We start from the raw sequence: 55,696 nt of genomic DNA, 5'->3' as shown, positions 1-55,696 counted from the left end.
GCCCGGACACGGTGACCGGCCCGACCGCCTGCCCGAAGTCGCCGGTGAAACGCCAGGCGCCGAGGAACGGCGCGGGGCCGGGCTGCGGGGCGAGGTCCGCGCCGAGCGTCATCAGGATTCCGCTGCTGGTGCCGTTCGCCAGCGCCAGGAACACCGCGACGATCGCGAACGTCGACACGTCGTCCACCGCGAACAGCGCGAGGTGCCCGACGGCCAGGCCGGTCATCGACGGCACCGCCGCCCACATCCGGCCGAAGCGGTCCATGATCTGGCCCGACGTGTAGGACAGCGCGAAGTCGATCCCGCCCGCGATGCCGATGATCAGCGCGGTGGTCGACGGCGGTAGCCCGGCCGCGACCGCCACCATCGGCAGCACGACCATCCGGGACGCCCGCAGCCCGCCGATCAGCGCGGCGCAGGCGCCCATCCGCACCAGCACGCCGCGATGGCGCACCAGGGTGAGCAGTCCCTGGTGCGCGGGTTCGGCGGCCCCCTCACCGCTGGTGCCGAGGTCCTTCGTGCACAGCAGCAGGATCACCGAGGCGAGGGCGAACGCGATGTGGAGCAGGAACACCGCCCGTTTGTCGGGCGTCACCATCAGCACCAGCACCGCGAGGAAGGGGCCGATGAAGTAGCCCCCGCGGAACACCCCGCCGAGCACGCTCAGCGCCCGCGCCCGGTAGCGCAACGGCACGGCCGTGGTGATGTACGCGTGCCTGGCGAGCGCGAACACCGCCGTGGACAGGCCGACGAGGAACACGGACGCGCCCAGCATCCACGGGCTAGTCGAGAAGTAGCAGCCGACCAGGCCCAGCACCGACACGATCGCGGCGCCGATCATCGCCCGCCGCTCGCCGAGGCGGTGCACCAGCGCGCCGCTGGGCAGGTTGCCGACGAGCTCCCCCACCATGATCATGGCGGCGATCAGACCCAGCATCCCCAGGTCCGCGCCCTGGTCGGCGGCGATGAGCGGGATCATCGGGATGATCGCGCCCTCGCCGGTGGAGAACAGCAGGGTCGGTCCGAATGCCGCGAGCGCAACGGTTCTCAGCTCGAACGAGCGCTCACCCATCGTCCACCCATCTCCGCGCGCCGGGCACCTTTGGTCAAACTACTTGACGAACGGCGCCGCGCACGCACCGCCCGATCAGATCCCGAGGACGTCCGCGAGCCGCGCGCGCATCTGGTCCGGGGTGCCGAGGAGCAGCTCCGAGGTCTTCGCGCGCTTGTAGTACAGGTGGGCGTCGTGCTCCCAGGTGTAGCCGATGCCACCGTGCAGCTGGACGGTGTCGGCCGCCGCCTGGAAGTACGCGGGCGACACCAGCACCTGCACCATCGCCGCCGCCAGCGGCAGTTGCGCGCGGTCCTCGTCCGCGGTCCAGGCCGCGTGGCGCACGGCGGCATGAGCCTGCTCCCAGGCGCTGTACATGTCCGCGCAGCGGTGCTTGACCGCCTGGTAGGAGCCGATGGCGCGACCGAACTGCACCCGGACCTTGGTGTACTCCACCGTCATTTCCAGGACCCGCTCCATCCCGCCGAGCTGCTCGGCGGCGAGCGCGACCGCCGCGGTGTCCCGCGCCCCGGCCAGCACCGCATCGGCGTCCTCTGTGGACAACTGTCGCGCCGGGGTGCCGGCGAAGTCCAGCCGCGCGATCCGCCGGGTCGGATCCAGCGTCCGCAGCGGCGTTCTCGCCACGCCGTCCGCGCCGTCGACCCGGAACCACGAACCGCCCTGCTCGGTCCTGGCGTACACCAGCACGAAGTCCGCGATGTCGCCGGAGATGACTTGCGGCGCGCGGCCGTCCAGCACCCACGAGCCGTCCCGCCGGGTGGCCGTCGGCGCCGACTCCGCGTCCCAGGCGACCGCGCCGATCAGCTCGCCGGCCGCCAGCCGAGGCAGCAGTTCCGCCTGTGCTTCCGCATCGTCCAGCGCCAGCAGCACATCCGTCGCCAGCACCGCCGATGCGAGGAACGGCACCGGCGCCAGCGCCCGCCCCAGCTCCTCCAGCACCACGGCGCGCTCGACGTGCCCCGCGCCGGATCCGCCGTGCTCCTCGGGCACCACGAGCCCGGTCGCGCCGAGTTCGCCGGCCAGCCGCCGCCAGAGCCCGGCGTCATGACCGTCGCCGTCGATCAGCTCGCGCACCCGCGCGGGCGGCGCGTGCTCGGCCAGGAACTTCCGGACCGCGGACCGGAGTTCTCGTTGCTCGCGGGTCAACACCAGCTGCATTGCACGCTCCTCGGGGGTCTTCGGCGGTCGTTCGGTCACGCGGGGCGCTGGGTGCCGACCTTCAGCTCCCGGAACGGGACGTCGCGGTCCACCTGGGGCTCCTTCGGCAGGCCGAGGATCCGCTCCCCGATGATGTTGCGCTGGATCTGGTTCGAGCCACCGGCGATGCTCGACGCGGGCGTCGAGTTGATCGCGATCGCCATCTCCTCGGCGGCCGCGTCGCCCGGCTCCCAGGCCGCGAGCTCCGGCCCGGCGATGAGACCGGCGGTGTCCACCGCGCGCCACAGCAGCAGCGCGCCGGCGAGCTTCGAGACCGAACCGCGGGCGCCGGGCGGCGATCCCGCCTCCGCCTCCTGCCGCAACCGGCTGTTGAACAGCCCGAGCGCCTTCTCCTGGGCGTAGATCTCGGCCAACCGGCCGCGCACCACCGGATCCTCGGCGCGACCGCGGCGGCGGGCGAGCTCCACCAGGTTGTCGTAGGACAGCGGGTCGCTGCCGCGCCGCACCGTGCCGCCGATCGACACCCGCTCGTGGCCGAGCATGGTGACCGCCGCCAGCCAGCCGCCGCCGACCTCGCCGATCACCGAATCGGCCGGGATGCGCACGTCGTCGAAGTAGACCTCGTTGAACGGCGCGCGGCCGGTCATGTCCCGCAGCGGCCGCACCGTGACGCCGGGGGCGTGCATGTCGACGATGAACATGGTGATGCCGCGGTGCTTCGGCACGTCCGGGTCGGTGCGGGCCAGCAGCGCGCCGAAGTCCGACCATTGCGCGCCCGAGGTCCACACCTTCTGGCCGTTGATCACCCATCCTCCCCCGCTCTCACGCACCGCGCGGGTCTGCAGGCTGGCGACGTCGGAACCCGCGCCGGGCTCGGAGAACAGCTGGCACCAGATCTCGTCGCCGCGCAACAGCTTCGGCAGGTAGCGCGCCTTCTGCTCCGGGGTGCCGAGGTCCAGCAGCGTGGGGCCGCACATGCCCATCCCGACCATGAACGGCGAGCTCGGCAGGTCGTAGTGGGCCGCCTCCGCGTCGTACGCCTGCTGCTCGGCGGCGGTGCGGCCCTGGCCGCCGAACTCGGGTGGCCAGGTGATGCCCGCCAGGCCCGCGTCGTAGGCGGCGGCCTGGAACCGCTTGGCCTCCCGGAGCACCTCGGCCGGGGCGCGGTCGCCCAGGGATTCCGGCGCGTTGGCGGCCAGGAATTCGCGCGCTCTCGCGCGGAACTCGTCGACGTCCATGTGCTCTCCCTCCACCCCGGCGGTGCGGTGGCAGCTCATCCGCCACCGCCGACTGTAACCGAATCGGAGCGAACTGAACATGTTCTATTTCTGAGTCCATAGTGGACCTCATGGCCGGGTGACCTGCGCTGCGCGCCGGACTTTTCCGCGGCCCCGGCCGTCCGCCCCGGGTTGACCACCACCGTCCGGCGACGCAATATGAGGCCCGTCACGTCACCCTCACCGGCGAGGTAACGATGTCCGCTGCTGCGCAATCCGTGACCGGCCGAGGCATGACCGCCAGCGATCAGCTGGCCCGGCACGCCCGCAAGATCCCCGACGAGATCGCACTGCGCTTCCAGGACGTCAGCCGCAGCTACCGGGACTTCGACGAACGGGTCACCCGGCTGGCGAACGCGCTGCGGGACCGCGGCGTCGGAGCCGGTGACCGGGTCGCGGTGGCCGGGCTCAACGGGCTGGAGATCGTCGAGTCCTACTTCGCCTGCGCGCGGCTCGGCGCGATCTGCGTGCCGATCAACTTCCGGCTGGTCGCCGACGAGATCGCCTACGCGCTGGACGACAGCGGCGCCTGCGCGGTGATCGTGGACTCGTTCCTGGCCGAAACCATGGCCGGGGCCAGGGAGAAGGCGTCCGGCGTGCGCGTCTGCCTGGTCATCGGCGGCGCCGCCGGCGAGGGCACCGAGGACTACGACGCGGCGCTCGCGGCGGCGTCCGACGAGTACACCGAGACCGTCGTGGACGAGCAGTCGCCGGCGTTCATCATGTACACCTCCGGGACCACCGGCCGCCCCAAGGGCGCCGTGCTCACCCACCACAACCTGCTGATGCACAGCTTCAGCTCGCTGGTGCACAACGGCGTCACCCCGGACAACCGCGTCTGGCTGGTGGGCGTGCCGCTGTTCCACATCGCCGGGGTGTCCGGGATGCTGCCGTACCTGCTGATCGGCGGGCGGATCGTGATCAGCGCGTCGGACCGGTTCGACCCGGCCGAGACGGTGCGGATGCTGGTGCGGGAGCGGATCACGTCGTGCTTCTTCGTGCCCGCGCAGTGGCAGGCGATCTGCGACCTGCCGGACATCGGCGACCACGACCTCTCGGCGCTGCAACGGATCAGCTGGGGCGCCGCGCCCGCGTCGACGACGTTGCTGCGCAAGATGTTCGACACGTTCCCGCAGGCCGAGATCACCACCTCGTTCGGGCAGACCGAGTGCAGCCCGGTGACCACGATGCTGCGCGGCGAGGACGCCCTGCGCAAGATCGGCTCCGTCGGCACCCCGATGCTCAACGTCGAGGCCCGGGTGGTCGACGACGACATGAACGACGTGCCGCGCGGCGAGGTCGGCGAGATCGTCTACCGCGGCCCCACCGTGATGCGGGAGTACTGGGGCAAACCGGCGGAGACCGCCGAGGCGTTCCACGGCGGCTGGTTCCACTCCGGCGACCTGGTGCGCCAGGACGACGAGGGCTACCTCTACGTGGTCGACCGGAAGAAGGACATGATCATCTCCGGCGGCGAGAACATCTACTGCGCCGAGGTCGAGGACGTGCTCGCCGCGCACCCCAAGGTCGCCGAGACCGCGCTGATCGGGGTGCCGGACGAGCGGTGGGGCGAGACGCCGCTGGCGGTCGTCGCGCCGCGCGACCCGGCCGATCCGCCGACGTTCGCCGAAATCGAGGACTGGTGCAAGCAGCGGCTCGCCGGCTACAAGCGCCCGCGCCGGCTGGCGGTCGTCGCGGAACTGCCGCGGAACCCCAGCGGCAAGGTCCTCAAGACCCAGCTGCGCCGCGAGCACGGCGAGCGCTGATCCCACCCAGGAGGCACGAAACATGGGCGACACCGCCAACCCCTTCGATCTCACCGGGCACGTTTCCGTGGTCACCGGCGGCAATTCGGGCATCGGCCTGGCGATGGCCGATGCGCTGGCCGCCGCGGGCGCGGGCGTCTGCATCTGGGGCACCAACGCCGAGCGCAACGAGACCGCGGCCCGGGAGCTGGAGAAGCACGGCGGCAAGGTGCTCGCGCTGCGCTGCGACGTCGGCGACGAAGAGCAGGTCGAGGCGGCGATGTCGCGCGCCGTCGAGGAGTTCGGGCGGCTGGACTCCTGCTTCGCCAACGCCGGCGTAGGCGGCGGCAGGACCCGCTTCGTGGACACCGAGCTCAGCGACTTCCACCGCGTGGCACGGGTGAACGTCGACGGCGCGTTCCTCACGCTGCGCGCGGCGGCGCGCCGGCTGCTGGCGCAGGGCGAGGGCGGCAGCCTCGTCGGCACGTCGAGCCTGGCGGCACGGCAGGGGCAGCCGCGCGGCCAGGCCTACGCCGCGTCGAAGGGCGCGCTGATCTCGATGATCAAGTCGATCGCGGTCGAGCTGGCCCGGCACGGGATCCGGGCCAACGCGGTGCTGCCGGGCTGGGTGAGCACGCCGCTGGCCGACCCGGCGCTGCAATCCGAGGGGTTCCAGCGCAAGGTGCTGCCCCGGATGCCGGTGGGCCGCTGGGGCGCGCCCTCGGACTTCGGCGCGCTGGCGGTCTACCTGGCGAGCCCGGCGAGCGCCTTCCACACCGCCGACGAGATCACGGTCGACGGCGGCTACATCTCCTTTTAAGAGAGTTTTCCACGCTCGTCTTCGACTATGCAACTCGTTGCATAGCATCTTGTTGCATAGTAGCTTGGCCGGCACGGGCGCCCCGGCGTCCGCGTCGGCAGCGCAGCGGGAGGCGAGCGATGAGCAACGTGCTTCGAACCAGGTTCACCGAGGAGTTCGGCGTCGAACACCCCATCGTGCAAGGCGGCATGCAGTGGGTCGGCCGGGCCGAACTCGTCGCGGCGGTCGCGGAAGCCGGCGCGCTCGGCATGATCACCGCGCTCACCCAGCCGACACCGGAGGACCTGGCCAGGGAGATCGCGCGCTGCCGCGAGATGACCGACAAGCCCTTCGGCGTCAACCTGACGATCCTCCCCACCATCACACCGCCGCCGTACGCGGAGTACCGGCAGGCGATCATCGAATCCGGCATCGGGATCGTCGAGACCGCCGGGTCCAACCCGGCCGAGCAGGTCGCCGCGTTCAAGCCCGCCGGGGTCCGGGTGCTGCACAAGTGCACCAGCGTCCGGCACGCGCTCAAGGCGCAGCAGCTCGGCGTGGATGCGGTCAGCATCGACGGCTTCGAGTGCGCCGGCCACCCCGGCGAGGACGACATCCCCGGCCTGGTGCTGATCCCCCGCGCCGCCGACGAGCTCAGCATCCCGATCATCGCCTCCGGCGGCTTCGCCGACGCCCGCGGCCTGGTGGCGGCGCTGGCGCTGGGCGCGGACGGCATCAACATGGGCACCCGATTCATGTGCACCACCGAGTCGCCGATCCACGACGCGGTCAAGAAGCGGATCGCCGAGGCCAGCGAGCTGGAGACCGAGCTGATCTTCCGGCCGCTGCGCAACACCGCGCGGGTCGCCAGCAACTCCGTCAGCCGCGAGGTGGTGGCGAAGCTGGCCGACGGCGCGGCCTTCGATGACGTCCGCGAGCTCGTCGCGGGCGCCCGCGGCCGCCAGGTCTACGAGCAGGGCGACCCGGAGCTGGGCATCTGGAGCGCCGGCATGGTGCAGGGGCTGATCACCGACGTGCCCCCGGTCGGCGAGCTGGTGGAGCGCATCGTGCGCGAGGCCGCCGAGCTGATCCGGGGCCGGCTGGGCGGGCTGCTCGGCGTGGCAGACTGAACCGATGTCGTTGGAGTACGCCATCCTGGTCTCCCTGCAGGAACGCGCGGGATCCGGGTACGAGCTGGCGCGCCGGTTCGACAAGTCCATCGGTTACTTCTGGTCGGCCAGCCACCAGCAGATCTACCGGAGCCTGAAGCGGATGGTCGAGCTGGACTGGGTGTCCTGCGACGAGGTCGCGCAGGACAAGCGCCCGGACAAGAAGGTCTACCGGGTCAGCGAGTCCGGCGCCGCCGAGCTGGCGCGCTGGCTCGCCGAACCGGTGGACCCGCCGCCCGTCCGCAACGAGCTGTCGGTGAAGATCCGCGGCGCGTCCTTCGGCGACACCGAGCGGGTCGCCGATGAGGTCGCCCGGCACCGCCAGGGGCACGACGAGCGGCTGGCCGTTTACCGCGCGATCGAGGAGCGGGATTTCCCCGCGCCGCAAGGCCTTTCCGGGCAGCAGCTGCACCAGTACCTGGTGCTGCGCGGCGGCATCCGCACCGAGGAGTCGATGCTGGCCTGGTGTGACGAGATCCTGGCCGCGCTGCGCGCCGATCGGGACTGAGGCAGGGCTAGTCTCTCGATCGCCGGGCAATTCGACGAACGAGGTGCACGATGGACTTCCGGACCTCCCGCGGCGCCGACGACTTCTTCGCCGCCTACGACGCGGTGCTGGCGAAGTGGCCTGCCCCGGTCGACGCGCTCGAAGTCCCGACGGCCTACGGCAGCACCCGCGTGCACACCTGCGGTGCGCCGGACGGCCCGCCGTTGGTGCTCCTGCCCGGCGGCGGAGCCACCTCGACGGTGTGGTTCGCCAATGCCCGCGACCTCGGCGAGCGGCACCGGGTCTACGCCATCGATCTCATCGGCGAGGCGGGGCGCAGCGTCGCCGATGGCAAGGCGGTCTCCGGCGTCGCCGACCAGATGGCTTGGCTGGACGAGGTGCTCGACCACCTCGGCGTCGAGGCGGCGGATGTGTGCGGGCATTCCTACGGAGCGTGGATCGCCCTGCACTACGCCCTCCATTCGCCCCGGGTGCGCAGTCTCGCGCTGCTGGACCCCACGGCGTGCTTCACCCGCTGGAATCCGCGCTACCTGCTGCGCGCCCTGCCGATGCTGCTGCGGCCCGCACCGCGCCGAACGCGCGACTTCCTGCGCTGGGAGACCGGCGGCGCCGGCATCGACCCGGCCTGCCTCGAACTGCAGGCCCGCGGCGCGGAGTTCCGGGCCGCGAAGCCGGTCACCAGGCCCAATCCCGACCCGTCGCGCCTGACCGTCCCGACCCTCGTGCTGGCGGCGGAGCACAGCAAGGCCCACGACCCGCGCCGCCTGCTCGCGCAGGCCGAGCGCGTGGTGCCCGGCGTCCGCACGGCGCTGCTGCCCGGCGTCGGCCATCATGCGATCCCGACCGGGAATGCCGCCCGCCTGAACGAAATCCTCGCAGACTTCCTGTCGGCCGCGGAAACGGCGTGAGGGACGCCTCCGCCGGGTCGGACCGGCGGGGGCGCCCCTCGGCTGGGAATCGTCACCAGATCTCGGCGACCCACTCGGGGTGGTCGATGAACGGGTTCCGGTTGTGCTGGAACTGGTCGAAGATCACCTGGTTGCGGCGCTGCTCGCCGGCGTCCGGCGGGTCCTGCTCGTTCCACTGCTTCAGCACCGAAACGCGGCCGATGAACGGGTTGCTGCCGTTGTCGACGTTGTCGTTGACCTCGAGGTCGGCGAAGCCGTCGCCGCCGTCCCAGCGCACCGCCATGTAGAAGATCATCCGGGCGACGTCGCCCTTCACCTCGTCGCGCGGCTCCCAGGAGTCGCCGTCGGTGAAGTTGCCGGGCGCTTCCTCGGACTCGGTGCCGCCCATGTCGAAGTCCTTGTTGCCGCGATCCGAGTTCACGGTGACGTCGGTCGGGCGCAGGTGGTGCACGTCGGTGCCGGGACCGGGCGAGGTGCCGAAGTCGCCGTGGGACTTCGCCCAGACGTGCTCCCGGTTCCAGTCGTCGGCGTCGCCGCCGTTGGTGTCCTTGCCCTGCGAACGGCCGGTGTAGAGCAGGATCACGTTGGCGTTGTTGTTCGGATCCTCATCGGTGACCTTCAGCGCGTCCCAGACCTCGTTGTAGGTCAGGGTCGTGGTGCCGCTGCTGATGATCCCGTGCAGGGCGGTCTTGAGTTCGGGACCGGTCTTGCCGATCGCGTCCTGGTAGTAGTCCTCGACGACGGAATCCGCCGTCGCATCGGGGGCCGCCAGCGTGGCGGTCGTGGGCACGACCACCAACGCGGCGCTGAATAACAGGGTCAGCGGTTTCCAACGGGCGATCTTCACGGGCGTTGTCCTCTCGCCTCTTCGCCGGCCGCGCCGCACAACATCCGCGCCCGTGCCCGACCGGCAGGACTGTCGTTCAAGCAGGACGAAGCCTGCCACACGAACGATCACCATTGGGTGAACCAATTGGCGCGGTCCGGTATCGGACGGTGATCGGATTCGGTAACGCACGGTGTCCGGGCTCGGCGCGGATCCGGCGCAAACTGGGAAAATGCCGACGCCGGTATCGATCAACCGGGCGCTTTGCGCGGCCACCAAACGGCAACAACGGGAATTGTCAGCACCAGCAGCGCGGCCGGGAGCAGGAAGCCCAGCGCCGCGTCATACCGGTAGAGGCCGGTGAACGCCGCCGGGGAGGCCGACATCCCGAGGAACCTCAGCGCGGTGACCACGGAGATGATCCCTCCTCGCCCGCTGGCCCCGCCGGTGAGCACCGTGGCGTGGATGCCGACCAGGATCAGCTGCCCGCAGACGCCGCTGACCGCCCAGGCAACCGCGACCGCGGGCAGCCAGGAGACCAGGCCGACGGCGCCGACCGCCAGGGCCGCGAACAGCAACCCGACGCACACGATGGCGCGCTGGCCGAACCGGTCCACCGCCCCGCCGGTCAACCGGGCGCCGACCGCGCCCGCCACGCCGTAGGCGGTGAGCACCAGGCCGCGCGCGCTCGGGCTCAGCGCGAAAGCGTCGTCCAGCCGGAACGAGACCAGGAACGGCAGACCCGCCAGGCAGGCCCAGGAAACGAAGGCGACGCCGCCGGTCAGCAGCACGGATTTCCGCCAGGCGTCCCGCAACGAGGCGGGCCGCTGCGCCGCGCCGTCTCGCGAATCCGGCGGCAGCGGGCTGATCGCCAGCGCCGCGGCGACCGCCGCGAGGCCGACGAAAGCCCACTGCCAGGCGCCTTCCGCCGCGAGCCCGCCGACCAGCGGCGCGGACGTCTGCCCGATCGCCTGCATCGCGCCGTAGGTGCCCAGCGCCCGCCCGAGCCGCTCCTTCGGCGTGACGGCGGCGAGCTTGGCCAGCAGCAGCGGCGTGGTGAACGCGTTCGCGATGCCCTGCAAGGCGCGGCTGGCCTGGAAGAGCCAGAACCACGGGGCGACGGCGGCCAGCAACGCCACGACCGCGTACCCGGCGTAGGCGACGCGGATGCTGCGGCTCATGCCCCACCGCTCGCCGAGGCTGCCGGAGACCAGCATGACGATCGCGAACGGCAGCAGGTACACCGTCAGCGACGTGGCCGCGATGCCCTGCGACACGCCGAATCCGCTGCTGAGCTCCGGCAGCATGGCGGAGACGACGCCGCCCCCGAACGGCCCGAGCAGTCCGCCGATGTAGAGGGCGACGCGCGCGTTCACCACACCGCCCTTCGCCGCACGAGATCTCCCGGCAGTCGATCACAGCGCGGGTGCGGAGTCGAGCGGCGGGCCCGCATACGTCCGTTTTGCCCGAGGCCGCGGATCAGAGGGATCGCAGGTGCGGCGCGACCTCCGTGGCGAACAGGTCGAGGGAGTCGGCGACGGGCCCGTAGGGCATGCCGCCGATCTGCGGGCCGAAGATCATCAGGTCGTGCCCGAACCGCTCCCGGTAGGTGCCGACCTTGTCCACGATCTCCTGCGGGCTGCCCGCGAACAGCCCGCCGGCGGCGATGTTGCTCTCCAGGGTCTGCCCGGTCGGCTCGTCGCCGACCCCGCCGCGGTCCCGCGTGGGATCGCGGTCGGTCCACTGGGCCTCGTAGTACGGACGCAGCTCTTCCCTCGCCTGCTGGGAGGTCTTGCCGACGAACAGCAGCCTGCCGGAGCCCACCCCGGCCTGCGCCGGGTCGCGGCCGTAGGCGGCCCAGCGCTCCCGGTAGTGGTCAACGAGCTTCCCGTAGTTCTCCATCGGCTGGATCGCGTTGGCGACGAAGATCGGGTCGCCGAAGCGGGCGGCGAGGTCCGGCGAGGCCTGGCTGGTGGCGACGCCGTGCCAGACCGGCGGCGGGGTCTGCAGCGGCCGCGGCAGGCTGGTGACGCCCTCCAGCCGGCCGCGGAACCGGCCGCTGAACGTGACTTCTTCCTCGCGCCAAAGCCGGTGCAGCAGCTCGTAGTGCTCGGCCTGCAGCTCCCACTGGTGCTCGCGGTCGTAGCCGAACATGGTGTAGGGGTCGGCGGAATTGCCCTTGCCCACGATCAGTTCGAGCCGGCCGTGCGACAGGTGGTCGAGGGTGGCGTAGTCCTCGGCCACCCGCAGCGGGTCGAGGGTGCTCAGCAGCGTGACCGTGGTGATCAGCCGGATCCGGCTGGTGCTCGCCGCGATCGCGGCGAGCACCACGGGCGGCGCCGTGGCGACCGTCCGGCCCGCGTGGTGTTCGCCGAAGCCGAAGTAGTCCAGGCCCAGTTGTTCGGCGAACTCGGCCAGCCGCACGACGTCGTCGAAGTGCTCGGTGGCCGAACGGGTTTCACCGGTCAGCGGGTCCGGCTGCGTGCTGCCCAGACTCAGGATGCCCAACTGCACGTCCACGCACCTCCAGACGGGGTCGCCGGCGGCGACCCGGGAAATGATCCGGAATTCGAATGTCCTCTTAGGACTTGAAAGCTCGATGCGCCGCGCTGCGCGGCATCATCGGCGACACGCCTGGCTCGCCACGCGACGGAGGTCGACGTGCCGGCGGCGGGTGAACGTGATCAGCACCGGGCAATCGTCGAGCGACCCGGCGCCGGTGTCAACGAAGACGCCGATCGTCCCACTACGCGGACCGGCACCCGAAAGCCCTGCACAATTCACCTTAAGTCCACATTGGACACCTTTGCTACGAAGCCCGCCACATGAACGTCAGGTGAAAACTGGCAAACGGCCTGGGAAAAACGCGGACCGGGCAAATCTTGACCGCCACGACACCAGAAACTTATGGTCCAGACCATCGGCTCAGCGCGGGGTCCGACCCGCCGGGCCGGTGGTCGTCGGAGTCCCCTCTCCCTTCCTCGGCCAAGTTCCACCCAGCACCACCGGTCCGGCACCACCCTCCGGACCAGGCGGTTTCCTCCGAAGGAGCTGAGATGAACAAGAAGCCGAAACTCGCCGCAGCCATCGTCGGCGCGGCGCTCGCCCCCGCTCTCGTCGCGATCCCCACCAGCACCGCCAGCGCGCACGGCTACATCGACTCGCCGCCGAGCCGGCAGGCCCAGTGCGCCCAGGGCACCGTCCCGTGCGGCGCCATCAAGTACGAGCCGCAGAGCGTCGAGGGCCCGAAGGGCCTGACCAGCTGCAGCGGTGGCAACGCGGGCTTCGCGGAGCTCGACGACGACGGCAAGGGCTGGACCGCGACGCCGGTCGGCAACTCCGTCACCTTCAACTGGACGCTCACCGCCGCGCACCGCACCTCGACCTGGGAGTACTTCATCGGCGGCAACCGCGTCGCCGTGTTCGACCAGGGCGGCCAGCAGCCGCCGTCGCAGCTGTCGCACACCGTCGACCTCGGCGGCGTCAGCGGCAAGCAGAAGGTGCTGGCGGTCTGGAACGTCGCCGACACGGCGAACGCCTTCTACGCCTGCGTCGACCTCAACGTCGGCGGCGAGTGATCGCTTCCAGCGGCTTTTCCCCTGAACCGGCGGGCCCGCGCTCCACTCGGAGCCGGGCCCGCCGTGTCACAACGGCGCCGGCAGGCCGAACCGGGCGTCCACTCTGGACGCGAACCGGACGACGGGCCGGCTCGGCGGCGCCAGCCCGAACTCGGCGAGCAGCCCGGCGTCGGTGAAGTCCAGCAGTTCAGCGGAATCCAGGGCCCAGGGCTCGTGCGCCACCGGAACCTCGATGGGCCAGCGGTACCAGGTCGAAAACATCCGCCAGCGCTCGGTCAGGAACCGGTCCAGACCGGTCGGCGCGATACGGCCGCCGCGCCGGACGCGCAGCCCCAGGCCGACGCCGGATCGCTCGACGCGGTAAGCGGTTTCGGTCGCCGTCTTGGTGCACTCGACCGCCGCCGAACGGTACGGCAGGCGGCCGACCGCCCTGGCCACGCGGACGAAACCCGGATGCGACGCCTCCAGGGAGAAGAACACCAGGCCGCGGCGGCCGCGCTCGTCGACGGCGAAGGTCCGCACGTTGAGCTCGGCGAACCGCGCAGGCAGCGGGCTGCGCACCGACATCCCCAGGCCGACCACGCCGACCCAGGCCGTGCCGTCGAACAGGTCGGGCCGGGTGCGCGGCGGCAGCAGCGGCGCGATGTCCCGTTCCGCGCAAGGCCAGTGCGCGAACACGACGTCGCTCCAACCTTGCTCGCTGAACGAGCAGCGCACCCGATGCGGCGCGACCGGTGTGAGTGGTTCGGTTTCCATGATTACAGGATGGCTCTCAGCAGCGCGGCGTAAAGCGTCAGGCCTGGGCCGAAGGCCAGCGCGACGACGTGGTTCCCGTCGCGGAGCCCGCCGGCCAGGAGTTCCTCCAGGACCAGCAGCAGCGTCGCGGACGAGCAATTGCCGTGCTCGGCGAGTACTTCGCGCGACGGTTGCAACGCGGCAGGCGGGAGCCCGAGGGTGTCCTCGACGGTGTCGAGGATGCGCGGACCGCCCGGGTGCACCGCCCAGCCCTGGACGTCGGCGCTCCGCAAGCCGTTGCGGCCGAGCAGGTCGTCGAGCACCGGGCCGAGGTGCCGGGCCAGCACCTCCGGCACCTGCGGCGAAAGCCCCATCCGGAAGCCGAGATCGGTGATCTCCCAGGTCATGTGCGAGCTCGCGGTGTCGTCGGTGAAGGCGGCGATGTCGACGACCTCGAGCCCGGCCGCCGCCGGGTGCAGGACCGCCGCCACCGCCGCATCGCCGAAGAGCGCGTGCGAGACGACCTGCTGCGGGTCGTCGGTCGGCGGCTGGATGTGCAGCGAGGTCAGCTCCAGGCAGAGCAGCACCGCCGCACGGCCGTGCGCCGCGACGAAATCCGCGACGCCGCCCAGCGCGGGCAGCGCCGCGTAGCAGCCCATGTGCCCGACGAACAGCCGCCGCAGGTCGGGGCGCAGTCCGAGGGATCCGGCGAGCTTGATGTCCAGGCCTGGTGTGCCGTAGCCGGTGCAGGTGGCGACGGTGAGCAGGCCGATCTCGTCGGCGCCGATCCCGGCGTCGTCCAGCGCCGCGGCGACGGCCTGGTGCCCCAGCCGCGGGGCTTCCTCGTCGAAGCGGCGCATCCGGGCCGCCGTGGACCAGCCGGAGAGGTCTTCCTTGATCGGATTGGCGACGGTGTGCCTGCGCCGCACCCCGGCTCCGGCGAACACCCGCCGGGCGAGGCGGCTGCCGCGGAAGTGCTCCCGGAAGAAGCCGTCCCACAGCGACTGCTGCTCGGCTGTGTCCGGCAGCGCCGAGCCCAATCCGGCGATCAGCGGCGTCACCAACGGGGCGACTCGGTCTCGTCGTCGGGGTCGCCGCCCAGTGCGGCCACGCCGAGCCAATCGGCGCAGACGTCGGAGGTCGCCGGTTGCAGCGCGCCGCAGCGGGCATCGCGGTAGATCCGCTCCAGCGAGTGGCCACGCCGCGTCGCCGACGCCCCGGCCGCCTCCAGCACCGACGAGGCCACCGCGGCGGCGGTGTCGCCCGCGATCAGCTTCGCCCGCCACACCCAGCGGTTCGTCTCCGGCTCCCCCGGCCGCTGCGCCACCCTCCGCGAGGCCTCCCGCACCACGGCGTCGGCCGCGGCGACCGCCGCATCCGCCCGGCCCATCCGGGACCGTACGGCCGGCAGGGTGTGCAGCCCGCGTTCGCGCAGGTGCGCGCCGCCTTCGCGCAGCGCCGACCGCGCCACGCCGACGTAGACGGCGGCGTACGACGCGACGAGCCATTGCGGCATCACCTGCGCGACCAGCAGCGTGATCCCCTCGATCCCGCCCAGCAGCGCGTCGGCGCCCACCGACACCTCGAAGTGCACGTCGTGGCTACCGGTGGCGCGCATGCCCAGCGAATCCCAGGTCGGCTCCACCTGGATGCCCTCGTCGGCCGGAACCAGGAAGTAGGACACCTTCGGCTCGGCGGCGTCGGCGTCCTTGGCGGTGACCAGGTACGCGTCCGCGTGACCGGCACCGGAGACGAACGCCTTGCTGCCGGTGATGCGGTAACCGCCGTCGCGGCGGCGGAACTCCGCGGTGGTGCGTGAAAGCCGCGAGCCCGTGCCGCGTTCGCTCATCGCCACCGAGTAGAGCGCCCCGTCGGCGGCCGCTGAGAGCAGCCTGTCCCGCGCGGCGAAACAGCTCTCCGGCGCGCCCAGCTGCCGCAGCAGTTCTTCGGGTGTGTGCGCGAGCGCGCCGGTGACGGAGGCGTGCATGTTGAAGATCAGCGCCGTGGAGCCGGCGCCGGCGGCCAGTTCGGTCGCGACCGCGGCGTAGTCGGCGAACGACGCGCCGAAACCGCCCAGTTCCACGGGAACCATGAGGCCCAGCAGCCGGCGGGCGCGCAGATCGGCGAAATCCTCGCGGGGAAAGGCACCTTCGGCGTCGTAGTGCCCGGCACGCGCGGCGATGCGCGGCACCAGGTCGCGCACCGCCTCGTGCGCGGCGGCCGGCGAAGACGGTTCCACGAACAGCGACAACGACTTTCACCCCTTCTTCCGGCCGATGCCCTGGAACAGCACGGCGGTGGAGGAGAACGGGAGCATCCGGACACCTCCATCGCAGCCGACGGCCCAGGCCAGCAGGTCCAGCCACGACGGGCGCACGCCGCGCAGCCGCAGCGCGACGCCGTGCCGGGCCGCCTCGGCGATCAGCTCGGCGCGATCGACCAGCAACGCTGGATCGTGCACGCCGCGCACCGCCAGGCGTTCGGCGATCCCGATCGCCACCACCCGGCACAGGGCCGTCGCCGCGAGGGTGTCCAGCAACAGCAGGCCCCCGGCCCGCAGCACCCGGCAGGCCTCCGCCACCGCGGCGGGCAGATCGGTCACGTGCTCCAGCACCTCCCCGGCCACCACGCAGTCCGCGCACCCGTCCGGCAGCGGAATCGCGAGGACGTCGCCGACGACGGGCTGCACGCCGTGCTCCGCGGCCTGCCGCAACGCGGTCCGCGACCGGTCCACGCCGATGTGCCGGTATCCCTTGCCCGCCACGTGCGGGGCCAGCAGGCCCGCCCCGCAGCCGAGATCCACCAGCACCGCGCCGGTTCGGGCGGCGGTGGGAACCAGTGCGCCGCGCGCGGCGGCGAGCCAGTGCAACATCGCGAAGACGCCGCGCGGCTGCCACCACTGGTCGGCGAAAACCTCGTACAGCAAAGGATCGTTGCGCCGCACAGTCCGGCCGGAGCGTGCCATGCGCTCCAGGCTGGCACACTCGGCCGGGTGCGGCACTTCGCAACGGCGTCCTCGCTGCTCCGGGCCTCGCATCCGGGGCCGGCGGTGGCGGTCACCGCGATCGCCGCCGGGCTCGCGGCCACCACCGGGCGCGATGCGGGCGGCGTGCTCCTGACGGCCGCAGCGGTGCTGGCCGGGCAGCTGTCCGTCGGGTGGCTCAACGACCTGGTGGATGCCGACCGGGATGCCCGGGTCCGGCGGCAGGGCAAGCCGGTGGCGGCCGGGGAGGTCTCGCGACGGACAGTGCTGATCGCGGTGCTGGTGTCGGCGCCCGCGGCCGTGGTGCTGTCGCTGCCGTTCGGTATCGCCGCGACGGCCGTCCACCTCGTCGCCCTGGTCTCGGCGTGGGCTTACGACCTCGGCGTGAAGGCCGGCCCGCTTTCGGTGCTGCCCTACGCCGTGTCGTTCGGCCTGCTGCCCGCGTTCGTGGCGTTGGGCGGCGCCGGTCCCCCGCCGGCGCGGCTCATGCTCGCCGCAGCGCTGCTCGGATCGGCCGCGCACTTCGTGAACGCGCTGCCGGACCTGGCCGACGACGCGGCCACCGGCGTCCGCGGCCTGCCGCACCGTCTCGGCGCGGCGAAAAGCACTGCGGCGGCGGCCCTTCTGGTACTCGCCGCGTCGGCGGTGCTGGCGGGCGTTTCCAGCTGGGTGGTCCTGCCGCTGGCGGCGGCCGTGCTCGGCGCCGGTCTCCTGCTGGGCCGCCGCCCCGGCTCCCGCACCGCCTTCCACGCGGTCGTCCTCGTCGCCATGCTCGACGTCGCGATGCTGCTGAACACCGGGATCCAGCCTTCGTGACCGAAGTGGACGGTCCTCAGCGGACCAGTCCGGTCAGGGCGGCGAAAGCGATGATGTTGTCGCGGTAGCTGCGCGCCGAGTGGTCGAACGAGCCACCGCAGGTGATCAGCCGCAACTCCGGGCCTGCGGTGTCGCCGTACACCTCGTCGGCGGGGAACCCGGTCTTCGGCGGCTGCGCCATGCGGTCCACGACGAACCTGGCGACCCGCCCGTCCTGGCGGCCGATGAGGATCTCGTCGCCAGGCCGCAGTTCGCGCAGTCGCGCGAAGATCCCGTCCTGGCCATCGCCGTTGACGTGCCCGAGGACCACCGCCGGTCCCGTTTCGCCCGGCGTGGGGCCGTACTGGTACCAACCGGCCTGCATCGGCTGGTGCACGGACGGGACCTCGATCGTCCGGTCCGGGTTGAGCCCCAGCGGGACCAGCGACGACCGCGCGCCGATCCGGGGTATCTCGATCCACGCCGGTTCCGATCGCGGCACCGCAGGCGATTCCTGCACCGGAGCCGAAGCGGGCGCGACGAGGTCGATGGACTGCCCGTCGGCGGAACAACCGGTCAGCGCCAGGGCCGCGAGGGCCAGGGCGGCCGCGGCTGTGCCGCGACCACCCCGGCTCCCCCGTGCCCGGGGATGCACGCTCATGCGGATGCGCGTCGACGGCGCAGCACCAGCGCGGCCCCGCCGCCCGCCACCGCGACGGCCGCGGCGGCACCGCCGAGGACCGCCGGGTCGAAGCCCGACTCCACCGGCCCGCCACCGGTTTCCGGCGCGCCCACCGGGCGCTGCCGCACCTGGTCGCCGGTCGCCGGATTCGGCACGGCCGGGGTCGACTCCCTCGGCACCGGCGCGGCCGGGGTCGTCTCCTGCCGCGGCTCGACCGGGGCCGACTCCCTCGGCTGCTCGGCCCGGGGAGCTTCCGGGGCCTGCTGCTCGCGCACCGGCGCGGTGCCCGGCCCGTCTGCCCAGCTGACCGGCGCCGCCAGCGGCAGCGCCGCCGCACCGAGGAGCGCAGCTGCCGCGCACGTACGACCAAGCTTCATCGATCGCGTCCTTCCATTCGACTGTTCGCCCGGAGTCCCGGACGAGGACCAGAATGCTGCGGCCTTTTCAAGATCCCGTCTGATCGATGTGAAGAACCTGTTCGATTCCGGGTCGGGGCGCCGAAATGTGAAGATCCTGTTCAGCCGTGGTCAAGATCCGGTGGCGGATCACCCGCTGCACCGGCGGAAAGCGATAATGCGCGATGTGAGCGCACAGGTGCTGGTCGCGGAGGACGACCCGAAGCAGGCCGAGTTGATCCGGCGATATCTGGAGCACGACAACCACCGCGTGGTGGTCGTGCACGACGGGCGTGCGGCGATCGACGAGGCGCGGCGACGCGCGCCCGATCTGATCGTGCTCGACGTGATGATGCCCAAGGTCGACGGCCTGGACGTGTGCCGCATCCTGCGGGCCGAATCGGACGTCCCGATCGTGCTGCTCACCGCGCGGACCACCGAGGAGGACGTGCTGCTCGGGCTGGACCTCGGCGCCGACGACTACGTGACCAAGCCCTACAGCCCGCGCCAGCTCGCCGCCCGCATCCGCGCGATCCTGCGCCGCGTCCGCCGCAGCCAGGACAACGGCGAGCAGCCGTTGCGCGTCGGCGATCTGGTGGTGGACCAGCAGCGCCACGAGATCACCTTCGGCGGCACGCCGCTGGACTGCACTCCCGCAGAGTTCCGGATGCTCGCGGTGCTGGCCGCGGAGCCCGGCCGCGTCTTCACCCGCGGCCAGCTGCTCAGCCAGGCGTTCGGCATGGACAAGTTCATCACCGAGCGCACCATCGACGTGCACGTGATGAACCTGCGCCGCAAGCTCGAACCCGATCCCCGGCGACCGATCCACCTGCTCACCGTGTACGGCGTCGGGTACAAGCTCCAGGACAGCGCCGCCGATGGCACGCCGGCATAGCCTGCTCGCCCGGCTGCTGGCGATGTCGGTGGTGGTGGCCGGCTGTTCCATCGGCGCCACTGCGTGGCTGGCCGCGCAGAGCACCAGCGGGGCGATCAACCAGGAACTCGGCGAAACCCTGGCCACCGACGCCAAGATCTACGATTCGCTGCTCGGCTACGCGGCCGCGAATCCGCAGTGGTCCGGGGTCCAGCAAGTGGTGGCGGACCTGGCCGCGCAGACCGGGCGGCGCATCACGCTGACGACCACGTCGCGGATGCCGATCGCCGACTCCGGCGGGCCGCAGGACGCCCAGCTGCCGCAAACCCCGTCCGCGGTGGTGGATCCGCTCGCGGTCGACCAGGTGCTCAAACCCGATGCGGCGGCCTCGGGCATCGATCCGCGCGCCGTCGGCCCGTACCGGCTGACCGCCGCGGAGAGCCAGGAACTGGGCAAGGCCGCGCAGCGGGAGCTCGGTTGCTACCGCCAGTTCGGCGAAGAAGGCGTGATCGTCGTCCGCCCCAACGGCCGCCCGGTCGTCCAGCTCGTCCCGAGCGACGAGGCGACCCCGGTGTCGTCGACGCCGCCCGCACCGGAGCCGTCCACCGCCGTCGCGCCCGGCGCCCCGAAGAGGCGGTGTTCCGAGCCGCAGCAGGCGGCCGAAACCGAGCGCAAGGCCGGCGCCGAACTGCTCGCCCTGGTCAACGCGTGCCTGGCCCGGCAGGGGCTCGATCCGCTGCCCGCCCAGTCTGCGGCGGTGACCTCACCGGAGGAACTCCGCACCGATCCGGGCGCCAAGCGCTGCGTGGACTCCGGACGCCGGGAACAGCTCGGCTCCTACGTCTCCCCCGCCGCGCACCTGTTCATCACCAAGCCCGGCGGGAATCACGCCGCGACCGATCTGTCCACTGTGGGCACTGCGCGGATCGCGTGGACCGCGCTGGTGGTGCTGGTGCTGACCGTCGGCATGACCGCGCTCGCCGCCAGCCGCCTGGTCCGCCCGATCGACGCGATCACCACCGCGGCCCGGCGGATGGGCGGCGGCGACCGGTCGGCCCGGGTGAGCACGAGCGCGCGCGGCGAGATCGGCGAGCTGGCGGCCGCGTTCAACGCGATGTCGGAGCAGGTCGAGCGCACCGAACAGCAACGCAAGACGATGGTCAGCGATATCGCGCACGAACTGCGCACGCCGCTGGTGAACGTCCGCGGCTGGCTGGAGGCCGCGCAGGACGGCGTCGCCACCCTGGACCAACCGCTGGTGGCCTCGCTGCTGGAGGAAACCCTGCTCCTGCAGCACCTGATCGACGACCTGCAGGACCTCGCGCTGGCCGACGCCGGGAAGCTCCGCGTGTACCCCGAGCCCGTGCACGTCGGCGCGCTGCTGGAGCAGGTCGCCGCGGCGCACCGGGGCCGGGCCGATGCGGGCGGCGTCGCGCTGGTCGTGATCGTCGACGACGACCCCGACCTCACCGCCGACCCGACCCGGCTGCGGCAAGCGCTGGGCAACCTGGTGTCGAACGCGTTGCGCTACACACCATCCGGCGGCCAGGTCGCGTTGCGGGCGCGGCGCGCGGGCGACCAGGTGGCCATCGAGGTGGCCGACACCGGCGTCGGCATCGCCGCGGCCGCCCTGCCGCACGTGTTCGACCGCTTCTGGCGGGCGGAGAAGTCCCGCAACCGGCACGGCGGCGGCAGCGGCCTCGGCCTGGCCATCACGCACCACCTCGTGGACGTGCACGGTGGCCGCATCGCGGTCCGCAGCACCGTCGGCGTGGGCACCACGTTCACCATTCACCTGCCGGCGACGGCGCCCGAATGCTCCTGACACGGCCGGGCGCCTCAGCGGCGCTTGCTCCGAACCAGCCGATCCTCACCACGCAGCTCTACTTCCCCGGCGAGCCCGGCAACAACTGGGACCAGATCTTCGACCCGGCGCTGCTGATGGCGGTCCAGGACGGCCCGAAGGGCAAGATCGCCACGTTCGGCTTCGTCCTCAACCTGCCCTGATCTGCCACCGCGCAAGACGAGTCTGGAATTCCACAGTCAGATGAGGAAGGAGAACAGCGGGGAGCCTGGTGGGACCTGCTCGATCTGCAGCGGGGATTCCTTCATCCGCTTCAGCAGGCCGTCCAGCTCGTCGGCGCGGTCGAGCTCGATGCCGACCAGTGCCGGGCCGGTCTCCCTGTTGTTCTTCTTCACGTACTCGAACGCGACGATGTCCTGGCCGTCGTCGAGGACGTCGTCGAGGAAGTGCCGCAACGCGCCCGGTTCCTGCGGGAAGGTGACCAGGAAGTAGTGCCGCAGGCCCTCGTGCACCAGCGAGCGCTCGACGACCTCGCCGTAACGGCTGAGGTCGTTGTTGCCGCCGGAGACCACGCACACCACCGGGCCGCGGACCGGGCGCTCCAGCGGCAGCCGGGCCGCCGCGCTGGCCAGCGCACCGGCGGGCTCGGCGATGATGCCCTCGGTCTGGTAGAGCTCGATCATCTCGGTGCACACCGCGCCCTCGGGCACCGCCACCAGCTCGTCGACCAGCTCCCGCACCACCTGGAACCCGGTGTCGCCGACGCGCCCGACCGCGGCACCGTCGACGAAGGTGTCCACCGACGGCAGCGCGACCGGCCCGCCGTGATCCAGCGCGGCGCGCATGCTCGCCGCACCGGCCGGCTCCGCCCCGACCACCCGGACCTCGGGGAAGTGCTCCTTGAGCCACAGCACCACGCCCGCCAGCAGACCGCCGCCGCCGACCGGCACGATCACGGTGTCGATCGGGCCGTCGTGCTGCTCGGCGATCTCCAGGCCGACGGTGCCCTGTCCGGCGATGGTTCGCGGATCGTCGAAGGGGTGCACGTAGACCGCGCCGGTGCGCTGGCTGTCCTCTTTGGACGACGCGCTCGCCTCGTCGAAGGAGCTGCCCACGATCACCGGCTCGACCCATTCGCCGCCGAGCGCGGCGATCCGCCGTCGCTTCTGCCGGGGCGTGTTCGCCGGCAGGTACACCCGGCCCTTGATCTTCAGCTCGCGGCAGGCGAAGGCCACGCCCTGTGCGTGGTTGCCCGCGCTCGCGCACACGACGCCGCGCTCGCGCTCGGCCGGGGTCAGCGAGGAGATGAGGTTGTACGCGCCGCGCACCTTGTAGGAGCGGCAGACCTGCAGGTCCTCCCGCTTGAGCCGCACCGGGACGCCAAGTTCACCGGTCAAGCGGCTGCTCGTTTCCAGCGGGGTGCGGCGGACCACCTGCCGCAGGCGGGTTCCGGCGCGGAAGATCGCTGCGGGACTCAGCTCATCGGACACCAACCGATACTAAGTGCGCTGGTCGGCCAGGACCCGGGCGGGGCGCCCCGGGGCACATCGGCCCTACTCGCCGTCACCGGCGGATGCGCACAGTGGTGCGGAGGAGGCGATGGGCGATGACCAGCGCAAAGCAGTCGGTGGTGGTCGGCGTCGACGGCTCGGAATCGTCCGCGCAGGCCGCCCTGTGGGCCGCGGCCGAGGCGGCGCGGCTGGGCGTTCCGGCGCACCTGGTCGTGGTCAACGACGATCCCGCCCGGGAAGGTTTCGCCAAGCAGGCGGTCCGCGACGTCATCGAACGCTGCCACCGCGAGCGGCCCGGGGCCGCGATCACCGACGAGGTCGCCACCGGACATCCCGCCGAGGAGCTGGTCCGCCGCTCGGACGGCGCCCAGCTGCTGGTCGTCGGATCGCGCGGGCACGGGGTGTTCCGGGACGCGCTGCTCGGCGCGATCAGCATCTCGGTCGCCGCGCACGCCCGCTGCCCGGTCGTCGTGGTGCGCGGTGACGCGGCCGCCTCGGGCCCGGTCGTCGTCGGTATCGACAACTCGGAGGCCAACCGCATCGCGGTGCACTACGCATTCGGCGCCGCGAACCGGCGGCACACCGGCCTGATCGCGGTGCAGGCGCTGCCGGACGCCTACTTCACCGCCGGCACCTATCCCGTGCCCGACCGCCAGGAGATCCAGAACCGGGCCGAACTGCACCTCTCCGAACAGCTCTCGGGCTGGTGCGCCGACTACCCGGACGTCACGGTGCGCCGCGAGGTGGCCAACGAGCACCCGGTCCCGACGCTGTGCGAGGCGGCCCGGCGGGCGCAGCTGCTGGTGGTCGGTCACCGCGGCCGCGGCGGCTTCGCCGGGCTGCTGCTCGGCTCGGTCGCCAACGGCGTCCTGCACCACGCGCCGTGCCCGGTCGCAGTGGTCCGCAACCCCGGCTAGTCCGGCGGCGCCTGGCGCCACACGGCGCGATAGCGCTCGGCGGCGTCGGCGTCGCGCTGCCGCCGGACGGCGGAGCCGTGGCCCGGCGGGTAGCCGTAGCGGACGAGGCGCGCGTCGACGTTGTCCACCGCACTGGTCAGCACGATGCGGGCCACCACGAGCACGCCCAGCAGCAGCGCGCCGCCGGCGATCGGCCACGACCCGCCCAGCACGCCGAACCCGACGAACAGCGCCGCGCCCAGCGGCGCGATCTGGAGCAGCCCCCGGATCAGCACCCGCAGCACCCACGACTTGCAGGTGGCGTCCCGCAGCACCCACTCGCGATACCGCTCGGGGAGCCTGCCGCCGAACTGGTAGTACAGCCACCAGCCGGGGTTCGGGCGCTTCACTGGCATCCGCCCAGCCTACGGCTCGCCCCTTCCGCCGGGCCGTCCCACATGCGAAGATCGCGGTCAACTGTTCAGACCACTCTCCCGGTCAACGCGCAGAAGGATCGCCGCATGTTCAACGTCGAAAATGTCCGGTTGGCCGGCGCCGACATCGAACTCCCCAGGATGATCCCGATCGAGCAGCGGTTCGCCGCGGCGGCCGTCGAGGACCTCGAAGCCGCCATCCGCGACCAGGTCGCCGAGCACGACCGCGCGAACCCGGTCGCCGGCAAGCGGATCGCGATCACCGCGGGCAGCCGCGGCGTGGCCCGCATCGACCGCATCGTCGCCACCCTGGTCGACGCCCTGGCCGGCTGCGGGGCGAAGCCGTTCGTGGTGCCCGCGATGGGCAGCCACGGCGGCGGCACCGCCGAGGGCCAGCGTCAGGTGCTCGCCGAGTACGGGATCACCGAGGAGACGGTGGGCGCGCCGGTGGTCTCGTCCATGGACACGGTGGTGGTCGCCGAGCTGCCCGATGGCACCCCGGTGCACTTCGACGCCGAGGCCGCCCAGGCCGACGGCGTGGTGGTGCTCAGCCGGGTCAAGCCGCACACCGACTTCCGCGGTACCCACGAGAGCGGCCTGGCGAAGATGATCGCCATCGGTCTCGGCAAGCACCGCGGCGCGACGATCCTGCACACGCACGGCTTCGAGGCGTTCGACCGGCTGATCCCGGCGGTGGCCGAGGCGGTGCTCGACGTGGTGCCGATCGAGTTCGGCATGGCCGTGGTGGAGAACGCCTACGAGCACATCGCGCGGATCGAGCTGGTGCCGACCGAGAAACTGCTGGCCCGCGAGGCGGAACTGCTGGTCGAGGCCAAGCGACTGATGCCGAAGCTGCTGGTGTCGGACATCGACGTGCTGGTCGTCGACGAGATCGGCAAGGACATCAGCGGCGCGGGCATGGACCCGAACATCACCGGCCGCGCCCCGGTCAACGCGGACAAGTTCAAGGCGGTGCCGGTCAAGCGGATCGTGGTTCTCGGCCTCACCGAGCACACCAACGGCAACGCCTGCGGCCTGGGCATGGCGGACGTGACCACCCAGCGCTGCGTGGACCAGATCGAGTTCGGCTCGTTCTACACCAACTCGCTGACCTCCGGCGTGCCCGACGGCGCGCGCATCCCGATGGCGCTGGCCAACGACCGGGACGCGATCATCGCGGCGCTGCACATGTCCCGCGGCACCGAGGACCGCCCGGCGCGGGTGGTGCGCATCCGCAACACCCTGTCGATGCCCCGCATCGAGGTCTCCGAGGCCTACGCCCAGGAGGTCGCCGACCACCCGGACATGGCCGCCATCGGCGAACCCCGCGACTGGGACTTCGACGCGACCGGCACCCTGCCGCCGCTACCGGCCGACCACTGACCCGGTCACTCGAACCGGAACCCGACGTACCCGTCCGCACTGGCTGATTCAACCGGCACCGCAGGTGCCTGCGAGGAGATTAATTTCAATTGACACTGAACAAATAGGCATAATCAACGAAATGCGCTCTGGTCGACCTCGCGAACTAGAATCGGGAGGTTCTCCCCTGCTTCGCCGAAGGCGAGGGCCGCCATGCAGCCTCCCTTGACCACCGAGCGGCTGATCGTGCGCGACTGGACCACCCGCGACGCCGACGTGCAGGCCGCGCTCGCCCTCTACGGCCGCCCCGAGGTGACCGAGTGGCTCACCCCGGTGATCGCCAACGTCGCCGACCTCGCCGCGATGCGCGCCGTCGTGCAGTCCTGGACGGAGTCGCAACCCAGCCTGGTGCCGCCCACCGGCCGGTGGGCGATGCAGCGCCGGTCCGACGACGCGGTGATCGGCGGCCTGGTGCTGCGGATGCTGCCGCCGTACGACCACGACCTGGAGCTGACCTGGCAGCTGCGCCCCGAGACCTGGGGGCACGGTTTCGCCACCGAGGCCGCCTCGGCGCTGCTGCGCTGGGCGTTCACCTTCGACATCGACGAGGTCTTCGGGCTGGCCCGGCCGGACAACACCCGCGCGATCGCCACCGCGGAACGCATCGGCATGGAGTGGGTCGGCGAAACCAGCAAGTACTACGGCACGGTGCTTCAGGTCTACCGCATCCGGCAGGGCGATCTGCCCGGCGAACCCGCCTCCGGTGGCACCGAGGACTGACGACTGACCCCGCGATCCACTGTGTCCGGTCGCATCGTCCGCAGTGGACTAAAACGCTAGTTACCCTGCGTCGCTAGATCATCCGCTATCGGATGATCTGCTGGATGCCCGGGCGAATGCGATGCTTGAGGGGTCACCGGAGTTCGAACAGCGCCAGGGGCGCACAGGCCGGAGGTACCGTGCCACCGCACCGCAACGCCCGCGCAGCCGCCCGCCGACCCGCCGCGCCCCGCCGGCCGCAGGCCCGGCGCTCGGCCGCACGCGCCCGCGCCGGTGCGCGAGCAGCGGTGACCGTCATGTCGGTGCTGATCCTGGCGGTGACGGGATACGCGTGGTCCAACTACCGGCACCTGCTCGACGGCCTCGCGACCAGTGACGTCATCGACGGGGCCGGGGCCGACGGGGCGACCGATGTCCTGCTGGTCGGCATGGACAGCCGGACCGACGCGCACGGCAACCCGCTGCCCGAGGAGGTCCTCCGGGAGCTGCGCGCGGGCGCCAACGACGCGGCGCTGACCGACACGATCATCCTGCTGCACATCCCCAACGACGGTTCCAGCGCGGTCGGCTTCTCCTTCCCGCGCGACGCGTTCGTGCAGATCCCCGGATTCGGCCGGCACAAGATCAATTCCGCGTACGGCCGGGGCAAGGAGGCCGCCATCGCGGCCCAGACCAAGCGCGGCACCACCGATTCCGCGGAGCTGGCGCGGCTGGGCGGCGACGCCGGGCGCAAGCTGCTGGTGCGCACCGTCGAGCAGCTGACCGGCGTGTCGATCGACCACTACGCCGAGGTCAACCTGCTCGGCTTCGCGCGGATCACGGAGGCGGTCGGCGGCGTCCCGGTGTGCCTGCTGGCGCCCGCGCGGGACACCTACTCCGGCGCGAACTTCCCGGCCGGGCCGCAGACGATCGCGGGCACGGACGCGCTCGCGTTCGTCCGCCAGCGGCACGGCCTGCCGCGCGGCGACCTGGACCGCGTGGTGCGCCAGCAGGCCTTCCTCGCCGGGCTCACGCGATCGGTGCTCTCCGGCGGCGTGCTGGCCAACCCGGCCCGGCTGCGAGACCTGATCGGGTCGCTGCAGGAATCCGTGGTGCTCGACCGGGACTGGGACGTACTCGCGTTCGCCGACCGGCTGCGCGGGCTGGCCGGCGGGGCGGTCCGGTTCACCACGATCCCCATCGAGGACGCCGACTACCGGACGCCGGAGGACGGCGACGCCGTCCTGGTCGACCCCCGCAAGGTGAAGGCCGCGATCAGCAGCACGATCGACCCCGCGACGGCCGGTGCCGAAACCGGTTCGGCGGTGGACGTGCTCAACGCGACGAAGACATCGGGGCTGGCCCAGCGGGTGCGCACCGAACTCGCCAACCGGGGCGTGCCGGTGAGCCAGGCCGGCAACGCGCCCGCCCGAGCGGAATCGGTCGTGCGCCACGGCCAGGACGGCAGCGACTCCGCCGAGCGGATCGCGTCGCTGCTCGGTGGCCTGCCGGTCGAGGAAGACGGATCCCTGCCCCGCGGCCGGGTCCAGGTGATCATCGGCAGCGACTACCACGGGCCCGCCGCACCTGGGTTCGCGCCGCCCGGCGCCGTGCGGCTCGACGGCCCGCACCGGCAGCAGGCCACCGGCACCGGCGCAGAGCCGATCACCGCCGATGGCGTCCCGTGCGTCAACTGAGCGAGGAGCGGGAATGCCGGTGGTGAGGCGGCCCCCTCGCCCGTCTCACCACCGGCCGGCTCGACTGGTGGCTACCCCCAGTGAACAAACCGCCAGCCGGTGGGGCCACCGATGCCGGCCCCGCCCGGTTGTCGGATGTTCGCGTGGGGCACGTCCGTCCGGACTCCGGACACCATGCGAGCATCCATCCCTCGATCAACGGCAACCGCTCAACAGCCCCAGCACTGTGCAACGGCTGTGGTCCGGAGCGAATCGCCGCTCGCCCACGATACGCCGCGACGACGTTGGTTGCGAGGTCAAAAACCGGCTTCAGCGACACGCCTGGGCGCCCACCCACAACGCCGCGACCAGCAGCGGGCCGCCCGCTGCGGTGCGTCCGGTCACTGCTGGTGCAGCGCTTGGAAAACCTGCTCGGTGTAGTCGGCCAGCCGGTCGGCGCAGTGCTGCAGCCGCTCCTGGGCCTCGGCGGCCGCCGGGGCGCCGAAGACGTCGCGCGCCTTGAGGTCGCGGTGCCAGCGGCGCAGCCGCTCCAGGCTCTGCTCCTCCTCTTCGAGCTCGGCCATGGTGAGCTTGCCCTTGCGCAGTTCCTTGTCGATCTCGGCGTCGAACTTGCCGCAGTCGGCCAGGAATTCCGACCACTCCTCCTGCCGCTCGGCCGTGAACATCTCCTCCAGCCGCGCCGAATCAGGCTCCTCGCGCCCGGTGGCTGCCAGCACGACGACCTCGCCGGAACCCCGCTCGGCGAGCTCGATCGCTCGCGCCACCCCGGCCGCGACGCCGGGCACGTCCGGCAGCGTCCAGGTGCCCTGCCCCAGCGAGAGCGCCCCGACCCGGCGCAGCTCCCGCCACACCGCCACGCGGTGCCGCGACGGTTGCGCCGGCAGCCGCACCACGAGGACCAGCCAGCGCGTCGGAAGTTCTTCTGTCACGCAAGGAAAAGTATCAGGCGTTACATTTGCGTGATGTCGCCCATACGGAGCACGTGGACGGGGCTTTTTCGAACCGGCGTGCGTTAGCGTTTCGGCATGCCGAATCAGCCTTCTTCACCCGCCCACGCCTACGAAGTGATGCTGGAAGGCAACCGGCGATTCGTCGAGAACCAGTTCCTGCACCCCAACCAGGACGCCGACTACCGCGCCTCCCTCGCGCCGGGCCAGCGCCCCTTCGCGGTCCTCTTCGGCTGCTCCGACTCGCGGCTGGCCGCGGAGATCATCTTCGACCAGGGCCTCGGCGACCTGTTCGTGGTCCGCACGGCCGGTCACGTCATCGGCGCCGAGGTGCTCGGCAGCATCGAGTACGGCGTCGGCGTGCTCGGCGCGTCCCTGGTCGTGATCCTCGGCCACGACTCCTGCGGCGCCGTCACGGCCGCGCGGGAGGCGTGCATCGAGGGCACCGCGCCGAACGGCTACATCCGCGACGTCGTGGAGCGCGTGACGCCGAGCGTCCTGGCCGCCCGCGCCAGCGGTGCCACCGAGGTCGACGACATCGTGGACGTGCACATCCAGCGCACCGGCGACCTGATGCTGGAGCGCTCCGCGCTGCTGGCCAACGAGGTCGCTGCCGGCCGCTGCGCGGTGGCCGGGCTCTCCTACCGGCTCGCCGACGGCACCGTGCGGCTCGTCGGCAGCCACGGCCCGCTGCTGCCCGCGGACTGATCGGACCGGCCGATCCCGGTCGCCCACGTTAGCCTGCGAAGGCACGGGTCGGGCGAAAGGATCGAGCCTGGTGACCGTCCAGCCGCGTCGAGTGCTACTGATCAGCGCCACCATCGGCGAGGGGCACAATGCGACCGCCAGGGCCGTCGAGGAGGCGGCCCGGCGGGCGTGGCCGGAGTGCGAGGTGTCCTGGCTGGACGCCCTGCGTTCGATGGGCCGGTGGGTGCCCGCGGCGTTCAACTGGATCTACGTCACCAACGTCGAGTCCACTCCGTGGCTCTACGACTTCTTCTACGACTCGCTGTGGCGCTACCGCTGGTTCGCCAACGCCTCCCGCCGGTTCGTCGGCGCCTGGAGCGGACTGCGACTGCGCCGCGCCATCGCCTCGCACGAGCCGGATCTGATCGTCTCGACCTACCCGCTGGGCACCGCCGGGCTCAACTGGCTGCGCCGCCGGGGCGGGCTCTCCGTGCCGGTGGCCGCGGTGGTCTCGGACTTCTCGCCGCACCCGTTCTGGGTCTACCCCGAGGCCGACCTGCACTACGTGATGAGCGACGCGAGCCTGCGGGCGATGCGGCGAGCCGAACCGGACGCCGTGGGTGCGGTCTGCGTGCCGCCGGTGGTGTCGGCGTTCCGGCCCGCGGACCGGGTCGCGGCGCGGCGATCGTTCGGGTTGCCGGAGACCGGTTTCACGGTGCTGATCTCGTGCGGCTCCCTCGGTTTCGGTTCCGTCGAGCGTGCGGCGGACGCCGCGCTCCGGGCCGGCGTCGACCGCGTCGTCGTGATCTGCGGGCGCAACGAGACCTTGCGGCGGCGCTTCGCCGCGCGCGCGGACGACAGGATCGTCGCGCTGGGCTGGGTGGATGAGATGCCCGGCCTGCTCGCCGCCGCCGACGTCGTGGTGACCAACGCGGGCGGTGCCACGGCGCTGGAAGCGCTCGCCTGTGGGCGGGCCGTGGCGATGTTCGAGCCGATCGCCGGGCACGGGCGCGCGAACGCCGAGCTGATGGCCGATGCGGAGCTGGCCGAGCTGTGCCCGCGCGAGCGCGACCTGACCGCGACGCTGCGCCGGTGGGCCGCCGAGCCGCACCTGCTCGCGCAGCGGGAAGACCGAGCGCTCAAGCACAGCCAGGCCGCGGACTTCACCGACCAGGTGGCCGTGCTGGCACGGCTCCCCCACCACCACGGCCGCCGCCCGCTGCGCCCGCAGGACGCCTTCTTCGTGTACGCCACGACTCCCGCCGTCTCGCAGCAGACCGGCGCGATCCTGCACCTGGACGGACCTCAACTGTCCACACAGGAATGCTGTGAGGAGGTAAGCCACCGAATCGACCAGCGCGCGCGGGGATTGCCGATGCTGACCCGACGCCTGGCACTGCGTCGCGGACGACGGCCACAGTGGACTCACGACGGCGAGGTGAACGCCGGGGATCACCTCCGGTGCCGTGAGCTGCGCGAGCCCGCGGCTCCGGTCGTCGAGGAGTTCTTCGGCACTCCGGTGCGCACCGACCGGCAGCCGTGGGAACTGCTGCTGCTCAACGACATCCACACCGGCCGAGTCCAGCTGCTCGCGAAGATGCACCACGCGCTCGGCGACGGTGTCGCGGTCACCAGCACCCTGCTGCGGCTGCTGGCCGACGGCCCGCAGCCGACGACTTCGCCGAGCTCCGGCAGCCAACCGTGGTACCGCCGCGCCGCGAAGGTCTTGCGCGGCCTGGTGAGCCTGGCCGGTGCCGGACCCGCGCCGGCCAGCCGGCTGGTGGGGCGCAGCACGCCGAACCGGTCGTTCGCCGACGTCGAGCTCCCGGCCGCCGACGTGCGCGCCAGCGCACGGTCGCACGGAGTGAGCAGCACCGCGTTCCTGCTCAGCGTGGTGGCCGAGGCACTGCACCGCACGCTCGGCGACACCACTCCGGGCCAGCGGTTCCGGGTCATGGTGCCGCGCACCGTCCGAACCGCGCGCGGCGGTGCGGGCACGAGCGCGCCCGGCAACCACACCGCCTCGATGTCGATCGACCTGCCGGTCGGGCCCATGTCGTCGGCCCGCCGCGTCGCCGAGGTCGCCGCCGAGGTCGCCAAGCCGGATCGCGCCGGCCAGCCCGCCGCGGCCGGAGCCGTGCTCGCCGCCCTCGGCGTTCTGCCCGCGCCGCTGCACGCTTGGGTCGTGCGGCAGATCTACCAGCGTCGCTTCTTCAACGCCGTCGTTTCCGTGCTGCCCGGGCAGCGGCGGCCCGCCCACATCGGCCCGCTGCGGATCGCGGGCGTGGTGCCGGTGCTGTCCCTGGCCGACGGCGTGGGCGTGGCGGTCGGCGTGATCGGCTGGGGCGACCGGTTCGGCATCGGGATCACCACCGACACGGGGCTTGCCCCGCGGGCCGTCGCAATCGCCGGACACCTCCGCGACGCCTTCGCCGACCTGCGGGGAGCGCGGCGGTGAGCACGCAGGGCACGGTGCTGGTCATCGCCGTTCCGGCGGCGGTGGTCGGCGCGGCCAGCTTCGGGCTGGCCAGCGCGATCCAGCACCGCGTCACCAAGCAGGTTCCCGAGGTGCGCACGCTGAGCCCCCGCATGCTGTTCGACCTCGTCCGCAAGCCGATCTGGGTGCTCAGCATCGGGACCGTGCTCATCGGGCTGTCGCTGCAGGTGGTGGCGCTGGCCTTCGGCCCGCTGGTGCTGGTGCAGCCGTTGCTGGTGACCTCGGTGCTCTTCGGCGCGGGCTTCGCGGCACTGCTGGCACACCGCAAGATGGACCTGGTGCTGGCGCTGGGCGGCCTGGCCTGCGTCGGCGGGCTGTCCGCCTTCCTCGTGCTGGGCCGCCCGTCCGGGCAGGGCACCGAGTTCACCGGCGCGTCGATCCTGCCGCTCGCGCTGGCGCTCGGGCTGCTGGTGGTGCTGGCGCTGGTGGCCGCCCGCTGGTTGCCCGGCGAGGTCGGGGTGATCGGCATGGCCGTGGCCACCGGCGTGCTGTACGGGGTGACCGCCGGGCTGATCAAGGTCGTGGCCGGGCAGTTCCGCAGCGGCGGCCTGGCCGAGCCGTTCCAGCACTGGACGCTGTACGCGGTGTGCGTGATCGGGCCGATGGGCTTCCTGCTGAGCCAGCAGACCTTCCAGCGGGGGCGGCTGATGTCACCCGCGCTGGCCGTGATCACCACCGTGGATCCGCTGGTGGCGGCCGCGATCGGGGTGAACTGGCTGGGCGAGCGGATCGAGTCCTCCCCCACGATCCTGGCCGGCGAGATCATCGCCGTCGTGATGATCATCGGCGGCATCGTGGTGCTGACCCGCCGGGGCGAGCAGCTGCGCCGCGCGATGGACCAGGACGACCGCGGCACCGGGGATTCGACGTGGGGCTGACCCGGCCCGCGGGGCTGCCGGTGCGCGGGCGGACCGCGCTGGTCACGGGCGCGTCCTCGGGCATCGGCGCGGCGACCGCCGCGGAGCTCGGCTCGCGCGGCTGCCGGGTCGTGCTGGTCGGCCGCGACGAGCGCCGGCTGGCCGAGGTCGCCGGGCGCACCGGCGGCCAACCGCTGCCCGCCGACCTGACCGATCCGGCCGGGCTCGACCGGGTCGCCGCGGCCGCCCGCGAGGCCGATCTGCTGGTGCACAGCGCGGGCATCGGCTGGGCGGGCGACCTGGATTCGATGCCGGCGGAGCGGATCGCCGCGCTCGCGGCCGTGAACCTGACCGCGCCGATGCTGCTGACCCGCGCGGCGCTCCCGCAGCTGCGGCGGCGGCGCGGGCACGTCGCGTTCGTCGCCTCGATCGCGGTGGTGGGAGTGGCCGGCGAGGAGGTCTACTCGGCGACCAAGGCGGGCCTGCGGGCCTTCGCCGCGGGCCTGCGCCACCAGGACGGCATCGGCGTGACCACGGTCTTCCCCGGCGCCGTCCGCACGCCCTTCTTCGCCGGCCGCCGCTACGACCGCCGCTTCCCGCGCATGGTCGGCCCGCGGGAGGTGGCCGAGGCGCTGGTGCGCGGCGTGGAGCGCGGCGACGCGGAGGTGTTCGTCCCCAGGTGGCTCATCGCGCCCGCCCGGCTGCAGGGTGCGCTGCCGGGCACGTTCCACCGCCTCGCCCGGCGGTTCGGCTGATTCAGCCGCGCACGGCGCGGATCGACTCGCGCAGCGAGCCCATCGTCGCCAGCACGGCGGTCGGTTCGTAGCCGCAGTGCGCCATGCAGTTTGCGCAGCGCGGGTCGCGGCCGCGGCCGTAGGCGGACCAGTCGGTGTCGGCCAGCAGCTCCTGGTAACTGCCCACGTAGCCGTCGCTCATCAGGTAGCACGGCCGCTGCCAGCCGTACAGCGAGTAGGACGGGATGGCCCAGGCCGTGCACTGGAAGTCGACCTTGCCCTCCAGGAAGTCCAGGAACAGCGGCGAGTGGTTGAACCGCCACTTCTTGCGCCGCCCGTCGGCGAAGACCTTCCGGAACAGCTCGCGGGTCTCGGTGACGCCGAGGAAGTGCTCCTGGTCGGGTGCCTTGTCGTAGGCGTAGGCCGGCGACAGCATCATCTGGTCGACCCGGAGGTCGTTGTTGAGGTACTCCAGCACCTCGATCACCGACTGCGGTGTGTCGGAGGTGAAGAAGGTCGAGTTGGTCGTGACCCGGAACCCGCGCCGCTGGACCTCCTTGACGTTGTCCACCGCCTGCGCGAACACGCCCTGCTTGCACACCGAGGCGTCGTGCCGCTCCTCCAGGCCGTCGATGTGCACGGCCCACGCGAAGTACGGCGACGGCCGGAACTTGTCGATCTTGCGCGGCAGCAGCAGCGCGTTGGTGCACAGGTAGACGAACTTCTTGCGCTTGACCAGCTCGTCGACGATCACCTCGATCTCGGGGTGCATCAGCGGCTCGCCGCCCGCGATGGACACCACCGGCGCGCCGCACTCCTCCACCGCCGCGATGGCCTGCGCGACCGGCATCCGCTGCTTGAGCGTGCTCGCCGGGTGCTGGATCTTGCCGCAGCCCGCGCAGGCCAGGTTGCAGGCGAACAGCGGCTCCAGCTCCAGGGTCAGGGCGAACTTCTCGCGGCGCGCGAGCTTCTGCTTCACCAGGTAGGCGCCGACGCGGATGGCCTGGCGCATCGGAATGCCCATCAGGACACCTCCTCGGGTGCGACGAATCGGTTCTCCGGCAGGACGGCCCGGCCCCAGCGCGGCAGGCACGAGCCGATGGCGTGCAACCGGGCGAGCGCGGTCAGCGCCCGGCTCGGCGTGCCGGGCCGGAGCAACGGCTGCCGCGCGGTGTCGACCACGACGCGCACGACGCCGAACGGCCGCCCGCCGGCGGCTTGGGCCAGCACCGCGGACTCCATGTCGACGGCGAGCGCCCCGGTGCGGGCGAGCTCGCCGCGCCGGGCACCGCGCACCACGTGATCGGCCGTGGCGATCGGGCCGCAGTGCACCGGGAATCCGGCGCGGCGCAGGTGCGCCGCCAACGACGCCGCCGCCGGGCAGCGCACGGTGCCGTTTCGCCCGCGGAGCTCGTCGGCCACGATCACGTCGCCGCTGCTGACCTCGGCGGCGAGGCCGCCTGCCAGCCCGGCGACGACCAGCACGTCGAAGTCGGCCCCAGCCAGCGCGGCGGCGGCGCGGGCGCTGCGACGCGGGCCCCGTCCCGTGCGGCGCACCGCATGCCGGCCCAGGGCCGCCCGCAGGGCCTGGGCCTCGAGACCCATCGGAGCGCAGATCAGCAGTCGCATCGCTAGCTCCCGGTCGCGTGGTACCGCCCGAGCGCGGTGAGCGGGAAGATCACCCGGTACAGGTGGTAGTTGATGTAGAAGTCGCCGGGGAACCCGGTGCCGGTGAACTGCGGCTCGTCCCAGCCGCCGTCGGCTCGCTGGGTGCGCGCCAGGTACTGCACGCCGCGGCGCACCGCGTCGGTGTCGTGCCGCCCGACCGCCAGCAGCGCCAGCAGCGCCCACCCGGTCTGCGACGCCGTGGAATCGCCCCGGCCGATCCACTCCGGATCGGCGTAGGAGCGCAGGTCCTCGCCCCAGCCGCCGTCGGCGTTCTGGTGGTCCTCCAGCCACCGCACCGCCCGGCGCAGCGCGCGGTCTCCGGGGGCGAGCCCGGCCCGCACCAGCGCCGGAACCACGGCGCCGGTGCCGTAGACGTGGTTGGCGCCCCAGCGCCCGAACCAGGAGCCGTCCGCCTCCTGGTTGTCCAGCAGCCACCGAACGCCCCGCCGCAGCACCGCGTCGTCGTGGCCCAGCACGGCCAGCGCCTCCACCACGTGCGCGGTCACGTCGGCCGATGGCGGGTCGATGACCTCGCCGAAGTCGCAGAACGGCAGCTTGCGCACCAGCTCGCGGGTGTTGTCGGCGTCGAAGGCGCCCCAGCCGCCGTCGGCGGATTGCATGCCGCGCAACCAGCGGACACCGCGCTGCATCGCGCCGTGCACCGCCGCCCGGTCCGGGTGGTCCACCCGGTTCAGCGCGAGCAGCACCTCGGCGGTGTCGTCGATGTCCGGGTAGCCGTCGTTGTCGAACTCGAACGCCCAGCCGCCGCCGGGTGGCAGGTCCGGGCGGCGCACCGACCAGTCGCCCTTGACCCGGATCTCCTCCGCCAGCAGGAAGTCCGTGGCCCGGAGCATCGACGGGTGGTCGCCGGGCACCCCCGCGTCGCGCAGCGCCTGCATGCCGAGCACGGTGTCCCACACCGGCGACTGGCACGCCTCCAGCCGCCGCACCGGACCGGCCGGGGTCTGCTCGTGGACCAGGAAGCGGTCCAGCCCGGCCAGACTCTGCCGCAGCACCGGGTGGTCCAGCGGGTAGCCGAGCAGGTGCAGCGCCAGCAGCGAGTACACCCACGGCGGCTGGATCCCGCCCCAGGAACCGTCGGCCTCCTGCCGGGCCACGATCCACTCCGCCGCGCGCAGCATCGCGTGCTCGCGCAGCGCCTTGACCGGTCTCCGGTGGTAGCGGTGCAGAATCCGGTCCAGGGAGTGGAAGGCGTACTTCCACGACCACTGCGGACGGACCCGTTCGGCGGCCCGGCCGGTGCGCAGTTCGCCCACGGTGATGCCGAGATCCCGGCGCGGCCGCAGCGTGCACACCACCGTCAGCGGGACCACGGTCTGCCGCGCCCAGCAGCCCCAGTCCGCCACGTTCAGCGGGAACCACTTGGGCAGCAGCACGAGCTCCGGGGGCATCTCGGGCAGTTCGTCCCAGGACCACTCGCCGAACAGCGCCAACCAGATCCGGGTGAACACCCGGGTGGCCTCCAGGCCGCCCCGCGACAGGATCCAGCCGCGCGCCGCCACCATGTGGTCGGCGGCCACGTCGTCACCGGCGAGCTTGAGGGCGGCGTAGGCCTCCACCGTGGTGGACAGGTCGCCGGGGCCGCCGTGGAAGTTCGCCCAGGTGCCGTCGGCGCGCTGCTGAGAGCGGATCCAGCGGGCGGCCTGCTCGGTCTCGCCGGCGGTGCGGATGCCGAGGAACTGCCGCAGCAGCAGGTCCTCGACGTCCATCGTCACGTTGGTCTGCAGCTCGCCCTTCCACCAGCCGTCGGGGTGCTGCAGCGAGAGCAGGTGGTCGCGGGCGGCGGCCAGCGCGGTCCGGGCGTCCGCCCGCGCGGTGGGGACCGCGCGGGCGGCCTGCTGCAACTGATCGGTCAAAGCTTCCTCCGCACGATGAATTCGGCCAGCTCGGTCAGGGATTCGGTCGCGGTGCGCTGCCCGTCGGGCAGCCGCTCGTAGGCGGCGGCCAGCCGCCGTTGGCACTCCAGGCGAGTCCAGTCCGCCGAACCGGCGCGCTGCACCATTTCGGCGGCCTCGTGCAGCTGGTCCTCGGTGAGCGGTTCGGCCTGCGCGTACAGCCGGCGCAGGCGGTCACCGGCCGCGGTCCCAGAGCTCAGCGCGTGCACAACCGGCACCGACTTCTTGCGGGTGCGCAGGTCGGAGAGCACCGGCTTGCCGGTGACCTCGGGGTCTCCCCAAAGCCCGAGGAGGTCGTCGACGAGCTGGAACGCCATCCCCAGCTCGGTGCCGAAGGCGTGCAGCCGGGTCACGGTTTGCCTCGGCGCGCCAACGAAAAGGGCGCCGATGGAGGACGCGCACGCGAGCAGCGCGGCCGTCTTGTCGTGCGCCATCCGCAGGCATTCGTCGAGCCCCACCGCCGCGCGGCGCTCGAAGTCCAGGTCGGCGGCCTGGCCCGCGATCAGGGTGCGGGTCGCGGTGGTCAGCGACCGGGCGGCCGCCGCCGCATGCCGCGACGGCGACTCCAGCAGGATCTCGGTGGACAGCGCGAGGAGCGCGTCGCCGGCCAGCAGCGCGGCCGGCTTCCCGAAGACGGTCCAGGCGGTCGGCCGGTGGCGGCGGGAGGTGTCGCCGTCCATCACGTCGTCGTGCAGCAGGGAGAAGTTGTGCACGAGTTCGACCGCGGCCGCCGCCACCACCGGATCCTCCGCGGCGACGGTGCGCGCGGACAGCAGCACCATCGCCGGCCGGAGGGCCTTGCCGCCACCGCCGTCCGGGGTGCCGTCCGCGTTGCCCCAGCCAAAGTGGTACTCGCACACCTGGCCGGTGTCCGGGTCGAGCCGGGCAACCGCGGCGCGCAGCGCCGGATCCACCGCCTCCTTGGCCGTGTGCAGGGCTGGTGGCAGGACGGTCGTCATGCGGTCACCTCCACGCCGCGTTGCGATCGCTGGTCGAGATCCACTACCTCGGCGGCGTGCGTGCCGCTGAGCACCGCTCCCTCCGTCGTGTCGGGCCATCCGGTGGCGGTCCACGCCCCGGCGAGCACCAGGCCGGGCACCGGCGTGCGGGCCGGGGGCCGGATCGCGGCGGTGCCGGGTGCCTGCCGGAAGGTCGCGTTGGGTTCGCGGGTGACGAAGAAGTCGAGGATCTGCGCGTCGCGGGCGTGCGGGAAGACCTGCCGCAGCGCGGGGACGAACAGGTCGTGGAGGTCCTCGGTGCGGGCGTGGATGTGCTCCTGCGCGGCGGACAGCGAGATGGCCAGGTACTGCCCGCGAGTCGCGCCGGCGATGGCCGTCCGGTCGAAGACCCACTGCAGCGGCGAATCCAGTACCGCGGCCATCTCCAGCCCGGTGACCGGGCGGTCGTAGAGCACGTGCACGTTGACGATCGGCGCCGCCGACAACCGCCCCCACTCCGCCACACCCGGCACAGGCAGGTCCGCCACGAGCGGCGCCGCCGCGCGGTGCGGCACGGCGACGACTACCGAGTCCGCGGTCAGCACCGAGTCGCCGACGCCATCCCGCACCGGAATGCGGAAACCCGTGCCCGAGCGGTGGATCGTGCGCGCCTTGCAGCGGACCCGGACGTCGACTCCTGCCGCCAGCAGCGCGCGATGCGCCGCGTCGCCGTGCAACTGCCCGAGCGGCACCTGCGGGATCGCGATGTCGGCGCTGTCGGTGGAATCCAGCACGCCGGTGCGGAAGACCTTCGTCGCCAGGGCCATCGACGCGTCCCCCGGCTCGGCGTTGAGCGCCGCCACCGCCAGCAGACCCCACAGAGCGTCGACGGCGCGCGGGGATTCGCCGCGCTGCCGCAGCCACTGCCCGAGGCTGATGTCGTCCAGCGCGGGATCGTCCGGATCGAGCCGCCGCAGCGCCAGCGCGGTTCGCGCCACCCGCGCGCGCTCCGCCACCGTCAGCATCCGGTAGTCCAGCAGCGACGGGGCCAGGTGCGCCGGGGCCGGAAGGTTCCAGCGGCGCAGCACCGCAGGCCGGCCGACGGGGCTCAGGACCGGGACGCGGAACTGGGGTTGCATGCTGATCGAGTCGGCCACGCCGAGCCGCCGCAGCAGGCCGCGGTAGGCCGTGTAGCAGCGCAGGAACACGTGCTGCCCGGTGTCCACCACGAGCTCGCCGCGCACGAAGGAGTAGGTCGCGCCGCCCAGCCTCGACCGCGCCTCCAGCAGCCGGACCTCGAAGCCCAGTTCGGCGCAGCGCAGCGCCGCAGTCACGCCGGCCAGCCCGCCGCCGACCACCACCACCTGCCCCCGGTTCACGGCGCCATCCCCGCCAGCGACCGCGCCGCGACGCCCGCCTTCCGCCAGCCGGACAGGGAGGTCCGCTGCTCCAGCGCGGCGCGCGGGTCGGCGGCGATGCGCGCCAGCAGCTCGTGGTAGATGCCGGCCATCGACGCGCAGCACGCCCGGCTGCGCCGGTCGAGCATGGGCAGCAGGCGGAGCCCCTCGACATACCACTGCTCGGCGCGAGCGGCCTGGAAGCGGATCAGCCCGTCCCACCGCTGCGGGTCCTCGACCGCGCCGTTGCCCGGCTCCAGCCGGACGCCGAACCGCGCCAGGTCGTCGGCAGGCAGGTAGACCCGGCCGGACAGCTGGTCCTCGCGGACGTCGCGCAGGATGTTGGTCAGCTGCAGGGCGACGCCGAGGGCGTCCGCGCGCGCCTCCGCGATGGCGGGGTCGATGGTGCCGAACACGCCCAGCGACAGCCGCCCGATCGAGCCCGCCACGCACCGGCAGTAGTGCAGCAGCTCTTCGAAGGTGCCGTACCGCACGCCGCGGACGTCGGCCTCGCAGCCGTCGATGAGCTCGTCGAAGGCCGCCAGCGGCACCGGCAGGCGCGCGGCGGAGTCCGCGAGCGCCACCAGCACCGGGTCGGCGGCGTCGGTGCTCGCCGCGTGGACGGCTCGGCGGGCCTCCTTGAGCCGCCGCAGCTTCTCGTCCCTCGGCAGGTCGCCGTCGCCGATGTCGTCGACGCGGCGGGCGAAGGCGTAGACCGCCGACAGCGCCCGCCGCTTCGGCCCGGGCAGCAGGCGGATCCCGTAGGAGAAGTTCCGCGCCTGTTCCCGGGTGATCCGCTCGCACTCCAGGTAGGCGTCCCGAATCCGGGCCCAATCGGTCACCAAGAGCCTCCCAACACGTACAACCGCCCCCATTCGGCGAACGTGCGCCACCGTCCCGGCCGCACGTCCACGCGCAGCGGGTCGTGCTTCGCCGCGAAGAACGCGGCCGCGGTGGCTCGCCCGCCCGCGACGTAGCCGGCGACCGCGACCCGGGCCATCCCGGACAGCTCGCCGACCAGCGGTGCGCCCGCTTCGAGCATCCGGCGTGCGCGGTCCACCTCGTACCTGATCAGCCCGCACAGCCGCGTCGAGGCGCGGTCGGCGAGCAGGTCCTGCTCCTGGCAGCCGAAGCGGTGCATGTCCTCGGTCGGCAGGTACACCCGGTCCTGCCGGTAGTCCTCGGCGATGTCCTGGCAGTGCTCCAGGACCTGCAGCGCGCTGCACACCCGGTCCGACAGCGTGATCAGCGCGGGCTCGGCGCGCCCGAAGACGTGCAGCACCGCTTCGCCCACCGGGTTCGCCGACAGCGCGCAGTAGTCGAGCAGCTCGGTGAAGGTGCGGTAGCGCCGCACGCGCTGGTCCTGCCGGTTGGCGTCGATCAACTTGACCAGCACGTCGTACGGGATGGCACACTCGGCAACCGTGGGCGTCAGCGCCCGCAGCATCGGGATCCGGGCCGACGCGTGGTAGGCGCGCTTGAGATCGACTTCCAGGAAGTCCAGCAGCGCGGCGCGGTTGCCCGGCGCCTCGTCCCCGGCGTAGTCGACCAGCCGGAAGAATCCGTACAGCGCGTGCAGGTGTTGCCGCAGCCCGCGCGGCAGGATCCGGGAGGCGACCGGGAAGTTCTCCGACCGCATCCGGGCGAGCACCGCGGCACTGCGCGGAAAATCACCCGAACGTGGCATCCCGTCCGCGTGTTCGGAATCCCCGCCGGTCACCGCGCCATCAGGCAGCGACAAGACCATCGGTCCTCCCCCCATTCGCCGACGCAGGAGGCGCACACGGCATCGTATGAGCACCTCAGCGGCACCGCAGGGCGAGCAACGCGCGATCCGTTTTCCCGTGATTCGTAATGCTGTTCGACACCTGACAGTGCCGATCCACATAGGACTCAAGATCGCCGCTCAAGCAACTCGACCAGAGCCCTAGAGACCACAGTGGACAGTGCGTGTTCCGGGCCCCGGTTGATCATGCTCGCGCGGGCGGTTTCGGCGCCTACCGGCATTCGGGTGGCGAGCATTGACATCGGGGCGGCAACCCCACAGCGTTGATCGCACTCTTCGAGATCAGCCTGGCAGCACGCGTAACGACGAAGCCGCACGCTCGTTCGATGTCCTGAACCATCCCCACGGGGAGGGAGCGCGGGATGTACCGGGGGTTGCCCACCGTCCGAGGCCCGATCAGCGACGCTCTCCTGCAGACCGGGCTGCTGCTCGACTTCGCCGTGCGCACCGCCGCGGCCGCCTTCCGGTCGGTGCGCCGCGCCCGGTTCAGCTGGACGGAATTCCTGCAGCAGGCCTGGTTCCTGGCCGCCGTCACCACGCTGCCCGCGCTGCTGGTGACCATCCCGCTGGGCGTCGTGGTCGCGCTGAACGTCGGCTCGCTGGCCGGGCAGCTCGGCGCGCAGGGCTACGGCGGCGCAGTGGTGGCGTTCGTGATCGTCGGCCAGGCCGCCCCGCTGATCTGCGCCCTGATGATCTCCGGCGTCGGCGGTTCGGCGATGTGCTCCGACCTGGGCGCCCGCAAGATCCGCGAGGAGGTCGACGCCCTGGAGGTCATGGCGCTGCCGGTCATCGAACGCCTGGTGGTGCCGCGCGTGGTGGCCGCGGCCGTGGTCAACGCGCTGCTGGCCTGCATCGTGCTGCTCGTCGGGATCGCCACCACGTTCCTGTTCCAGGTGTGGGTGCTCGGCGACGCGCCGGGCGCGTTCCTGCGCACCCTCACGCAGTTCTCCCGGGTGCCGGACTTCGTCGTCGCACTGCTGAAGGCCGCCGTGTTCGCGGTACTCACCGCGCTGGTGTCCTGCTTCAAGGGACTGACCGCCAAGGGCGGCCCGGGCGGCGTCGGCACGGCGGTCAACGAGGCCGTGGTGATCTCGTTCATCCTGGTCTTCGTCGCGAACACGGTGATCACCGAGCTGTACCCGGTGCTCGTCCCCGCCAAGGGGGAGTACTGATGGCGCCGCCCCGGCTGAGCTCCATCGTGGACGTTCTCGCCGCGGTGGGGCTGCACTTCACCTGCTACCTCCGGGCGATCGCGGCGATCCCGCACGTGCTGCGCCGGTACCGGCGCGACGTCGCCCGGCTGGTCGGCGAGATCAGCCTGGGGTCGGCGTCGCTGCTGGCCGGCGGCACCATCGGCGTGGTGTTCGCGATGTCGTTCGTCTCCAGCACGCAAGTCGGCCTGGAGGGGCACCGCGGCCTGGAGCTGCTGGGCCTGTCCCCCATGACCGGGTTGGCCGCGGCGCTGGTGAACACCCGGGAGATCGCTCCGCTGGTGGCCAGCATCGCGCTCGCCGCGAAGGTCGGCACCGGCTTCACCGCGCAGCTCGGCGCGATGCGCATCGCCGAGGAGATCGACGCGCTGGAGGCGATGTCGGTGCGGTCGCTGCCGTACCTGGTCAGCACCCGGATGGTGGCGGCATTCCTGTCGGTCATTCCGCTGTACTTGGTGGGGTTGTTCGCCTCCTACCTGGCCACCGGGGTCGCGGTCGTGTCCATCAACGGCGTTTCCGAAGGCACCTACAACTACTACTTCCGCCTCGTCCTGACACCGGAGGACGTGCTGTTCTCGCTGCTCAAGGCCGTGGCTTTCGCGGTCGTCGTGACGCTGGTGCACTGCGCGTACGGCTATTACGCCGCCGGTGGCCCGGAGGGCGTCGGGAAGGCCGCCGGGCGCGCGCTGCGCACCAGCATCGTCGCCATCACGGTCGCCGACGTGCTGCTGAGCATCGCGTTCTGGGGAGTGCGCCCGACGCTGCCGGCATTGGGGATGTAGCGGTGGCCGGGCGGCGACGATCAGCAGCGCAACGCCGAACGGCGCTGGCCGTGCGCGGATTCGTCGCGCTGCTCGTGCTTTTCATCGCCGCGACCGCGACGGTGCTCGGCGGCGCCGGGATGTTCCGGTCGGATCCCGAGGTCACCACGGTGCTGCCCGCCGCCGCCGGGCTGATCCGGCCGGAAACACCGGTGCAGTACCGCGGTGTCCGGGTCGGGCGGCTAGCCGGTGCGGAGCCCGGCTCCGGCGGTTCGCGGCTGACGCTGCGGCTGGATCCCGGCGAACTGGCCGCCATCCCGGGCGATGTCCGGGTGCGGCTGATGCCGCGCACCGTCTTCGGCGACCAGTACCTGGATCTCGTCGCCCCCGAATCGACCAGTGGCACCGCGCTGGCGGCCGGGGCGGAGGTCCCCGCGGACGACTCCCGCCCGACGATGCAGCTCTACCACGCGTACTCCCGCCTCTACGAGCTGGTCGATTCCCTGCAACCGGCCCGGCTCCAGGTGGCGTTGTCGGCGCTCGCCGAAGCGCTGCGCGGCAGGGGCGCCCAGCTGGGCGGCGTGCTCGACGACGCCGCGCGGCTGACCGCGGGACCGCCGTTCGACGACCTCGGCGAGGACGTGGGCGTGATCTCCGCGCTCGGTGCGGACATCGCCGCCGCGACACCGGATGCGGTGCGCGCGTTGGACAACGCGGTCGCGTTGTCGGGCACGATCGTGCAGCGCAAGCAGGCGATCGGCGACCTGCTCGGCGCTGGGCTCGCGTTCACCGACCGGTCGCAGCGGTTCGTCGACGAGAACGCGCAGCGCATCATCCGCATCGTGCGCGCCACCGACCCGATCGCCGAGGTCGTCGGCCGGTATCCGGACGCGGTGCGCGACGGGGTCGGCGGCCTGGACACGTTCCTCGACGGCGCGAATCGCGCCTTTTCCACCGGATTCCTGAAGATCCGCATGTCCGGCACCCTGGACCGCCCGTACCCGTACTCGTCCGCGGACTGCCCCCGCTACCCCGGGCTGGCCGGGCCGAACTGCGGCGCGGAGCAGCCTCGCGGGCCGATCGGGCCGGTGGGCGGCCCGCAGGAGCTCGACGCGATGCGGCAGCTGGCGCCGCTGCTGCCCGTCCCGCCAGCGGTGGCCCCGCCGTCGCCCGACGTGCTGGGCCTGCTGCTGGGCCCGGTGGTGCGCGGATCGGAGGTCGTCACGCCGTGAAACCAGCCCGCTCCGCCCTGATCCGGCTCGCCGCTTTCGTCACCGCGTCCGTGTTCTCCGGCGTGGTCGTGGTGAACACCCTGACCGATCCGATGACCGGACCATCGGTCACCTACCACGCGGTGTTCACCGACGTGACGGGCCTGCAGCCGGGCAGCGCCGTGACCGTCGCCGGGGTGCGGGTCGGCGAGGTCGCCGAGGTGACCGCCCGCGACGGCCTCGCGCAGGTGTCCTTCGACGTGGCCGCCGACCAGCGGATTCCCGCCTCGGGGCTGGCCGTCGTCCGCTACGCGGACCTCACCGGCGCCCGCGCGCTCTCGCTCACCCCCGGCCAGGGCGGGCCGCCGCTGCCGGCCGGCGCGACGATCCCGGTCGAACGCACCCGGCCGGCGCTGGACCTCACCGCGCTGTTCAACGGGTTCAAGCCACTGTTCGAGGCCCTGGAACCGGGGCAGGTCAACCAGCTGGCGGCCGAGATCGTCGCGGTCTTCCAGGGCGAAGGCGCCACCGCCAACGCGCTGCTGTCGCGCATCGTCTCGCTGACCGCCACCATCGCCGGTCGCGACGAGGTCATCGGCGAGGTCATCGACAACCTCAACGCCGTGCTGGGCACCATGAATCAGCGGCGCGACGAACTGCGCGGCCTCGTCGACGGGCTGGCCCGACTGGCCTCGGAGACCGCCGCCAGCCGCGAGCAGATCACGGCCGCCATCGACAGCGGTTCGGCGGTGGCGCGCTCGCTGGCGGAGCTGCTCGGCGATCTCGGGCCCGGCCTGTCGCGCGATGTGCGTTCGGTGCAGGAGATCAGCGCGATGCTGGTGCGCAACCAGCAGCAGATCGACGGCGCCGTGCAAGAGATGCCCGCTTTCCTCGGCACCCTCAACCGCACCACCAGCTATGGATCCTGGGCGAACGTCTACCTCTGCAACCTCAGCGTCTACGTCGCCGGTGATCCCGTCGAACTCGGCGCGGGCCCGCACACGGAGGTGTGCCGATGAGGAAGGTGCTGGTCAACGGCGCGATCGGCGCGGTCGTGGTGCTGCTCCTGCTGGCCGGTTCGATCGCCGTGCCGCGCGTGCTGTTCCTGGTGCGCACCAACGAGTTCCACGCGGAGTTCGGCAACGCCGCCGGGCTCTCGGTGGGCACGCAGGTCATGGTCGCCGGGGTGCCCGCGGGCCGGGTGACCGAGGTGGCGCTGGCCGGGGACCGGGTGCGCGTGTCGTTCCGGCTCGACGACGCGCACGCCCTGGGCCGCGACACCCGCGCCGCGATCAAGCTGCGCACGGTGCTCGGAACCCGTTACCTGAGCGTGGATTCCGCCGGTCCCGGCCGCCTCTCGCCCGGCGACACCATCGCGCTGTCGCACACCTCGGTGCCTTACAGCCTCGACGAACTCCAGTCGACCGCGAAGTCCACCGCCGAGGGCCTGGACCTCCCGCAGCTGCGCGCCATGATCGACACCCTCGACGAGGTGTCGCCGGACGACCCGCGGCTGCTCGGCGACGCGCTGGGCGGCATCGCGGCCGCATCGGCGATCGTCGGGGAGCGCGGCGCGCAGGTGCAGGAACTGCTGCGCGGCACGCAAATGCTGACCACGACGCTGGTCGAGCAGCAGGACACGCTGGTGGCGTTGCTCGGCGACGCGCAGCTGATCGTCGACGCGCTGCAACAGCGCCGCACCGTCATCCGCCAGCTCATCACCGACGTGCACACCATCACCGATCAACTGGACCGGTTGTTCCGGGAGAACCGGGACGTCCTCGATCCGCTGCTGGCGGACCTGCACGCGCTGACCGACTCGCTGGCGCGCAACGACCAGGCCATCGACGAGAGCCTGCGCCGGCTCGGCCCGGCCAGCCGCTACCTGACCAACGCCACCGGCAATGGCCCGTGGGGCGAGGTCACCGCGCCGCTGGGCCCGGTGCCGGACAACGTGCTGTGCGCCGCCGGGCTGTTCAAGGGGTGCCGATGAGCCGCAGAACGCTGATCGCGTGCGTCGTGCTGGTCGCGCTGATCACCGGCGGCTGGTTCGGCGTGCTGGCGCCCCGCGCCGATCTGGAGATCTCCGCCGATTTCGCCCTCGCGGACGGCATCTTCCCCGGCAACCGCGTCGCGATCCTCGGCGTCGAGGTCGGCCGGGTCGAGTCGGTGCAGCCGCAGGGCGCGACGGTGCGAGTGCGGATGAGCATGCCCGCGGACATCGCGCTGCCCGCCGACGCGCGGGCCTACATCATGAGCCCGGCGATCATCAGCGACCGCTACGTCGAGCTCGGCCCCGCCTACACCGGCGGGCCCCGGCTGGCCGACGGCGCGGTGATCCCGGTGGAGCGCACCCGCTCCCCCATCCGCTTCGACCAGCTCGCGAAGTCGCTGGACGCGCTGCTGAGCGCCGTCGGCCCGTCCGGTGGCGATCCCGGCGTGCTCGACCGCCTGTTGCGCAGCAGCGCGGCGGCGCTGGACGGGCAGGGCCCGCAGATCCGCGACGCGATCACCAACGTCTCGCGGGCCAGCGAGGTGCTGGCCGGCGGCAGCGGCGATCTCGGTGCGCTGCTGGAGAACCTGGACCGGCTCGTGCAGGTCCTCGTCCAGCACCGGGGCACCGTGGAGTCGCTGGCCGCCTCGACCGCGCAAGCGGGAGCGGACTTCCAGGCGCAGCAGCAGGAGATCGGCGACGCCATCGGCAAGCTCTCCAACGTGCTGGTCGCCGTCGACGGCCTGCTGCGGCGGCACGGCGAGCAGCTCGGCGGCGACGTCGGCCGGCTCGCGCAGCTCACCGGCACGCTGGCCGCCCGGCAGCAGGAACTCGCCGAAACGCTGGACACGATGCCGCTGGCGATGGACAACTTCGACCGCGCGATCACCGAGGACGAACGCCTCCGGCTGCGGCTGAACATCTCCGCCAACCTCAGCCAGTTCGACACCACCGCGCAGCTGTGCCGCCGGCTGCCGCTGCCGCTGTGCACCGGAGCGGGCATCACCAACCCCGTCCCGTTCCCGCCGGACGTCGAACCCCTGCGCGCGCTGCTCGGAGGTGGCCGATGAACCGGTCCGCGCCCGCAGTGCTCGCGGCGGTGCTCCTGACGAGTTCGTGCGGGCTGAGCCTGCAGAACCTGCCGGTCGGCGACGGCGGTTCCGGGTACCAGGTCACCGCGGTGTTCTCCGACGCCGGGCGGCTGCCGATGGGCGGCGCGGTGCGGATCGGGCAGGCCGTGGTGGGCCGGGTGGCGGACATCGGCACCGCGGACTTCCGCGCCGTCGTGACGCTCGACATCGACCGGGACGTCAGGCTGCCCGCCGGCACCACCGCGCGCCTGGAGCTCGCCTCCCCGCTGGGCGAGGAGTTCGTCATCCTGCAACCACCGTCCACATCGGACGACGAGGTGCTCGGCGACGGATCGGTCATCCCGATCGAGCGGACCTCCCGCGGCCCGGACGTCGAGAACGCGCTCGCCGCGGTCGCCACCCTGCTCAACGGCTCCGGCCTGGACCAGGCGCGGACCATCGTCACCGAGCTCAACACCGCGCTCGCCGGCCGCGAACAGCAGACGCGGGACCTGCTGGGCCGCCTGGAGCACATCCTGACCTCGCTGGACCAGCACCGCGACGAGCTCACCGGGCTGATCGATTCGGTGCACGCCACCTCCCGGCACCTGGCGGAGAACCAGGCCGTCCTGGACGCGGCGCTGACGCAGGTCCGGCCCGCGATCGACGCGCTGCTGGCGGAACGCGAGCGGTTCACCGCGCTGCTGGACGACACCGCTTCGCTGAGCAACGCCACCGCCGCCCTGCTGGACCAGACCGACGAGTCCCTGACGCGGCAGGTCGAGCAGTTCCGGCCGGTGCTGGCGGATCTGCAGGCCCTGGACGGCAGCATCGGCACCACGGTGCAGTCGCTGCGCCGGTTCTACGGGTTGTTCCAGCAGGCAGCGCCCGGCGACTACCTGCTGTTCAACGGCACGCTCGACGTGCCGGGCACCGTCGTGCAACTGCTCGCCCCCGGCGCCCCGATGCCACCGCCCGGCCAGGGCGGCGTGAGCGCGATCCTGCGAGGAGGCACCCGATGAACCGCCGCCTCACCCTGGCGCAACTCGCGCTCTTCCTGGTGATCAGCATCGCGTGCACGTACTACGTGGTCACGAACGTGGCCGGCCCGCAGGCGCTGCGCGAGCCGATGCGGGTCACCATGCGGATGGCCGACAGCGCGTCGATCACGCCGACCTCCCAGGTCACCTACCGGGGCTTGGTGATCGGGACCGTCTCCGACGTGCGGCTCGACCCGGGCGGTGGCGGGGTTTCGGTGCGGCTGGCGCTGAATCCCGACACCAGGGTTCCGGCCGACACCAGGGCGGTGGTCAGCATGGCCACGCCGCTGGCGCTGCAGACCGTCGACCTGCAACCGGAACACGACTCCGGCCCCTACCTGCGCGACGGGAGCGTCATCGAGCGGGATCGGACCGAACGGCCGATGCCGCTGGAAACCATGCTGGTGCACTTCACCGAGCTCAGCGAGCAGCTGCGGCCGGAGGACGTCGCGACGGTCACCGACGCCCTGGCCACCGGACTGCAGGACGCCGGCCCGGAACTCGCCCGCATCCTGGACGACTCGGCGACGCTGCTGAAGGTGTTGCGGGAAGGGCAGCCGCAGCTGCAAGGCGTGGTCGACGGGACGCGGACGCTCGTCGGCCCCGACGGCGCGCGGGGCAATCGGATCCGCGACCTGGCGGCGGGCCTGCGCTCGCTGAGCGATCAGATCCGGGAGAGCGAACCGGCGATCAACCAGATCCTGGACACCGCGCCGGGCGCCACCAGACAGCTCGCGGACCTGTTCGCGCGCAGCGACCCGGCGGCCACCGCCCTGCTGGGCAACCTGGTGACCACCAGCCAGATCGTCGCCGTCCGCGCGCCCGCGCTGGAGCAGCTGATCATCTCGCTGCCCGCCGGGCTGTCCGGGCTGGGCGGCGTGGTGCACGGCGACACCGCGGACTTCTACCTCGTCGGCACGCAGGGCCCGATCTGCGCCACGCCGCAGGAACGCCGCTCCCCCACCGAAGTGGCTCCCCGCGAGGCCGGGCTCGACTGGCACTGCCCCGCCGACCAGCCGAACTTCGGCCAGCGCGGCGCGGCCAACGCGCCGCGCCCGGGTCCCTGGTATTCGATTCCGCTGCAAGGAGTTCGCTGATGACCGCCACCGCCACCGCAGCCGAACGGGAAACCAAGCCGCAACGACGCCGCAGGCCACTACCGGTGCTCGCGCTGGTCGTAGTGGTCCTGGGCGCCATCGGCTATCTCGGCTGGCAGCTGCGCCAGGAACACTCGGCCGCACAAGCCCGCTCCGGCGCGCTGGAGGCGGCCCGCACCTACGCCACCGATCTGTCCACTTACGACTTCAACGAACTGGACCGGAACTTCGCCGCGGTGACCGCGAACTCGCACGGCCAGTTCGCCGAGCAGTACAAGCAGATCAGCGCCGGGCTCACCGAGCTGATCAAGCAGAACCGGGCGGTCTCTCACGGCTCGGTGCTGTCGGCGGGCATCGTCGAGTCGGATCAGCAGCGCGCCGTGGTGGCGCTGTTCGTCGACCAGCAGATCACCAACGTCAACACGCCGCAGCCGCGCATCGACCGCAACCGCATGCAGATGACCCTCGTGCAGGTCGACGACCGCTGGCTCATCGACGACATCAAGCTGCTCTAACCGGTGACCACGGGAACCAGGTGGGCGCGGGCGAAGGCGCGGGACCGCGCGTCGTCGTCCGCCGGGATGCAGCCGGGCGGGCTGAGCAGCATCGAGTGCGCCAGCCGCACGAACACCTCTGCGGCGGGCTCGGGATCGAAGCTCCGCAGCCGACCGGCCTGCTGGTGCTCGCGCAGCTTCGCCGCGAAGTAGCCGCGGGCGACGGCCAGAACAGCACCGGCGTCCACGGTCACCGCCGGCAGCGCCGCCGCCGGTTCGAGCGTCAGCAACCGGTTCAACAGCGAATGCCCGCGCAGCCCGGTGACGACCGCGACGAAGCACTCCGCGATCTGCTCGGCGGGATCCTCGATGTGGTCGATCCGCTCGTCCAGCCAGGCGAGGAAGACGCGGACCTCCCGCAGCAGCACGGCAGCCACGACCGCGTCCCGGTCCGGGTAGCGGCGGTACACCGTGGCGCGCCCGAGCCCGGCGCGGCGGGCGATGTCGCGCATCGTCGTCCGCTGGATGCCGACGTCCTCGAACGCCTCCCGCGCCGCGTCCAGCACTCGATCGCTCGCCGGTTCCGCGAACGGGCGCCGCAGCGCACCTTCCAGCGCGTCAGGCTTCATGTGGCCACCGGGCAGGCCTGCTTCGCCCGGCGTTTGGCCTGGTAGCGGTGGAACGAGTCCGGTCCGAGGTCGGCGATCTCGTAACCGTCCGGATAGGACAGCGGATCCGGGGCCACCGGGCGGGAATCCGGCCGGGCCGGGCCCATCCGCACCAGCCCGGCGCGCACCTTCAGCGCCGCCTCGGCGGCCTTGCGGCCGACGCCCGCGACCTGTGGGAAGCCGAAGGCGGTCAGCAGGTGCGGCTCCATCAGGAACCGCGCCGCGCGCGCCACGGCCGGCGACAGCAGGCTCGGGTACCAGGCGCCGAACAGCTCCAGCGTCGCGTCGGCGACCCGGCGTCCGCCCGCGTCGAACGTGAAGTGCTCGCGCTCGTAGTCGTCGAAGAACCGCTCGAAATCCGCGTAGGTCTCCGGAATGCCGGAGAGCTTCATGCCCTCACCGAGCCGCCGCATCGTGTTGGTCAGCGCCCGCACCTCACGCGGGTGCAGCTTCCGCCAGCCGAACTGGCCGATCCAGCGCACGGGCGTCACGACGAACGTCGACAGGGTGTAGACGTAATCCTCGTTGCTGATCCGGAACCTGCCGTGGATGGCGTTGAGCTGCTCCAGCGCCTGCCGCCCGCGGTCGCTCTCGGTGCCCCAGTGGAAGATCTCGAACAGGATGAGCACGGTGTCGTCGTAGCGCTTCTGCGCGGCGTGCGTGAACTCGCCGGTGCGGTCGAGCAAGCGGCCGATGCTGGGCACCGCGTAGGTGCGGAACAGCGCGAACTCCAGGGCTTTCGTGATGTCCCAGGGGAATTCGCACTCGGCGAGCAGCCGGTAGATCTCCTCGCAATCGCGGTCGGGATCGAGTTGGAGGATCCGCTCCAGCCGGTCGAAACGCCTCATTCGCAGCACCTCGTCTCGGGCGGGTGTCCGACGCCCCGAAGCTAACGACGGTGAGACATCGGGTCAACAGATGTCTCACCGTCCCGCCCCAATGGTCTAACGAAGACCGTCGGTGCCGTCCAGCTGCTCGATGGTCGCGATCGACGGGCGCTCGGTGCGCTGGAGATCGCGGGCGACGGCCTCCGCGTCCCGGAGCACGCGCACGGCGTTGTGCCAGGTGAGCTTGGCGAGGTCGGCCTCGGACCAGCCGCGGGTCAGCAGTTCCGCGATCAGGTTCGGGTAGCTCGCGACGTCGTCCAGGCCCTGCGGGGTGAAGGCGACGCCGTCGTAGTCGCCGCCGATGCCGATGTGGTCGATGCCCGCCACCTCGCGCATGTGGTCGAGGTGGTCGGCCACGGTCGCGACGGTGGCGACCGGCCGCGGGTTGGCGTCCTCGTAGGCCCGCAGCGCCTCCATCGCCTCGGGCGTCGTGTCCAGCGCGTGGAGGCCCCGCTCGGCGAGGACGGACTCGGCCTGCTTGCTCCATTCGATCGCCGCCGGGAGCACGAACTTCGGCACGAAGGTCGCCATCGCAACGCCGCCGTTGGCGGGCAGCGCGGCCAGCACGTCGTCGGGGATGTTGCGCGGGTGGTCGCAGACGGCCCGGGACGAGGAGTGCGAGAAGATCACCGGGGCCCGGGTGGCGCGCAGCGCGTCCCGCATGGTGTCGGGGGCGACGTGCGAGAGGTCGACCAGCATGCCCAGCCGGTTCATCTCGCGCACCACCTCGACGCCGAACCGCGTCAGCCCGTTCGCCGCCGGTTCGTCGGTGGCCGAGTCGGCCCACGGCACGTTGTCGTTGTGGGTGAGCGTGAGGTAACGGACGCCCAGTTCGTACAGGGCGCGCAGGGTGGCCAGCGAGCACGCGATGGAATGCCCGCCCTCGGCGCCCATCAGCGAGGCGATCCGGCCGGCAGCGCGGGCAGCCACGAGTTCGTCGGCGGTGTTCGCCAGCTGCAGGTGCTCCGGGTAGCGCGCGGCGAGAGCGCGCACGCAGTCGATCTGCTCGATGGTCGCGCTGACCGCCTTGTCACCCTGGAACTCGGCCTTGACGTACACCGACCAGAACTGGCCGCCGACGCCGCCGGCCCGCAGCCGCGCCAGGTCGGTGTGCAGCAGCGCCGACTGGTCCTGGGAGATGTCGCAGCGATCCAGGTCGTAGCCGACGTTCTCACGCAGCGCCCAGGGCAGGTCGTTGTGGCCGTCGATCACCGGGTGCTCGGCGAGCAGCGCCCGGGCCCGCTCCAGCGCGGCCGTGTCGGTCATCTCCACACCTCAACCTTCCCAAAAAATCATCACACCGGGTGAACCCCAGGCGAGCATATCCGGGCTCGGCGGGCCCCGGCGGCGACGTATCGACGCCGCCTGATCGAATCGACGAATCCCGCCACGGACCGCACCATCAAGGCATGGACCACATCCCCAGGCAGCAGGACGGCAGCGACCTGCCCAGCGTGCTCGCGGAGTACGGCCACTTGGCGGCGCAGCTGCCGGGAGCGTCGCGCCGCCGCACCGAGGAGCTGCGCGCCCGCCTGGCGGAGCTGGACGAACTGATCGACGAGCACATCGCCCGCCTGACCCCGCCGGTGCGAGATCCCGAGGGCGAAGGTTCCGCCGTCGAGTGGCCAGTAGGACCCTGATAAGCGGAATCGACGGGCCTAATCCGCTGCGCCGGCAGCAGTATTCCGGGCCTTCGCCAGCGCGGCCTGCGCCCAGGGCACCACGACGAAGCCGCGTTTGACGGTCAGCGCCTCCACGTTCGCCTGCCAGCTGCGGACCCCATCGATGCGGCCGAGGGTGCCGGTGACGAAGCGGTAGAGGTCCGCGGTGGTCGGCATGATCACCTCGCAGACCAGCGAGTACTGACCCAGCAAGGCGGCGACGAACCGGACGCCGCGATGCTCGGAAAGCCGCGCGGCAACGGCTTCCAGCCTCGAAGGCTCGACGGACACGAACAGCAAGACCTCGGCCTCGTACCCGAGCGCAGCAGCAGGTACGAGCGTCATGGTCTCGACGCAACCCCGGCGGAAGAGCGCCTCGCAGCGCCGCCGCACGGTGCTCTCGTTGACCCCGAGCCGCTTGGCAAGAGTCTGAAAACCGGCGCGACCGTTCTCGTGCAGCAACGCGACGATCCGGCCGTCGAGCTCGTCGAGGTGCGAGTCTTCGCACAGGTGCATCGTGCGCGGCTCGGACAGCACACCGGCGCTGCCGAGGAGCTGGCGGCTCCAGTCCTGCCCGATCTTGTAGGTGTGCAGCACGAGGTCGGCGACGCTGTCCCGCACCCACGGGATGCCTTGCAGTTCCTCTACCAGCAGCGCATGCAGCCCGACCCCGTTCGGGACCTGGACCTCGACGATCAGGTCGTGTTCGCCGGTCAGCACCGCCAGGAAGCGCACGTCCGGACGATCCGCTAGCGCGGCGGCCGTCGCCAACTGCTGCCCGGCCGCGCAGGACACCCGAACCAGGAACAGGTCGCCGTCACCGCCCTGCTGCATCCTGGTCAGCGCGGTGATCCGCACGATCCCGTCGGACAGCAGCTGTTGCGCGCGCCGGGCCACCGTGGTCACCGAGGTGTCCACCACGCCCGCGATGTCGGTCCAACTCGCCCGGCCGTTGATCTGCAGGGCGGCCACGATCCGGCGATCGAGGTCGTCTAGTTGCTCCACGGCGGGCTACTGCTGCTCGTCGACGAAGCGCCGCGAACGCCGCTCTATGTCGGAGAAGTGCCTGGTCATCTCCTCGGCCGCCGCGTCGCAATCACCGGCGCGAATGGCGTCGACGATGCGCTGGTGCTCGTCGCCGATCTCGTCGCGCACCACCTCAGGCGGATCGATCTCGGCCTCCACGCGGTGGTAGACGGTCCAGAACAGGTCGATGAGCTGCACCGCGATCTCGTTGCCGACCGGCCGGTACAGGGCCTGGTGAAACCGCCGATCAGCCTCGACGACGTCGCCGCTGCGCATCTCGGCGATGCACGATTCGAGCTCGCCGATCAGCTCGTCATCGGCGCGATGGGGCACCTCGGAGATCAACGCGGTCTCCAGGATGCGCCGCAGCTGGAGGAAGTCGGCCAGCGTGGAGGCGTCCTGCCGAGCGGACTGCCGAGCGCGGAACAGCAACCCAGGAAGCAGCGCTGTCACCGGTGCTTCTCCGACGAAGGTCCCGTACCCGTGCCGGATGTCCACGATGCCGAGGGTGTGCAACGCCCGCAGCGTCTCCCGGATGGAGTTGCGACTGGCGCCGAACTGCGCCATCAGCTGCGGCTCGCTCGGCAGCGGAGCGCCCGGCCCCAGGCCGGACTCCAGGATCAGGTCGACGACCTTGTCCTGAAGCAACTTGCCGCCACCCGCCATCAAGCCCTCCATCGATCAAGCGCCACCACCGTTGCCCGAACATCCTACGTCCGACGTCCTCACCACGACCACACCCACCTGAGCATCATGGCGCGCCCGCCGGGCCCCGTGGCGCGGGGATGAGCTCCCGGAGGTACTCGCGGTGCCGGGCAGGCAGTGCTCTGCCGCCTGGTCTTGGTGTTCGTCTGGGGTCCACTGTGGGCGGTGGAATGAACTCGGGTCTCCCGTCGCACATGGCGATCTCCCACCGCTGGTTGTGGAGTGTGCGGTGGTGGTGACCGCAGAGCATGACCATGTTGTCCAGATCGGTGGCGCCGCCGTCGACCCAGTGCTCGACGTGGTGCGCTTCGGGTGTTCCCGGCGGCCGATCACACCCGGGGAACGCGCAGACGCCGTCGCGTCGGAGTAGTGCGATGCGGATGTGGGTGGGTGCGGTTCGCTTTGCCCGGCCGACGTCCAGTGGGAGGCTGTCGCCGTCGAGGACGATCGGCAGTACCTCGGCGTCGCAGGCGATGCG

Annotated in this window: 56 protein-coding genes and 1 pseudogene (1 of these 57 cut by a window edge); 28 read left to right on the top strand and 29 right to left on the bottom strand. The window is 72.1% G+C overall.

Translation table 11 applies throughout. The annotated features are described in order from the left end of the window. The 3 genes from BLW84_RS34265 to BLW84_RS34255 form a co-directional block, all read right to left on the bottom strand. Positions 1–1,072: the 5' portion of an MFS transporter gene (locus BLW84_RS34265; protein ID WP_093274117.1), read on the bottom strand. The gene continues 116 nt to the left of window position 1, outside the view; only the first 1,072 of its 1,188 coding nucleotides appear in the window; its start codon is at positions 1,070–1,072; its stop codon lies off the left edge, out of view. A 75-nt stretch (positions 1,073–1,147) separates the two neighbouring features. Continuing rightward, on the bottom strand, positions 1,148–2,230 hold the full coding sequence (locus BLW84_RS34260; protein ID WP_093274115.1) for an acyl-CoA dehydrogenase family protein: 1,083 nt from the start codon (positions 2,228–2,230) through the stop codon (positions 1,148–1,150). Between the two features lie 35 nt (positions 2,231–2,265). Continuing rightward, entirely contained in the window at positions 2,266–3,468 is a 1,203-nt protein-coding gene (locus BLW84_RS34255) for an acyl-CoA dehydrogenase family protein (RefSeq protein WP_093274111.1), read from the bottom strand. Positions 3,469–3,740: 272 nt separating this feature from the next. Here BLW84_RS34255 and BLW84_RS34250 point away from each other — a divergent pair, with 272 nt between their 5' ends. From BLW84_RS34250 to BLW84_RS34230, 5 genes are all read left to right on the top strand, one after another. Beyond that, positions 3,741–5,273: a long-chain-fatty-acid--CoA ligase gene (locus BLW84_RS34250; protein WP_218157586.1), complete on the top strand. Its 1,533-nt coding sequence runs from the start codon at positions 3,741–3,743 to the stop codon at positions 5,271–5,273. A 22-nt stretch (positions 5,274–5,295) separates the two neighbouring features. Further along, on the top strand, positions 5,296–6,072 hold the full coding sequence (locus BLW84_RS34245; RefSeq protein WP_093274106.1) for an SDR family NAD(P)-dependent oxidoreductase: 777 nt from the start codon (positions 5,296–5,298) through the stop codon (positions 6,070–6,072). Positions 6,073–6,200: 128 nt separating this feature from the next. Next, positions 6,201–7,181 carry an NAD(P)H-dependent flavin oxidoreductase gene (locus BLW84_RS34240; RefSeq protein ID WP_218157588.1) on the top strand — a complete coding sequence of 327 codons (981 nt, stop codon included), beginning with the start codon at positions 6,201–6,203 and terminating at the stop codon, positions 7,179–7,181. 4 nt (positions 7,182–7,185) lie between these two features. Then, entirely contained in the window at positions 7,186–7,728 is a 543-nt protein-coding gene (locus tag BLW84_RS34235) for a PadR family transcriptional regulator (protein WP_093274102.1), read from the top strand. A gap of 50 nt (positions 7,729–7,778) precedes the next feature. After that, positions 7,779–8,636 (top strand): alpha/beta fold hydrolase, encoded by an 858-nt coding sequence (locus tag BLW84_RS34230; protein WP_093274099.1) that lies wholly within the window; start codon positions 7,779–7,781, stop codon positions 8,634–8,636. A 52-nt stretch (positions 8,637–8,688) separates the two neighbouring features. Here BLW84_RS34230 and BLW84_RS34225 read toward each other — a convergent pair whose 3' ends face one another. The 4 genes from BLW84_RS34225 to BLW84_RS50490 all read right to left on the bottom strand — a co-directional run bounded on the left by BLW84_RS34225 (position 8,689) and on the right by BLW84_RS50490 (position 12,153). Beyond that, entirely contained in the window at positions 8,689–9,483 is a 795-nt protein-coding gene (locus tag BLW84_RS34225; protein ID WP_093274097.1) for an endonuclease I family protein, read from the bottom strand. 230 nt (positions 9,484–9,713) lie between these two features. Then, complete coding sequence (locus tag BLW84_RS34220; protein ID WP_093274189.1) at positions 9,714–10,838, bottom strand: MFS transporter; 1,125 nt, start codon at positions 10,836–10,838, stop codon at positions 9,714–9,716. A 103-nt stretch (positions 10,839–10,941) separates the two neighbouring features. Further along, positions 10,942–11,982 (bottom strand): LLM class flavin-dependent oxidoreductase, encoded by a 1,041-nt coding sequence (locus tag BLW84_RS34215; RefSeq protein WP_093274095.1) that lies wholly within the window; start codon positions 11,980–11,982, stop codon positions 10,942–10,944. 99 nt (positions 11,983–12,081) lie between these two features. After that, positions 12,082–12,153 (bottom strand): putative leader peptide, encoded by a 72-nt coding sequence (locus BLW84_RS50490; protein ID WP_358300438.1) that lies wholly within the window; start codon positions 12,151–12,153, stop codon positions 12,082–12,084. A 365-nt stretch (positions 12,154–12,518) separates the two neighbouring features. On the opposite strand from BLW84_RS50490, the gene BLW84_RS34210 reads away from it, so the two are divergent. Beyond that, positions 12,519–13,040: a lytic polysaccharide monooxygenase auxiliary activity family 9 protein gene (locus BLW84_RS34210; RefSeq protein WP_093274092.1), complete on the top strand. Its 522-nt coding sequence runs from the start codon at positions 12,519–12,521 to the stop codon at positions 13,038–13,040. A 66-nt stretch (positions 13,041–13,106) separates the two neighbouring features. On the opposite strand, the gene BLW84_RS34205 is transcribed toward BLW84_RS34210, so the two are convergent. Genes BLW84_RS34205 through BLW84_RS34190 form a run of 4 tightly spaced genes read right to left on the bottom strand, consistent with a single transcriptional unit; the run spans position 13,107 to position 16,740 of the window. Next, positions 13,107–13,796, bottom strand: a complete 690-nt coding sequence (locus BLW84_RS34205; protein ID WP_093274090.1) for a YqjF family protein — start codon at positions 13,794–13,796, stop codon at positions 13,107–13,109. Positions 13,797–13,798: 2 nt separating this feature from the next. Further along, positions 13,799–14,836: a type III polyketide synthase gene (locus BLW84_RS34200; protein WP_093274087.1), complete on the bottom strand. Its 1,038-nt coding sequence runs from the start codon at positions 14,834–14,836 to the stop codon at positions 13,799–13,801. Beyond that, the gene (locus BLW84_RS34195) at positions 14,833–16,026 is read right to left on the bottom strand and encodes an acyl-CoA dehydrogenase family protein (RefSeq protein ID WP_093274083.1); all 1,194 of its coding nucleotides are present in this window, start codon (positions 16,024–16,026) and stop codon (positions 14,833–14,835) included. The genes BLW84_RS34200 and BLW84_RS34195 overlap by 4 nt, the downstream gene beginning before the upstream one ends. 6 nt (positions 16,027–16,032) lie before the next feature. Beyond that, complete coding sequence (locus tag BLW84_RS34190) at positions 16,033–16,740, bottom strand: class I SAM-dependent methyltransferase (protein WP_093274080.1); 708 nt, start codon at positions 16,738–16,740, stop codon at positions 16,033–16,035. A 27-nt stretch (positions 16,741–16,767) separates the two neighbouring features. On the opposite strand from BLW84_RS34190, the gene BLW84_RS34185 reads away from it, so the two are divergent. Further along, positions 16,768–17,574 (top strand): UbiA family prenyltransferase, encoded by an 807-nt coding sequence (locus tag BLW84_RS34185; protein WP_093274076.1) that lies wholly within the window; start codon positions 16,768–16,770, stop codon positions 17,572–17,574. A gap of 16 nt (positions 17,575–17,590) precedes the next feature. Here the strand turns inward: BLW84_RS34185 and BLW84_RS34180 are convergent, their stop codons facing one another. Continuing rightward, a complete protein-coding gene (locus BLW84_RS34180; protein ID WP_093274073.1) occupies positions 17,591–18,214 on the bottom strand; it encodes a class F sortase in 624 nt (207 codons plus the stop codon). Further along, positions 18,211–18,612, bottom strand: a complete 402-nt coding sequence (locus BLW84_RS34175) for a hypothetical protein (protein WP_093274071.1) — start codon at positions 18,610–18,612, stop codon at positions 18,211–18,213. The genes BLW84_RS34180 and BLW84_RS34175 overlap by 4 nt, the downstream gene beginning before the upstream one ends. A 205-nt stretch (positions 18,613–18,817) precedes the next feature. Here BLW84_RS34175 and BLW84_RS34170 point away from each other — a divergent pair, with 205 nt between their 5' ends. From BLW84_RS34170 to BLW84_RS34160, 3 genes and pseudogenes are all read left to right on the top strand, one after another. After that, positions 18,818–19,525, top strand: a complete 708-nt coding sequence (locus BLW84_RS34170) for a response regulator transcription factor (RefSeq protein WP_218157585.1) — start codon at positions 18,818–18,820, stop codon at positions 19,523–19,525. After that, entirely contained in the window at positions 19,509–21,329 is a 1,821-nt protein-coding gene (locus tag BLW84_RS34165; RefSeq protein WP_093274069.1) for a sensor histidine kinase, read from the top strand. The genes BLW84_RS34170 and BLW84_RS34165 overlap by 17 nt, the downstream gene beginning before the upstream one ends. Before the next feature lie 26 nt (positions 21,330–21,355). Next, positions 21,356–21,511 (top strand): annotated as a pseudogene (locus BLW84_RS34160) (dioxygenase family protein); the annotation flags it as partial. Positions 21,512–21,547: 36 nt separating this feature from the next. Here the strand turns inward: BLW84_RS34160 and ilvA are convergent. After that, positions 21,548–22,801 (bottom strand): threonine ammonia-lyase IlvA, encoded by a 1,254-nt coding sequence (gene ilvA, locus BLW84_RS34155; protein ID WP_093274067.1) that lies wholly within the window; start codon positions 22,799–22,801, stop codon positions 21,548–21,550. A gap of 113 nt (positions 22,802–22,914) precedes the next feature. Here ilvA and BLW84_RS34150 point away from each other — a divergent pair, with 113 nt between their 5' ends. Continuing rightward, entirely contained in the window at positions 22,915–23,736 is an 822-nt protein-coding gene (locus BLW84_RS34150) for a universal stress protein (RefSeq protein ID WP_093274066.1), read from the top strand. Here BLW84_RS34150 and BLW84_RS34145 read toward each other — a convergent pair. After that, positions 23,733–24,131, bottom strand: a complete 399-nt coding sequence (locus tag BLW84_RS34145; RefSeq protein ID WP_093274063.1) for a DUF5313 family protein — start codon at positions 24,129–24,131, stop codon at positions 23,733–23,735. The two genes, BLW84_RS34150 and BLW84_RS34145, sit on opposite strands and share 4 nt — an antisense overlap. A 105-nt stretch (positions 24,132–24,236) precedes the next feature. Between BLW84_RS34145 and BLW84_RS34140 the strand changes: the two genes are divergently transcribed. From BLW84_RS34140 to BLW84_RS34130, 3 genes are all read left to right on the top strand, one after another. Then, the gene (locus tag BLW84_RS34140) at positions 24,237–25,532 is read left to right on the top strand and encodes a nickel pincer cofactor-dependent isomerase, group 22 (protein ID WP_177226840.1); all 1,296 of its coding nucleotides are present in this window, start codon (positions 24,237–24,239) and stop codon (positions 25,530–25,532) included. A 192-nt stretch (positions 25,533–25,724) separates the two neighbouring features. Then, entirely contained in the window at positions 25,725–26,291 is a 567-nt protein-coding gene (locus BLW84_RS34135; protein WP_093274057.1) for a GNAT family N-acetyltransferase, read from the top strand. Positions 26,292–26,470: 179 nt separating this feature from the next. Then, positions 26,471–27,967, top strand: coding sequence for an LCP family protein (locus BLW84_RS34130; RefSeq protein WP_093274055.1), 1,497 nt, complete (start codon positions 26,471–26,473; stop codon positions 27,965–27,967). A gap of 380 nt (positions 27,968–28,347) precedes the next feature. On the opposite strand, the gene BLW84_RS34125 is transcribed toward BLW84_RS34130, so the two are convergent. Further along, positions 28,348–28,896 (bottom strand): Chromate resistance protein ChrB, encoded by a 549-nt coding sequence (locus BLW84_RS34125; protein ID WP_093274053.1) that lies wholly within the window; start codon positions 28,894–28,896, stop codon positions 28,348–28,350. 96 nt (positions 28,897–28,992) lie between these two features. Between BLW84_RS34125 and BLW84_RS34120 the strand changes: the two genes are divergently transcribed. From BLW84_RS34120 to BLW84_RS34105, 4 genes are all read left to right on the top strand, one after another. Continuing rightward, positions 28,993–29,622, top strand: coding sequence for a carbonic anhydrase (locus BLW84_RS34120; RefSeq protein WP_093274051.1), 630 nt, complete (start codon positions 28,993–28,995; stop codon positions 29,620–29,622). Positions 29,623–29,692: 70 nt separating this feature from the next. Then, entirely contained in the window at positions 29,693–32,059 is a 2,367-nt protein-coding gene (locus BLW84_RS34115; RefSeq protein ID WP_093274050.1) for a wax ester/triacylglycerol synthase domain-containing protein, read from the top strand. After that, a complete protein-coding gene (locus tag BLW84_RS34110) occupies positions 32,056–32,976 on the top strand; it encodes a DMT family transporter (RefSeq protein WP_093274047.1) in 921 nt (306 codons plus the stop codon). Before BLW84_RS34115 ends, BLW84_RS34110 begins: the two co-directional genes overlap by 4 nt. Next, positions 32,967–33,710: an SDR family NAD(P)-dependent oxidoreductase gene (locus BLW84_RS34105; protein WP_245761578.1), complete on the top strand. Its 744-nt coding sequence runs from the start codon at positions 32,967–32,969 to the stop codon at positions 33,708–33,710. The genes BLW84_RS34110 and BLW84_RS34105 overlap by 10 nt, the downstream gene beginning before the upstream one ends. Before the next feature lies 1 nt (position 33,711). On the opposite strand, the gene hpnH is transcribed toward BLW84_RS34105, so the two are convergent. The 7 genes from hpnH to hpnC are packed head-to-tail and all read right to left on the bottom strand — an operon-like array spanning position 33,712 to position 41,355. Continuing rightward, on the bottom strand, positions 33,712–34,713 hold the full coding sequence (gene hpnH, locus BLW84_RS34100; protein ID WP_093274046.1) for an adenosyl-hopene transferase HpnH: 1,002 nt from the start codon (positions 34,711–34,713) through the stop codon (positions 33,712–33,714). Further along, positions 34,713–35,318, bottom strand: a complete 606-nt coding sequence (locus BLW84_RS34095; RefSeq protein WP_093274043.1) for a phosphorylase family protein — start codon at positions 35,316–35,318, stop codon at positions 34,713–34,715. The genes hpnH and BLW84_RS34095 overlap by 1 nt, the downstream gene beginning before the upstream one ends. Positions 35,319–35,320: 2 nt before the next feature. Beyond that, positions 35,321–37,234, bottom strand: a complete 1,914-nt coding sequence (gene shc / locus BLW84_RS34090; RefSeq protein WP_425441799.1) for a squalene--hopene cyclase — start codon at positions 37,232–37,234, stop codon at positions 35,321–35,323. Then, complete coding sequence (locus BLW84_RS34085) at positions 37,231–38,232, bottom strand: polyprenyl synthetase family protein (RefSeq protein WP_093274041.1); 1,002 nt, start codon at positions 38,230–38,232, stop codon at positions 37,231–37,233. Before BLW84_RS34085 ends, shc begins: the two co-directional genes overlap by 4 nt. Continuing rightward, positions 38,229–39,590, bottom strand: a complete 1,362-nt coding sequence (gene hpnE / locus BLW84_RS34080; RefSeq protein ID WP_245761577.1) for a hydroxysqualene dehydroxylase HpnE — start codon at positions 39,588–39,590, stop codon at positions 38,229–38,231. Before hpnE ends, BLW84_RS34085 begins: the two co-directional genes overlap by 4 nt. After that, a complete protein-coding gene (gene hpnD / locus BLW84_RS34075) occupies positions 39,587–40,450 on the bottom strand; it encodes a presqualene diphosphate synthase HpnD (protein WP_245761576.1) in 864 nt (287 codons plus the stop codon). The genes hpnE and hpnD overlap by 4 nt, the downstream gene beginning before the upstream one ends. Then, positions 40,447–41,355: a squalene synthase HpnC gene (hpnC, locus tag BLW84_RS34070; protein WP_093274037.1), complete on the bottom strand. Its 909-nt coding sequence runs from the start codon at positions 41,353–41,355 to the stop codon at positions 40,447–40,449. The genes hpnD and hpnC overlap by 4 nt, the downstream gene beginning before the upstream one ends. Positions 41,356–41,756: 401 nt before the next feature. Here hpnC and BLW84_RS34065 point away from each other — a divergent pair, with 401 nt between their 5' ends. Genes BLW84_RS34065 through BLW84_RS34025 form a run of 9 tightly spaced genes read left to right on the top strand, consistent with a single transcriptional unit; the run spans position 41,757 to position 50,292 of the window. After that, on the top strand, positions 41,757–42,566 hold the full coding sequence (locus BLW84_RS34065; RefSeq protein WP_093274034.1) for an MlaE family ABC transporter permease: 810 nt from the start codon (positions 41,757–41,759) through the stop codon (positions 42,564–42,566). After that, the gene (locus tag BLW84_RS34060) at positions 42,566–43,387 is read left to right on the top strand and encodes an MlaE family ABC transporter permease (protein WP_093274031.1); all 822 of its coding nucleotides are present in this window, start codon (positions 42,566–42,568) and stop codon (positions 43,385–43,387) included. Before BLW84_RS34065 ends, BLW84_RS34060 begins: the two co-directional genes overlap by 1 nt. Before the next feature lie 2 nt (positions 43,388–43,389). Continuing rightward, a complete protein-coding gene (locus BLW84_RS34055) occupies positions 43,390–44,598 on the top strand; it encodes an MCE family protein (protein ID WP_245761575.1) in 1,209 nt (402 codons plus the stop codon). After that, positions 44,595–45,596 (top strand): MCE family protein, encoded by a 1,002-nt coding sequence (locus BLW84_RS34050; RefSeq protein WP_093274030.1) that lies wholly within the window; start codon positions 44,595–44,597, stop codon positions 45,594–45,596. The genes BLW84_RS34055 and BLW84_RS34050 overlap by 4 nt, the downstream gene beginning before the upstream one ends. Further along, entirely contained in the window at positions 45,593–46,570 is a 978-nt protein-coding gene (locus BLW84_RS34045) for an MCE family protein (RefSeq protein ID WP_245761574.1), read from the top strand. Before BLW84_RS34050 ends, BLW84_RS34045 begins: the two co-directional genes overlap by 4 nt. Then, on the top strand, positions 46,567–47,640 hold the full coding sequence (locus BLW84_RS34040; RefSeq protein WP_093274170.1) for an MCE family protein: 1,074 nt from the start codon (positions 46,567–46,569) through the stop codon (positions 47,638–47,640). The genes BLW84_RS34045 and BLW84_RS34040 overlap by 4 nt, the downstream gene beginning before the upstream one ends. Then, positions 47,637–48,662 (top strand): MCE family protein, encoded by a 1,026-nt coding sequence (locus tag BLW84_RS34035; protein WP_093274027.1) that lies wholly within the window; start codon positions 47,637–47,639, stop codon positions 48,660–48,662. The genes BLW84_RS34040 and BLW84_RS34035 overlap by 4 nt, the downstream gene beginning before the upstream one ends. Next, the gene (locus BLW84_RS34030) at positions 48,659–49,777 is read left to right on the top strand and encodes an MlaD family protein (RefSeq protein WP_093274026.1); all 1,119 of its coding nucleotides are present in this window, start codon (positions 48,659–48,661) and stop codon (positions 49,775–49,777) included. The genes BLW84_RS34035 and BLW84_RS34030 overlap by 4 nt, the downstream gene beginning before the upstream one ends. After that, positions 49,777–50,292 (top strand): hypothetical protein, encoded by a 516-nt coding sequence (locus BLW84_RS34025; protein ID WP_093274024.1) that lies wholly within the window; start codon positions 49,777–49,779, stop codon positions 50,290–50,292. Before BLW84_RS34030 ends, BLW84_RS34025 begins: the two co-directional genes overlap by 1 nt. Here the strand turns inward: BLW84_RS34025 and BLW84_RS34020 are convergent. The 3 genes from BLW84_RS34020 to BLW84_RS34010 form a co-directional block, all read right to left on the bottom strand. Beyond that, a complete protein-coding gene (locus tag BLW84_RS34020) occupies positions 50,289–50,900 on the bottom strand; it encodes a TetR/AcrR family transcriptional regulator (RefSeq protein ID WP_093274022.1) in 612 nt (203 codons plus the stop codon). The genes BLW84_RS34025 and BLW84_RS34020 overlap by 4 nt on opposite strands. After that, entirely contained in the window at positions 50,897–51,787 is an 891-nt protein-coding gene (locus BLW84_RS34015) for an oxygenase MpaB family protein (protein WP_093274020.1), read from the bottom strand. Before BLW84_RS34015 ends, BLW84_RS34020 begins: the two co-directional genes overlap by 4 nt. A gap of 96 nt (positions 51,788–51,883) precedes the next feature. Further along, a complete protein-coding gene (locus BLW84_RS34010; protein ID WP_093274167.1) occupies positions 51,884–53,092 on the bottom strand; it encodes a dipeptidase in 1,209 nt (402 codons plus the stop codon). 143 nt (positions 53,093–53,235) lie between these two features. Between BLW84_RS34010 and BLW84_RS34005 the strand changes: the two genes are divergently transcribed. Beyond that, on the top strand, positions 53,236–53,466 hold the full coding sequence (locus tag BLW84_RS34005; RefSeq protein WP_093274018.1) for a hypothetical protein: 231 nt from the start codon (positions 53,236–53,238) through the stop codon (positions 53,464–53,466). An 18-nt stretch (positions 53,467–53,484) separates the two neighbouring features. On the opposite strand, the gene BLW84_RS34000 is transcribed toward BLW84_RS34005, so the two are convergent. From BLW84_RS34000 to BLW84_RS33990, 3 genes are all read right to left on the bottom strand, one after another. Continuing rightward, a complete protein-coding gene (locus BLW84_RS34000; protein WP_093274016.1) occupies positions 53,485–54,492 on the bottom strand; it encodes an Lrp/AsnC family transcriptional regulator in 1,008 nt (335 codons plus the stop codon). Positions 54,493–54,498: 6 nt separating this feature from the next. Continuing rightward, positions 54,499–55,179 (bottom strand): FadR/GntR family transcriptional regulator, encoded by a 681-nt coding sequence (locus BLW84_RS33995; protein ID WP_093274164.1) that lies wholly within the window; start codon positions 55,177–55,179, stop codon positions 54,499–54,501. Between the two features lie 85 nt (positions 55,180–55,264). Continuing rightward, positions 55,265–55,696, bottom strand: a 432-nt coding sequence (locus BLW84_RS33990) for an HNH endonuclease signature motif containing protein (RefSeq protein WP_143061193.1), incomplete at its 5' end; no start/stop codon positions are given.

The sequence above is a fragment of the Saccharopolyspora shandongensis genome, from assembly GCF_900106995.1.
GTDB lineage: Bacteria > Actinomycetota > Actinomycetes > Mycobacteriales > Pseudonocardiaceae > Saccharopolyspora > Saccharopolyspora shandongensis.
This window is presented reverse-complemented; position numbering and strand designations above follow the sequence as displayed.

Excerpts from the sequence above, each read along its gene's own strand:
- BLW84_RS34260 (WP_093274115.1), bottom strand. The coding sequence starts at position 2,230 with ATGCAGCTGGTGTTGACCCGCGAGCAACGAGAACTCCGGTCCGCGGTC.
- BLW84_RS34255 (WP_093274111.1), bottom strand. The coding sequence starts at position 3,468 with ATGGACGTCGACGAGTTCCGCGCGAGAGCGCGCGAATTCCTGGCCGCC.
- BLW84_RS34250 (WP_218157586.1), top strand. The coding sequence starts at position 3,741 with ATGACCGCCAGCGATCAGCTGGCCCGGCACGCCCGCAAGATCCCCGAC.
- BLW84_RS34245 (WP_093274106.1), top strand. The coding sequence starts at position 5,296 with ATGGGCGACACCGCCAACCCCTTCGATCTCACCGGGCACGTTTCCGTG.
- BLW84_RS34235 (WP_093274102.1), top strand. The coding sequence starts at position 7,186 with ATGTCGTTGGAGTACGCCATCCTGGTCTCCCTGCAGGAACGCGCGGGA.
- BLW84_RS34230 (WP_093274099.1), top strand. The coding sequence starts at position 7,779 with ATGGACTTCCGGACCTCCCGCGGCGCCGACGACTTCTTCGCCGCCTAC.
- BLW84_RS34210 (WP_093274092.1), top strand. The coding sequence starts at position 12,519 with ATGAACAAGAAGCCGAAACTCGCCGCAGCCATCGTCGGCGCGGCGCTC.
- BLW84_RS34205 (WP_093274090.1), bottom strand. The coding sequence starts at position 13,796 with ATGGAAACCGAACCACTCACACCGGTCGCGCCGCATCGGGTGCGCTGC.
- BLW84_RS34190 (WP_093274080.1), bottom strand. The coding sequence starts at position 16,740 with ATGGCACGCTCCGGCCGGACTGTGCGGCGCAACGATCCTTTGCTGTAC.
- BLW84_RS34180 (WP_093274073.1), bottom strand. The coding sequence starts at position 18,214 with ATGAGCGTGCATCCCCGGGCACGGGGGAGCCGGGGTGGTCGCGGCACA.
- BLW84_RS34175 (WP_093274071.1), bottom strand. The coding sequence starts at position 18,612 with ATGAAGCTTGGTCGTACGTGCGCGGCAGCTGCGCTCCTCGGTGCGGCG.
- BLW84_RS34165 (WP_093274069.1), top strand. The coding sequence starts at position 19,509 with ATGGCACGCCGGCATAGCCTGCTCGCCCGGCTGCTGGCGATGTCGGTG.
- BLW84_RS34150 (WP_093274066.1), top strand. The coding sequence starts at position 22,915 with ATGACCAGCGCAAAGCAGTCGGTGGTGGTCGGCGTCGACGGCTCGGAA.
- BLW84_RS34145 (WP_093274063.1), bottom strand. The coding sequence starts at position 24,131 with ATGCCAGTGAAGCGCCCGAACCCCGGCTGGTGGCTGTACTACCAGTTC.
- BLW84_RS34140 (WP_177226840.1), top strand. The coding sequence starts at position 24,237 with ATGTTCAACGTCGAAAATGTCCGGTTGGCCGGCGCCGACATCGAACTC.
- BLW84_RS34135 (WP_093274057.1), top strand. The coding sequence starts at position 25,725 with ATGCAGCCTCCCTTGACCACCGAGCGGCTGATCGTGCGCGACTGGACC.
- BLW84_RS34120 (WP_093274051.1), top strand. The coding sequence starts at position 28,993 with ATGCCGAATCAGCCTTCTTCACCCGCCCACGCCTACGAAGTGATGCTG.
- hpnH (WP_093274046.1), bottom strand. The coding sequence starts at position 34,713 with ATGGGCATTCCGATGCGCCAGGCCATCCGCGTCGGCGCCTACCTGGTG.
- BLW84_RS34095 (WP_093274043.1), bottom strand. The coding sequence starts at position 35,318 with ATGCGACTGCTGATCTGCGCTCCGATGGGTCTCGAGGCCCAGGCCCTG.
- BLW84_RS34085 (WP_093274041.1), bottom strand. The coding sequence starts at position 38,232 with ATGACGACCGTCCTGCCACCAGCCCTGCACACGGCCAAGGAGGCGGTG.
- hpnC (WP_093274037.1), bottom strand. The coding sequence starts at position 41,355 with ATGGTCTTGTCGCTGCCTGATGGCGCGGTGACCGGCGGGGATTCCGAA.
- BLW84_RS34065 (WP_093274034.1), top strand. The coding sequence starts at position 41,757 with ATGTACCGGGGGTTGCCCACCGTCCGAGGCCCGATCAGCGACGCTCTC.
- BLW84_RS34060 (WP_093274031.1), top strand. The coding sequence starts at position 42,566 with ATGGCGCCGCCCCGGCTGAGCTCCATCGTGGACGTTCTCGCCGCGGTG.
- BLW84_RS34045 (WP_245761574.1), top strand. The coding sequence starts at position 45,593 with ATGAGGAAGGTGCTGGTCAACGGCGCGATCGGCGCGGTCGTGGTGCTG.
- BLW84_RS34040 (WP_093274170.1), top strand. The coding sequence starts at position 46,567 with ATGAGCCGCAGAACGCTGATCGCGTGCGTCGTGCTGGTCGCGCTGATC.
- BLW84_RS34035 (WP_093274027.1), top strand. The coding sequence starts at position 47,637 with ATGAACCGGTCCGCGCCCGCAGTGCTCGCGGCGGTGCTCCTGACGAGT.
- BLW84_RS34030 (WP_093274026.1), top strand. The coding sequence starts at position 48,659 with ATGAACCGCCGCCTCACCCTGGCGCAACTCGCGCTCTTCCTGGTGATC.
- BLW84_RS34025 (WP_093274024.1), top strand. The coding sequence starts at position 49,777 with ATGACCGCCACCGCCACCGCAGCCGAACGGGAAACCAAGCCGCAACGA.
- BLW84_RS34020 (WP_093274022.1), bottom strand. The coding sequence starts at position 50,900 with ATGAAGCCTGACGCGCTGGAAGGTGCGCTGCGGCGCCCGTTCGCGGAA.
- BLW84_RS34015 (WP_093274020.1), bottom strand. The coding sequence starts at position 51,787 with ATGAGGCGTTTCGACCGGCTGGAGCGGATCCTCCAACTCGATCCCGAC.
- BLW84_RS34010 (WP_093274167.1), bottom strand. The coding sequence starts at position 53,092 with ATGACCGACACGGCCGCGCTGGAGCGGGCCCGGGCGCTGCTCGCCGAG.
- BLW84_RS34005 (WP_093274018.1), top strand. The coding sequence starts at position 53,236 with ATGGACCACATCCCCAGGCAGCAGGACGGCAGCGACCTGCCCAGCGTG.
- BLW84_RS33995 (WP_093274164.1), bottom strand. The coding sequence starts at position 55,179 with ATGGCGGGTGGCGGCAAGTTGCTTCAGGACAAGGTCGTCGACCTGATC.